The 57,671-nt window shown below is 44.5% G+C and carries 22 protein-coding genes, 1 pseudogene and 1 riboswitch (2 of these 24 cut by a window edge); of the genes and pseudogenes, 6 read left to right on the top strand and 17 right to left on the bottom strand.

Annotated features, from left to right (window positions below; translation table 11 throughout):
* From AOQ70_RS00400 to AOQ70_RS00350, 11 genes and pseudogenes are all read right to left on the bottom strand, one after another.
* Window positions 1–3,345 carry the start of a non-ribosomal peptide synthetase gene (locus tag AOQ70_RS00400; RefSeq protein WP_059374416.1) on the bottom strand. It extends 4,851 nt beyond the left edge of the window, so 3,345 of the gene's 8,196 nt are visible here — the first part of the coding sequence; the start codon lies at window positions 3,343–3,345; the stop codon falls past the left edge of the window.
* 13 nt (window positions 3,346–3,358) lie between these two features.
* A complete protein-coding gene (locus AOQ70_RS00395; RefSeq protein WP_059374414.1) occupies window positions 3,359–13,492 on the bottom strand; it encodes a non-ribosomal peptide synthetase in 10,134 nt (3,377 codons plus the stop codon).
* Between the two features lie 63 nt (window positions 13,493–13,555).
* A complete protein-coding gene (locus tag AOQ70_RS00390; RefSeq protein WP_059374412.1) occupies window positions 13,556–17,389 on the bottom strand; it encodes a non-ribosomal peptide synthetase in 3,834 nt (1,277 codons plus the stop codon).
* Between the two features lie 46 nt (window positions 17,390–17,435).
* Window positions 17,436–28,135, bottom strand: a pseudogene (locus tag AOQ70_RS00385) (amino acid adenylation domain-containing protein).
* 21 nt (window positions 28,136–28,156) lie between these two features.
* Window positions 28,157–38,869: a non-ribosomal peptide synthetase gene (locus AOQ70_RS00380; protein ID WP_059374450.1), complete on the bottom strand. Its 10,713-nt coding sequence runs from the start codon at window positions 38,867–38,869 to the stop codon at window positions 28,157–28,159.
* A gap of 145 nt (window positions 38,870–39,014) precedes the next feature.
* Window positions 39,015–39,108: riboswitch (cyclic di-GMP riboswitch) on the bottom strand.
* 363 nt (window positions 39,109–39,471) lie between these two features.
* Window positions 39,472–40,275, bottom strand: a complete 804-nt coding sequence (locus tag AOQ70_RS00375) for an ABC transporter permease (protein ID WP_024424298.1) — start codon at window positions 40,273–40,275, stop codon at window positions 39,472–39,474.
* Complete coding sequence (locus AOQ70_RS00370) at window positions 40,268–41,137, bottom strand: ABC transporter permease (RefSeq protein ID WP_039176427.1); 870 nt, start codon at window positions 41,135–41,137, stop codon at window positions 40,268–40,270. Before AOQ70_RS00370 ends, AOQ70_RS00375 begins: the two co-directional genes overlap by 8 nt.
* Complete coding sequence (locus AOQ70_RS00365; RefSeq protein ID WP_059374410.1) at window positions 41,137–42,228, bottom strand: ABC transporter ATP-binding protein; 1,092 nt, start codon at window positions 42,226–42,228, stop codon at window positions 41,137–41,139. The genes AOQ70_RS00370 and AOQ70_RS00365 overlap by 1 nt, the downstream gene beginning before the upstream one ends.
* 8 nt (window positions 42,229–42,236) lie before the next feature.
* Window positions 42,237–43,322 carry an ABC transporter substrate-binding protein gene (locus AOQ70_RS00360; RefSeq protein ID WP_058837302.1) on the bottom strand — a complete coding sequence of 362 codons (1,086 nt, stop codon included), beginning with the start codon at window positions 43,320–43,322 and terminating at the stop codon, window positions 42,237–42,239.
* Entirely contained in the window at window positions 43,319–45,307 is a 1,989-nt protein-coding gene (locus tag AOQ70_RS00355; protein WP_059374409.1) for a hydantoinase B/oxoprolinase family protein, read from the bottom strand. The genes AOQ70_RS00360 and AOQ70_RS00355 overlap by 4 nt, the downstream gene beginning before the upstream one ends.
* On the bottom strand, window positions 45,297–47,366 hold the full coding sequence (locus tag AOQ70_RS00350; protein ID WP_059374405.1) for a hydantoinase/oxoprolinase family protein: 2,070 nt from the start codon (window positions 47,364–47,366) through the stop codon (window positions 45,297–45,299). The genes AOQ70_RS00355 and AOQ70_RS00350 overlap by 11 nt, the downstream gene beginning before the upstream one ends.
* A 368-nt stretch (window positions 47,367–47,734) precedes the next feature.
* Here AOQ70_RS00350 and AOQ70_RS00345 point away from each other — a divergent pair, with 368 nt between their 5' ends.
* The 3 genes from AOQ70_RS00345 (at window position 47,735) to AOQ70_RS00335 (ending at window position 50,495) form a co-directional block, all read left to right on the top strand.
* On the top strand, window positions 47,735–48,163 hold the full coding sequence (locus AOQ70_RS00345) for a NucA/NucB deoxyribonuclease domain-containing protein (RefSeq protein ID WP_039176411.1): 429 nt from the start codon (window positions 47,735–47,737) through the stop codon (window positions 48,161–48,163).
* Window positions 48,164–48,290: 127 nt separating this feature from the next.
* Window positions 48,291–49,988, top strand: a complete 1,698-nt coding sequence (locus AOQ70_RS00340; protein WP_059374404.1) for a methyl-accepting chemotaxis protein — start codon at window positions 48,291–48,293, stop codon at window positions 49,986–49,988.
* A gap of 120 nt (window positions 49,989–50,108) precedes the next feature.
* A complete protein-coding gene (locus AOQ70_RS00335) occupies window positions 50,109–50,495 on the top strand; it encodes a competence protein ComJ (RefSeq protein WP_059374403.1) in 387 nt (128 codons plus the stop codon).
* A 1-nt stretch (window position 50,496) separates the two neighbouring features.
* Here the strand turns inward: AOQ70_RS00335 and AOQ70_RS00330 are convergent, their stop codons facing one another.
* Window positions 50,497–51,303: an aminoglycoside N(3)-acetyltransferase gene (locus AOQ70_RS00330; protein ID WP_059374401.1), complete on the bottom strand. Its 807-nt coding sequence runs from the start codon at window positions 51,301–51,303 to the stop codon at window positions 50,497–50,499.
* A gap of 28 nt (window positions 51,304–51,331) precedes the next feature.
* Entirely contained in the window at window positions 51,332–51,748 is a 417-nt protein-coding gene (locus tag AOQ70_RS00325) for an Lrp/AsnC family transcriptional regulator (RefSeq protein ID WP_039176401.1), read from the bottom strand.
* Between the two features lie 115 nt (window positions 51,749–51,863).
* Here AOQ70_RS00325 and AOQ70_RS00320 point away from each other — a divergent pair, with 115 nt between their 5' ends.
* A complete protein-coding gene (locus AOQ70_RS00320; protein WP_058837296.1) occupies window positions 51,864–52,628 on the top strand; it encodes an MBL fold metallo-hydrolase in 765 nt (254 codons plus the stop codon).
* Between the two features lie 42 nt (window positions 52,629–52,670).
* Here AOQ70_RS00320 and AOQ70_RS00315 read toward each other — a convergent pair whose 3' ends face one another.
* Window positions 52,671–53,000 (bottom strand): YckD family protein, encoded by a 330-nt coding sequence (locus AOQ70_RS00315; protein ID WP_039182972.1) that lies wholly within the window; start codon window positions 52,998–53,000, stop codon window positions 52,671–52,673.
* Window positions 53,001–53,181: 181 nt separating this feature from the next.
* Between AOQ70_RS00315 and AOQ70_RS00310 the strand changes: the two genes are divergently transcribed.
* Both AOQ70_RS00310 and AOQ70_RS00305 read left to right on the top strand, forming a co-directional pair.
* Window positions 53,182–54,054, top strand: coding sequence for a transporter substrate-binding domain-containing protein (locus AOQ70_RS00310; protein WP_039176396.1), 873 nt, complete (start codon window positions 53,182–53,184; stop codon window positions 54,052–54,054).
* Window positions 54,055–54,066: 12 nt separating this feature from the next.
* Window positions 54,067–54,744: an amino acid ABC transporter permease gene (locus AOQ70_RS00305; protein ID WP_041088991.1), complete on the top strand. Its 678-nt coding sequence runs from the start codon at window positions 54,067–54,069 to the stop codon at window positions 54,742–54,744.
* Window positions 54,745–54,862: 118 nt separating this feature from the next.
* Here the strand turns inward: AOQ70_RS00305 and AOQ70_RS00300 are convergent, their stop codons facing one another.
* The 3 genes from AOQ70_RS00300 to pruA all read right to left on the bottom strand — a co-directional run.
* Entirely contained in the window at window positions 54,863–56,161 is a 1,299-nt protein-coding gene (locus tag AOQ70_RS00300; RefSeq protein WP_059374399.1) for an arsenic transporter, read from the bottom strand.
* A gap of 132 nt (window positions 56,162–56,293) precedes the next feature.
* Window positions 56,294–57,526 (bottom strand): PucR family transcriptional regulator, encoded by a 1,233-nt coding sequence (locus AOQ70_RS00295; RefSeq protein ID WP_059374397.1) that lies wholly within the window; start codon window positions 57,524–57,526, stop codon window positions 56,294–56,296.
* 126 nt (window positions 57,527–57,652) lie between these two features.
* Window positions 57,653–57,671, bottom strand: the end of a protein-coding gene (pruA, locus tag AOQ70_RS00290; RefSeq protein WP_047202099.1) for an L-glutamate gamma-semialdehyde dehydrogenase. 1,529 nt of this gene lie beyond the right edge of the window; the window shows 19 of its 1,548 coding nt (coding positions 1,530–1,548); its start codon lies beyond the right edge, outside the window; its stop codon occupies window positions 57,653–57,655.

Raw genomic sequence — 57,671 nt, 5'->3', positions numbered from 1 at the left:
TGACGTATGAGCCAGTGTATACTTGTCCGCCTGCTGAAAATGCTCAGACACATTGCCAGCACCGGCCAAATGCAGCACACCTCGGATCGATTGTCCAAAATGCTTTTCTGCTTCATAAATCGCCTGTTCGACGTCACATAAGTTGGTCACATCCGCTTGGACATAAATGACGTCACCAAAACCTTTTAACTGTAAGAAGGCTTCTTTCTTTTCCAAGCTGCCTTCCAGAGATGTCCGTCCAATCAAGACGAGCTTTAAGCCAAATTGGAGCATCTGCTTAGACAGCTCAAACCCAATCCCGCCAAGTCCTCCAGTCAATAAATAAAGACCTTCATATTCTAAAAACCCTTCTGTTTGAGATGATTCCATCATGTTGACTTTTTCCAGCTTTGGTACGAATCTGTCCCCATTTCGGTAAGACACTTCTGCTTTTATATGAATCGCAGACAATTCATCCGCAATATGCTTGGCATCCTGTTCTACATTCTCTGCTTCAATATCAAGGTGAGACACCTCTGCTCCTTCCCATTCTTGCGGTATGGTTTTTAGCAGGCCTACAAGCGGCGTTTTCTCCACATGAAGATCGTCTTCAGGTTGCACAAATTGACCACCTTTTGTCACAACGACAAAACGGATAGGCTCTTTATTTGCTTGTCTCAATGCTTGATACAAGTACAAAATGGATTGATTGGTGCTGGCATGCAGCTCTTTGAAATGCGCAGGATCAACGATGTCTTCTTTGTCTGACACATTCCACAGATGGAGCATGCGCCGGGTCTTTAGTTCATCTGCTTCAAGTGCTGCAATGAGCCTGACGTAATCCCCCTTGATTCTCGGGTTTATCTGATACATCCCTTTAGACAGACGCAAAAATTCATGCCCTTTTCTCACAGAAATATATGGCTGATTCTTTTGCTCAAATTGGGCGTAAAGCGATTGATAAAGTCCTTTTTCATCCTCGAAAACGAGTACATGGTCAGCAAAAGGCTGAGCTGGACCGATATTCTCCTTAGCCCAAATGCGTTTAAAAAACCAATCTGGGAGTGTTTGTTCATTTTCAGAAGCAAGATCCAGTGCCTGTTCAATGTCACGGAAGGCTCCATCTTTTAGTGCTGCGCCTAACTGGGCACGCTGGATTTTCCCACTCTCCGTTTTCGGAAATTGATCTTTTTTCACCGGAATGATGTGATCAGGCTCTATGCCGATTTTTCGAATGATGGCCTCTCTAATCTGTTGAATCATCGTGATTTGTTCCTCTATTGAATCCCTTTGTGAGACAAAAAAGACAGCAAGCGTGTCGTTGCTTGATTCGGGATTATAAATGCCGTATGCAGCGGCAAAGGTGACTTCAACCCCGTCCACCTCTTCTACAACCGCTTCAATTTCGTAATTTAAATAGTTTGCGCCGTTGATAACAATGATGTCTTTTTCTCGACCTGTCAGAACGAGACGCCCTTCGTGAATAAAGCCTAAATCCCCCGTGTGAAACCAGCCGTTTTCCGCAAATACTTCTTGATTCGCTTCTTCATTTTGATAGTAGCCCATCATAATTGTTGGACTCTTCACCTGCAAGCGCCCAACCTGATCTTCTGGCAGCACCTCGTGATGCTCATCTACAATTCGAATCCATACAGACGGAATCGGTGTGCCGACTTCTGTAAACGTTATCTTGTTCGGATGATCGTGCGTCACATATACGATCTCACTTGTTAATGAATTTTGATCAATCGTCAGCTGCCCATCCTGTTCACCGTTCCGCATAAATTTCTTTGACTGAACAATGGCTGAGGATGTTTCTGACATGCCGTAAGCAGGTACCATCGCATGATTGCTTAATCCGTGCTGATCCATGATGTGCATGAAGCGCTGTGTGACTTTCGGGACAACTGCTTCGGCTGCATTCATGATATAAGTCAGAGTAGACAGGTCCCAGCTCCCTTTACGAATGTCCTCCTCATATTCATTCATCATGGCAAAAGCAAAGTTTGGCGCCCATGTTCTTGTCACACCGTAAGTTTCTACCCAATCGAGCCACACCATCGGCCGCTCGATAAATTGATCGATGGAAGGACTAATCTGCTGGCAGCCAAGGTAGACGTCATGTACATGAAACATAACAATTCCACCAACATGATCAAGCGGCATCCAGTTAAGCGACACATCCTCATGTGTAAAGCCGTTTACCTGCTCAAAAGCAATAATTCTAGATAAAATGCTTTGATGATGATGACGGATACACTTTGGCACACCCGTACTTCCTGAAGACAGCAGCTGCAGCACAGGCTCATCCGGCTCCGGCTCATAATGCTGTTCATCTGGTTCATACGCCAGCAACGTTTCAATTGTTAAGATAGGCATGGTCTTTGCTTCAAATGTCTCACGCAGCCCAGCAATGTCCTCAGCACTTGCTTCATTCGTAATAATGAAAGGTTCATTTTGCAGCTGAAACACGCCCTTCAGCTTATTCACACCTTGATTCATTTCATCATAAACAGGCGGCACAGAGACCGGGGTCGGAATGATTCCTCCGAGAATACAGCCCCAGAACACCGTGATAAAATCTTGATGCTCTTTCAATTGAAGTAACACTTGATCACCGTTTGTCAGTCCTGCTGCCCTTAAACCGGACAGAACCCGTTCAGCGCTTGTTAGTAATTCAGGATAGGTTTGGGTCAACGTATGCCCGTCTTCTTTCAAATAAGTCACCCCGCGGTCTGGTGACATAAAAGCTGATCGAATCAGCACCTCTGTCAGTGTGACAGGTGTGCCTGGCTTTTTGATCACATCTCCGCCATACACAAGTGCGGGCGGCTTCTCATGTACAGATGATTGCTTTGTCTCGCTCGCTTCCTTCTTCGAAAGCGATCCGTTCCCTTGAGTACGCTGTCGATTAGGAAACAGGTCATCTAAGTGATAGGGTGTTTGTTTTTCTGACTGACTTTCAATGAAAGCGGCCGCTTCCTCTACTCCATCTATAGCTTTGGTGCGCTCTTCTATCTTTCTTAATTCCTCTTGATCTATGATTTCAATTGAAAGCAGTGCCTCTGTGTCGACTGCTCCACTTTCTGTCTTTGGCAAAGAAGGTAATAAGATGAGAGCAGCTGGCACTTCATGAGGGTGAAGTGGACCTTTCATCAGATCCTCCCTTGTCAGCGAAGGCATCTTCGCCTGTGCAAATAGCACAAGCGATAGACTGCCTTCTTGATTTTTCTTCGGAATGATGGCACATTCCTTAAGCGGAAAATGAAGCATCATGACTTGCTCTAATGCTTTGAGATCCATCCGTTTTCCGTTGATTCTGACGATATGATTTGCTGCATGTCCTTTTCGTCTACTCACTAACATCGTTCTTCTCCTCCTACATCCAATCCAAAATCTGAATCTTATTTTTTTCAGTCCAAACGCCGACATCCCCTGTCGGATAGAGGTATTCGCCAGTTTGATGTTTGAATGGATGCGGAATTTTATGCGTCTCCATCCAATCGGCAAGCTCCCCGCAAAGTGCTTTGATATCCTTTGCGCCGATAAAAATATCTCCAGGGAATCCTATCGGCATGAGCTGATGCTCTTCGCTCAGGACATATATTTCCGTCTCACAGGAAGGATCATGCACACCTGAATAGACCTCTTCTTGATCTGGGTACAGCACACTGACTTGTGCGTTTTTCGCCCAATCGGTGATTATCCGCTCTTTTTCTTCATTCGTCACGATTGTGAAGGAAGAAAGGGGTGTCTCCATTTGTTCTGTCATCGCTTCAAGTGTGTGGATCAGCTGCTGCATCAACGATTGTATTTGCTTTTCTGTATATTGATTGAGGCGATATGTGACCCGAAGCTCCAGCGTATCTCCCGGAACTGCCACAAGGGTCAGGTCATAGTTCGTTTCTTCATGACTCGCAATGTCTACAATACGCACTCCGTATGGCTCGATAGATTCAATCGGATAGTTTTCAAACACGACAATGCTGTTAAACAATGAATCTCCATTCGGGATGTGGGTCAGCTGCTGAATATCTGGCAGTACGGTATATTCGAATTCCCGCATCTGAAAAACTGTGTCCTGCGTATGTGCCAGCAGCTTGGAAATGGTCCACTCTGGCGTGATCGGCAAACGGAGCGGCAATGTGTTAATAAAGAGCCCTGTCATGCTTTCAACCTGTGGTAAATCCGCCGGCCGTCCTGATACTGTCACTCCGAACACGACATCATCAGATCCTGAATGAAGATGCAAAAGCAGCCCCCATGCTGTCTGAATCAGGGTGCTCATTGTCACCTTCTGCTTGCCTGTCATCTTTTCGAGTTTCTCCTGCATCTCGGGCGTTAGTTTGATACTTAGCTGATCAACACCTGCATCTTCATCTGAAGCATGCCCATCGTCTCCTGGAAGTGGCGTAGTCTCCTCTACTCCTGACATATAATGTTTCCAGAACGCTAGCGCCTTCTCTTGATCCTGCTTTTGCAGCCACTCGATAAAATCTTTATATGGACGGACAGCAGGAAGATCCACCTCCCGTTCATCCACAAGAGAGCGGTACAAAGAAAAGGATTCTTCAATAAAGCTGAACAAGCTCCAGCCATCGATTAAAATATGATGAAAGCTAAAAACAAACGTGCATGTGTTTTCATCACGATGGAATAAGGCAATACGAATCAGCGGTTCATCCATATCTTCTAGTTTGAAATCCTTTAAACGATCTGTTTGCAAATATTGCTGGATGGCTTCCTTCTGATCCGTTTCACTCAGGTGGCGCACATCGTGCTGAGTGAGATGAATGCTGCCTTCTGATTGAATCAACTGAACAGGCTCCTTTAGCCCTTCCCAAGCAAATGTTGTCCGCAAAATCGAATGACGTTCCACAAGCAGATTCCAGGCTTTTTCATAGGCTGCGCCGTCCGTTAAGCCTTCGAGCGTCATATGCACTTGACCAAAGTACGCCTGTGACGCTTGATCTAATAGAGCATGAAACAGCATCCCTTGCTGCATTGGAGATAGTGGATACACATCCACTACATTGTCTGGGAGATCATCGATTTGCTTTTGCGTCAGCTGAACCATTGGAAAATCAGATGGCGTAAAACCGCCTTTTGTTTCTACACAATGCGTCAGAATATCCTCCATTTTTTCTTTGAATCGTTCAGGTAACAGGCGCACCTCTTCATACTGAAGCAGTTCACGATTGATCATAAAATTCATCTGAAGCTGACCGTTCACAACATATCCGTACACATCGATCAAATGCTGTCTTTCTGCTTTTGGATCATGTACATGTCCATTTCGTTCATCAGCTATATAAAGGTGTGTCTCACCGTCTATTTGATCTAACTGTCCAAGGTAATTAAAGCTCATCTGCGGCGCTGCCTTTTTGAGTAAACGAGATGCTGTCATGTATTGAAGTAAGCCATAGCCTATTCCCTTTTGCGGCACAGCTCTTAAGGTTTCTTTGACATCTTTGATTTGTCTCTCAACATCGGTTTGAATAAAAGGAATAAAAATAGGATAAGAGCTTGTAAACCATCCGACTGTTCGTGACAAATCCATCTGTTCAAATAAATCCTCGCGTCCGTGCCCTTCTAACGTAATAAGCAGCGGCTTTCCAACGGCTTGCGTGAGTCCTGATAAAAGTAAATCGTTTACCTCTGTTCGATACGCTTGAGATGCCTGTCTTAGTAAAATATCTGTTTGATCCTTCGTTAATTGAATAGACAGGATCTCTGCATGTTCTTCTATATTGAAAAGCGCAGGTGTTTGAAAAGGAGAACCCTCTTCCTCTTGACTGATGATATTTTGCCAAAAAGGAACCTGCTCTTGTAATTGATCGGTTTGTGCATATTCATAAAGAGCCTCAGCCCACTGCTGATAGGACGCAGTTTTCTTTGCAAGCGCGATTTCCTGCCCTGCCGCAAGCTGCTTCAGTCCATTTAATAGGTCTTCCTGTATGATGCGCCATGAGATTCCATCCATCACAAGATGATGGGCAGCGATAAAGAGTTCAGACATACCATCACTTGTGTGAAAAAGAACGGCTTTGATGACTTCCCCTCGCTCTAATGACAACGTTCCTTGACAAGCGGCGGTCTCCATGCGGATTTGTTCCAGCGCTTCCTCCTGAGAAACACCCGTCAGATCAAAGAAGGTGACACAAGGGGTGATGCCAGGCGCACGAATGGTTTGAATCCACGAGCCATCTGCTGCTTTTGTATAAATCGCTCTCAGCATATCGTGATGATCGACAATGTTTGAGAGAACCTGTGTCAGCTGCTTGAGTTGTATGGATTGCTTGAATTCCATATGCGCAGATAAATTCCAGTAATCTTGGTTTGTCAATGATTGCTCAAAGAACCATGATTGGATCGGAAGCAGACGAACAACTCCTGTGACAGGCGACTGATCATAGAACGCAGCAGCATCTGACTTTTTCATAGCCAGTGCCAGTTGTGAAATCGTCTGTTTTTCAAATACATCTCTCGGCTGAATGACGTAGCCTTCCTGTGCTAAGCGCGCCACCATTTGTATGACAATAATCGAATCTCCGCCAAGCTCAAAGTAGTTATCATGTACGCCAATCGAAGGAGCGCCGAGCAACTGAGTCCACACTTTTTCCAGTACACGTTCTTCCTCACTGAGTGCCTTGTCAGCCGGTTTGTCTACTTCTTCCTGTCTCCACTCTGGCGGCGGGAGACGTTTTTGGTCTACCTTGCCATTTGCCGTGAGCGGGAGTTCCTCCAGCTCTATTAATAGGCTTGGCACCATATAATCTGGCAGTATTTCTTTTAATTGATGGCGAATGTCTTGCGTGGTCACGCTGCCCTTTTGGACAAAATAACCGATCAACCGCTTGTGGCCACTCTCATGCTGGTGCGGAATGACTGCACATTCTATGATGTCTTCAAAGCGCAGCATAGCGGCTTCAATTTCCCCGCATTCGACGCGGTGTCCGCGAATTTTCACCTGATGATCGATTCTTCCTAGGCAGTCGATGATGCCGTTTGGCAGCCAGCGGCCCATATCGCCTGTTTTATATAAACGCGCTCCTTCTTGGAAAGGATGCGGGATAAATGATTGTGATGTTTTTTCTTCATCTCCAAGGTAACCGAGTGCAAGCCCTGTACCGCCTACATAGATCTCTCCAATGACACCTTGCGGAACCGGCTGCAGCTGGTCGTCTAGTACATAAGCTTGTGAATACGCAATTGGCTGACCGATAGGAACCGCCACCTGCCCCTCATCCACTGCCCGAATGTGATGCACACAGGAGAACGTCGTATTCTCAGTTGGTCCATAGCCGTTTAAAAGGCCTTCAGGTAAATACGGCAGCGCTTTACGGATATGAGCAGCTGACAAAGCATCACCACCGACCAATAAGGCATTGAATCCAGATAAAGCTTCTGGATGTTCCTCTGTTAATCGGTTAAACAGCGGCACTGTCAGAAATCCTGTTGTGATCTTGTAAGATGTCAGCGTGTCAGCCAGCGTATCCATTGATAAAATCGTATTTCGATCGGTCAGTATCAGCCTTCCTCCGTTGAGCAGGGCTCCCCATATTTCATACGTAAAGGCATCAAAGGAAAAGCTAGCGATTTGTAAAATACGCGTATGTTCATCAAGGGTGACATAATCTGTTTCACATACAAGCCGGATGACCGCTTGATGCGGAATCAAAACCCCTTTTGGCTGACCGGTTGATCCTGATGTGTAATTGATATAAGCGAGTCCATCAGGTTTGAGGGCAGCAGGTTGGAGTTCTCCCTCCGATAAAAACTCTTCATATCCCTGATCAAGACAAATGAGCTCGGTTTGACTGATCGAGACTTGTTTCAGCCATTCATTTTTTGTTAGTAACAGCTGAATACCTGTATCCCTCAGCATATAATCAATTCGTGCATCTGGATATTCAGAATCAATTGGGACATAGGCCCCGCCTGCTTTCACAATCGCCAGCACCCCAAAAATCATTTCAGGCGACCTGTCGATCAGCAGCCCTACTGGTTCATGCGGCTTCACTCCTCGCTGCTGCAGATAAGCGGCAAGCCGATTGACTTTCTCTTGTAACTCCTGATACGTCCACTGGTCTTCCCCTGATTCGAGGGCAATCGCATGAGGTGTCTTTTTCACCTGTGCTTCAAACCTTTCTGTGATGAGAAGCGGGCCTGCTGGTTGTTCTGTTTTGCCGCTCCATTCATAGAGCAGCTTCTGCTTCTCTTTCTCTGGCAGATAATTCATTTGTCTGATCGGCTGTGCTGGATTTTCACAAATACACGCAAGCAGCTGTTCGTAGTAACGAAGGAACCGTTCCATCGTGTCGTCAGAAAATAAGTCTGCATCATACTCTAGTTTTAATTGAAGACCTTCCGCCCCTTCAAAAACAAACAGGGATAGATCAAACTTGGCCGTATCGTTATCTTCAATGGCTAAAACGGATGTCGCCTCACCCATCGGTGATGCTTCAAGAGGCAGGTTTTGCAGAACGAACATGACCTGAAACAGCGGCTGCTTCCCAGCCTCACGTACAATATTCAGTTCATCTACGACCATCTCAAACGGCACATCTTGATGTGCATAGGCACCCATTGTTGTTTCCTTCACTCGCTCTAATAGCTCTGTGAAAGCCGGATTCCCGCTATGATCGATCCGAAGTGCCAGCGTATTCACGAAAAATCCGATGAGCTGCTCCATCTCCGTCCGATTTCTCCCGGCAATGACGGATCCAATGACAAACTCATCCTGTGAAGACAATCGATGCAGCAAGGTAGAGAAAGCCGAAAGTAATGTCATATAAAGGGTGCTATCTGTTTTCTTAGAAAGAACAGCCAGCTGTTCTGATAACGGCTTCGACAAGCGGTATTTTTTCGTTTTTCCCCTATAGGATTGAACGGCCGGACGCGTGTAGTCATACGGCAGCATCAACTCTTCCACAGGTACCGCAAATTGCTCCTTCCAATAGGAAAGCTGCTTCTGAAGTGTTTCTCCCGTCAAATACTCCTTCTGCCATAGTGCGTAATCTGCATATTGAATTGGCAGTGGTGAGAGATCAGGCTCCCTCCCCTCGATCATCGCTGTATACCATTCGGATAGCTCCCTTGCGGCAATGCCAATCGACCAGCCATCTGACACGATGTGGTGAATGGACATCAGCAGCAAATGATCTGTTTCTGACAGCCGAATTAATTTCGCGCGAAAAAGTGCATCTTGCTCTAAGCGGAAAGGTGTGCCCGCTTCTCTTTTCGCCCATTCAGCCGCTTTTTGTTCTTTTTCTTCCTGTGATGCCAGCTCTGATACATCTACCACCTCAAGCGCTGGAAGAGTCATATGCTCATGTATGATCTGTACCGGTTCATCGCCGTTCATCGCAAAGGATGTTCTGAGCGATTCATGCCTTTGCACCATTTGCTGCAGGCTGTGCTGAAGCACCTTTACATCTAAAGGTCCATTCATCCGAAAGGAAATCGTATTATTGTATAATGCTAGATCGGGCTGTAATTGATAGAGAAACCACTGTCTTTGCTGAGCATAGGACATCGGAAGCTCCTGCCCCTTTTCTATTTTCCGTATCGGAATCGCTTCATCGGCTTCGGCATTTAAATCAATCCAGTCCGCTAACTCTCCAAGTCTCGTATGCTCAAAAAGAACGGCGAGCGGCACGTCAAATCCCGTTTTCTGCCTAACAGCTGACAGCATTTGCGTTGCCTTGAGCGAATGACCTCCGAGTAGAAAGAAATGATCACCACAGCTGATGTTTGAAACATCAAGCAGTTCGGACCAAATGCGCGCCAAGAGTTTTTCCGTCTCAGTTTGAGGTGCTCTGTCCTCTGAACCCTGTCCACTTTCCTCTATTAATTCATTGAAATGCACTTCGTCCGGCATCCCATCCTCTGTTTCTTTCCAGTATTCTTCAGGATAGAGATGTACGGAACATTCCCCAGATAGACGAGACTGTATACACGTATAAATGGACTGATACAGCCTTTCTTCAATAGCCGTTGTTTGATCAGTCTTGAAAAAGACATATACGGCCTGTTCTGTTTGAATATCCCCCTGTATCATTTCTTGAATATCCTGCTTCGATCGATCCAACCCGATATAAATGAGGGGAGCATCTGTCATCAAGCATGCAAGCATTGTTTGAATGCCTTCCCGCTTTGGAATCGGGAGGTAGCCTCTTTCTTTTAGCATGCCTTTGATTATTGAGCCTTCACTCATTCCCGTCTCATCCCACATACTAAAGCTAAAGCAATACGGCTTTACTGTAGAGGTGAGCCTCTGATAATGAGCAAATTGTTCAACGAACTCATTGGCCGCGCAATAAGCGCCAACGGTCATCCCGCCCTTTAACGTTCGAGCTGACGAGCTAGAAAGGAATAAGACATTCTGCCGTTTAGAAGCTGCTTCATGTAGCGCAATCGTGCCATATACCTTCGCTTCGTACATCGCATGTAATGACACAGACGTCATGTCACGAAGCAGCTCTTCTTGAATGATGCCAGCGAAATGAATGACGCCATGCAGCCTTTTGCCTAAAGCTGCCTCCTGTTTTGAGATCAAGGCTTCTATGGCTTTTGCGTCAGTGATGTCCACCTTTTCATAAAGAACTGTGCCGCCGCGCTTTTCCGCTAATTTCTCAAGTGAAATCAATACGTCTTGCTGCTCCACAGATAAAGCCTCTCTCGCCTTTCTTCCAACCAGCACAAGATGCGCTTGATAGGATGTCAGCAGGTGCTCACTCAGCAACCGCCCAATGCCGCCAAGCCCGCCTGTTATCACGTAAAGCCCGGATGATTCAAACGGCGGCTTCTTCCTCCTTTGTTCTTTTTCCAGATGAAGCGGCGTTAAAAGAGGAGTATAACGAACACCTTCGCGATAAGCGGCGATATGATGGCTTGTGTCATGTGTAAGCTCTGTCATAATCGATGATGCATGAGAACGACCAGCAGCTGATTCTGCTAGAGAAAAATCAAGACACCGCACCTTGATAAACGGCCATTCATGCTGAACAGCTGTCATCAATCCTGCTGTCGTTGCTTTCTCCACATCATGTGTTTGATCTTCCGGCAAATTCATCGCATGAGCAGAGACAAAGGTGATCTCTACTGGCTCCTCATAGGCAGCGATCGCTTTTGTTACATATAATGCACTCATGCTGCCAGTCTTCTGTGCTTCTTTTGCCGACGCTGCATGAAGTGTGTCTTCTTGAGTTGTGTAGTTCCAAAGGTGAAAGATTTGTTTCACCGAAACGCCATACGAACGGAGCGTCTCAAAGAGTTGTTCGTAGTCAGACGGCCGATTCGGGTGGATGATGAAGTGTGTATGTGTGAGTTGTGTGAATGCTTGACCCGGTTCAACCGTAATAAAGGTTTGTTCATTGCTTGAAAGGGATCTCAATTGATCTGCCAGCCCTAAAGTATCTGCAAAGATCACCGTGTTCCCTAATGTTTGTTTTTGAGCTTCATGGAGCGGAGCAGGTATCCACTTCTTTTGTAAACTCCAATCAGGCAAGGTGTGTTCATTTTCAAGTCTGATGTCCAGCTCCTTGATGATTTCATCGAATTCGCCTTCCTGCCATCGCTTCTTGAGCTGTGCCCTCTCTATTTTTCCAGAGCTTGTTTTCGGAAAGGCATGCTTCTGGACAGGGATCACGCGCGATGCAGATAGCCCCATTTTTGTTGCAATATGGGATTTGATATTTTGACTTGCCCTCATGATATAAGAAGGTTCATACAGCTTCGGTGTAAAAAAGAGAATCAGCTCGTCGGATGCAGATGCTTCCATCCGAGCGGAACAAGCGGCGACAAAGCTCGTTTCGACGCCGGGTACTTCCTCTGCAATGACTTCAATTTCATAGTTGTGATAATTTTTCCCGTTGATGATGATCATGTCTTTTTCTCTACCGGTTAATGTCAGCCTTCCTTCGTGCAGAAAACCTAAATCCCCCGTGTGGAACCAGCCGTCTGTTTGAAAAACTTCTTGATTCGCTTCGTCATTCTTGTAATAGCCCTTCATTGTCGTCGGCCCTTTAATTTGCACACTGCCAATATGATCTTCGGGAAGAAGCTCATGCTGATGGTTAACGATACGAATCGTAATACCCGGAATTGGTCTTCCCAGCTCTGTAAAGCTGACGGTTCCTGTCTCACGTGCCTCCGCTGGTCTTAGCTGCTCTGTGAGTGATGTTTCCTCAAAGGTTAGGACCCCGCTGCTTTCATCTCCCCGCTCTATCGCAAAAGAGAAGACAACGGCAGAAGAGATTTCAGACATGCCGAATGCTGGTCTAATGACGTCTCCCTTTAAGCCATGTGGAGCCAACAAGTGTAAAAATCGTTGAATCGTCTTCGGTACGACCGCTTCTGCCCCATTGATCATACAGGTCATAGCAGAAAGATCCCAAGATCCTGACGAGATGTCTTTCTCATAATCATTGATCATCGCAAATGCGAAGTTAGGCGCCCATGTCTTCGTTGCACGGTAGCGGTCCATCCAGTCAAGCCAGCGCAGCGGCTGAGCGATAAAATCATCTGTTCTTGCCCGAACCTGCTCACAGCCCGTGTACACATTGACAAGGTGAAACATCACAATACCGCCAATATGATCTAAAGGCATCCAGTCTAACGACACATCCTCTTGTGTAAACCCATTGGCTGCCACTGTTCCTTTGACATTCGCCAGCACGCTTCGATGAGAATGTTCTACGCATTTGGGCATCCCTGTGCTTCCAGACGTTAAGATAAAAAAGACTGAATCATCCGGTGACGCTGGATAAGCTTCTCTATCTCTTTCTAAAGAAAGCATCGGCTCAACGGCTGCGACACGTAACTTGTCTGTATGCCACAATAAAGCTAAGCCTTGCACCTCATCAACCAGCGAGTCATCTGTTAAAATGAGCGGATGCTCCAGCAGGTTCCACGCATGATGAAGCTTCTTCACAGAGGCATTCATTTCACGATAGGTCGGTGCAGCGGACACTAGTGTTGGAACAAATCCGCCTAACACACACGCCCAAAAGGCTGTTACCATCGCATGATTGGATGAAAACTGAAAGAATACAGGATCACCCGGTTCAAGTCCTAACGCCCTCAAACCTGTCAGAACCCGCTCGGCGTCCTCCTTTAACTGCGCGTAGGATTGTGTGAGTTCATTTTCACTATTGACGATATAAGTCAGACCATTTTTCGTTTTTGCCGCCTCTGTTAAGGCGTCCTGCAAGGTTTGGGCTCCTGCCTTAACATCAAGATCCCCTCCATAGGAAAGGGCGGGCGGCATGTCCGCTAAAGCAGGGGAAGCCATTTGCATCTGTATCGATTCAGCTGCGGCCTCCTGCTCCATGTGATTGTCGAGAAATAAATGAGAGAGGTGATATGGCCGCGGTCGAATGGTTTTTTCATGAGAAAAAACAGCGAAGCGTTCGATTTCGTTGGTTTGTAAAATCGTTCTCTGTACATCTTGTAAAATCGTATCCATTGATTCATGTACATTTGATTTATTTATAATTGATGGTTTCATATGAGTTCCTTTCCTTTTTTGACAGGCAGGGCTGCCAACATGCACCCCTGCCTGAACTAAAGTTTACAAAACGGCTTCTCTATTTTTTTGATTCACGATCTTTTGGATCAGCTGGGCATTTTGGGCTGCACACTCTTTGTTTTTGAACATGTCAGCGTGTTGACCGTAGCCTTGATAATAGCGATAAGCACCGGTCGTCGCGTTTTCCCAATGATCCATCCAGTCTGGAATCTCAATTTGCTCTTTTGATTGGATGAAATCAATATCTGCTTGTATCTTTCCTTGATTCACCCCCTTAACAAATGTTTCATAATAGGCCCGCGTTTTTTGAGCAAGCGCTTCTTGAACGAGCTCTTCTTGGGCAAGTTCACTTTGCTTTGATTGATGAACAATCGCTGCGATATCGTCCTCGATGGATCGTCCTTCTAAATCACTTTCTCCAATTTTCTTATAGGAATCGATCATGATGACCTTTTCCACCGTCCGCCCTGCTTGTTCAAGCGTTTGAACGAGATCAAAGGCCAGATAGCACCCGCCAGAGTAACCCATCAAAGTCAGCGGCCCTTCAGGCTGAAGGTGCTGAATATGCTGAACGTATTGCGTCATGCGGTGATCAGCTTCAATAAAATCAAAGGCGATCAAACGAACGCTATCGAGCGTTTTGGCGGCTTCCTGATAGATAAAGCCATAGCCCGGTAATGGCGGAAGAGCAAAGACTGTTGGCGTTTGAGATTCATTGAATACAAGATAGCCGGCAGCTTCATGATCCTGCTGTTGAATATAACGGCTGATGGCTTCAATTGTAGGCGTCTCAAACAACAAGTGAATAGGCACCTGAACATCGAATTCCTTCGACACCTTTGATAAAAGCGACATCGCTTTTAAAGAATGTCCTCCAAGCTCAAAGAAATGGTCATCTGTACTGATATCATCTCGTTCAAGCACTTCACGCCACATGACAAGCAGCTTTTGTTCTACCTCATTTGCCGGAAGCTTCACATGGCGGTTTCCTTGAGGCGCTTCTGGCTTTGGCAGCTGACGTTTATCAACTTTTCCATTTGGTGTCAGCGGCATTTTCTCAAGTCTGATCAGCTCATGAGGCTGCATGTAAGTCGGAAGTTTCTCCTTCAGCCCTGACTTGATCACATCAACTTTGTCCTTCCACTTCTCCTCACATGTCATATAGGCGAGCAGTCTTGTATGCTGCGAGCCATGCTGATCCGTTATAAGGGCAGCTTGCTTTACGCCTGGATGCATGAGAAGGTGGGCTTCAATTTCTGTCAGCTCAATTCGGTGGCCGCGAATTTTCACCTGATCGTCCACTCTGCCTGCATACTCAATCAGACCGTCTGCTCGAAAATAAGCCAAATCTCCCGTACGATACAGCCTTTCTCCCGTAGCAAATGGATGTGTGATAAAGGCTTCTTTTGTCAGATCAGGACGATTCAAATACCCCTTCGCAAGCCCTTTGCCGCTGAGACAAAGTTCTCCGACCATTCCAATCGGCTGAAGCTGTCCTTGCTGGCTCAATATATAAGCACCCGTTTGGTTAATCGGCTTTCCGATTGGAATAGAATGCGCTTCTATCGGCGGAGCTTCATCTACAGGATAATAGGTGGCAAAAACGGTTGATTCGGTTGGGCCGTAGACATTGATTAGTCTGCCTTTTCCCATGACATCAAAGGCTTTTCTCACATGCTGTACAGATGCACGCTCCCCTCCGAATAACACCTTGCGCACACTGTGCATCCAATCGGTTTCTTCATCAACGAGAAGATTAAATAAAGCAGTTGGAACAAACATGACAGAAATGCTTTCTCTTTTAATGAGCTCCGTCAGCTCATGCATATCTAAAATGGTGTCTTTTTTCGGCAGGACAAGCTTTGCCCCATTTAAAAGCGCACCATATACATCAAAGGTAAAGCCATCAAATACGCTGTTGGATAGCGACAGCAGTGTGTCTGTTTCTGAAATGGTTAAGTAGTTCGTATTTTTGACCACCCGGGCAATATTGGAATGGGTTGTCATGATGCCTTTTGGCTGACCCGTTGTACCTGATGTATACATGATATATGCCGTATCGTGTAAACCTGCTTCTAGCGGCAGATTCTCTGAGCTCATAAGTGAAATTTCCTGATCATCTGCAAACAGATACGTACCAGTAAACCCGAGTCCCTTCGCCTGACCAATAAAGGATGAGTGAGTCAGGAGATGCGTCGCTCCGCTGTCTTTAAGCATGTATTGAATGCGGCTTTCTGGATAATCAGGATCAATTGGCACATAGGCTGCGCCTGCTTTTAAAACAGCAAGCAGACTGACAATGAGTTCAGGTGTTCGATCGGCTAAAATGGCGATGACCGTTCGATGTTCAGTCCCATTTTTTTGCAAATGCCTTGCCAATCGATTGGCCTGTTCATTCAGCTCGGCATATGTCATCGTTTGCTCTTCTGCTGATAGTGCCACTGCATTTGGCTGTTTGCCCACATTATGCTCAAACCATTTCGATAAATATAATTGGTCATGCTCAAGCTCAGGTGCATTCCATTCCTCAAGAATCTGCTGTTTTTCCTGCTTCGTGACGAGCGGGAGTGTATGAACCGATTGATCGGGATGCTTGACCGCCTCATTTATCAATAGACTGAGCTGTTCCTTTAACTTGTGAACAAATTGAGGATCAAACGCTCTTTTGTTAAAGGCCAGCTTCAATAGCAATTCTTCTCCAGGCGATGCGAGCAGATTGAGATCATAGTTTGATTTTTCATAGACATTCATGTTCTCCACCGTGAACCCTAACCGTGCCTCTTGCTCGTCCTTCTTTGCGGCTGGGACATTTTCAAACACGACAATATGATCAATGAGCTGCTGCTGACCTGTCTTTGCCTGAATATCATAAATGGGAATATATTGGTGCGGCTCGGCTGCCAGAGACTGCTGCTGTGTTTCTGACAGGAGTGCACGAAATGTCATGTAATCTGTCAGCTGAATTCTTCTTGGTATGACATTGATGAACAATCCAACCATCCTGTCAACGCCAGCCAAGTCTGCCGGGCGTCCTGACACAACTGTTCCAAACAGCACATCATTTGACCGCTGATACCTGCTCAGCAGAACCGACCAAACGGATTGAAGCGCACTGCTTAACGTCGCATTTTGCTGCAGCGCTAACTCTGACAAAGCAGCCGTTTCTTCTTTGCTCATGGACCATTCAATTTCGCCTAATTCATGTTCATTCGTTTGTTTTCGCTGTTCTTTAAAGGTTGATTGTCCATCAAACCCTGCTAATGATTGCTGCCAATATTGAAGTGATGCTTGTTTATCTTGTTTTTCCAGCCACTTTATATATTCTTTATATGGTTTGACCGGTTCTAGCTTATAAGGAACGTCATGTAAAAGTGCATGGTAAATCGCAAACAACTCCTGCACCACAAGTCCAAAGCACCAGCCATCCAGAAGGATATGATGATAGCTCCATATCCAGCGATAGCTGGCAAAACCCGTTTGGAAAACAGATGCCCGCATGAGAGAATCCTTCGAGAGGTCAAATCCTCTCAGCTGATCCTGTTGTTTGAATTTCTCGATACGTTCAAGCTGTTCGTCTTCAGAAAGATCTTGCAAGTCCACAACATCAAGTGTAAAAGGACGCTCCTTTAGCACAACTTGGACAGGGCGCTTTACTTTTTCGTGGAGAAACACGGTACGAAAAATATCGTACCGCTCCACGATGATATTCATGCTTTTCTCAAGTAAGTCATGATGCAGTGTGCCCTTAACGTTCATATCCATTTGCTCTACATAGAAGCCCTTTTCTTGATGATGGAGGGTATGAAACAGCATTCCTTCTTGCATCGGTGACAGATAATACATGTCTTGAACTTGATCCCTTTTAAATTGACTCATCTATTTCATCCTCCCTTCCTATTTTTATGACTGATCTCGTGTGTTGTTAAGTCAATTTCTCCTCAAGCATGTCAAAAATGTCGTCCATTTCATCCATTTCAAGGTCAGCCGCAGAGAAGTCACTTGGCGTAAATTCCCGTTCGTGCTGCGCTAAGCAATGGGTGATGATGGATTGGATTTTTTCCTTCAACAATGCCATGAACTGCTGTATCGTCTGTTCTTCATATTCACTTGCACAATAGGAGCAAGACAAAATGAATCGATTGTGTTGAACAAGACCACTAAGGTTCAGCTTATAAACAGCTTCCGAATCTGGGCTTGCTTGTCGTCCCATATCATGGATGGACGGCCCAAAGAGTTCTGTCGTCACTTCCTGATCAATCTGTCCAAGATAGTTCAAGCTGATTTCAGGATGTACATGGTGCCCTGACGGTTCAGTGGCTGTCATGTATTTTAAAATCCCATAGCCAATCCCTTTATTTGGCACACGGCGCAGCATTTCTTTCGTTCCTTTAATAGCATCAGCTATGGTCTGATCCGGCTTCGCTTCAAGAACAACTGGATACATACTCGTAAACCAGCCAATTGTGCGAGAGACATCCAGCCCTGATAAAATATCCTCTCTTCCATGACCTTCAAGCTGCACATGTACATGGGACTCACCTGTCCACTCTTGAACAGCAAGACCAAGAGCACATAAAAGAATATCGTTCATTTCCGTTGTGTACGGCAGATGAATATCGGTCAAAAGATGCTCAGTTTCTGTTTCTGTCAGCTGCATTTGAACCGATTTGGTTTCGGCAACTCTTCTTTTCGTCACTTCATGATCAACAGGTAATGCGGTTAATGGTTTGCTTTCAATTTCTGCCCAATACTCCCGCTGACTTTTTAATGGCTGTGACTGTGCATAACGTTCAATGGCCTCTGCCCATTCTTTAAAGGAATGAGTTTTCAGCGGCAGGACAAGGGCTTGTCCCTGAGATGCCTGCTGATATAGAGACATAAAGTCCTCTAGTAAAATTCGGCATGAGACACCATCAATAACTAAATGGTGTGTCACGATGAGTAAATGATCGCCATCTTCTGCATGGAAACAAATCACTTTCATCAATGGACCTGTTTCGAGGTTCAGCTGACGCTGATACTCATTGGCAAATGTGGAAATTGCCTTTTTCACATCGTGCTCTTTTGAGACATCATGAGAAATAATCGCTATCGGTTCCGGTAGCTCTCGCTGGTTGTATTGCAGGATGCCACCATGCTCCTGCCTGTATACCATACGCAGTGCATCATGATGTGAAAGTAGTTTTTGCATGACTTGTTCTGTAATGGAAAGGTCAAATCCATTTGGCGCATGAAGCATCATCGAGAGATTCCAATGGTGCTGATCGCTGAATGCTCGTTCAAAGAACCAGCGCTGAATCGGTGTTAAAATGACTTCTCCTTCGACAGGTGATTGGTCGGCTGTGAGAAGATCGGCTTCCTCGATATATGGGCGCAGCTCTGCAATCGTCGGGTACTGGAATAGAAGTTTCATATCGAGCTTCCAGCCTGCTTGCGTGAGTCTGCTTGCCATTTGGATACCTTTAATCGAATCTCCTCCAAGGAAGAAGAAGTGATCGTGAATACCGACTTGGCTGACGCCAAGGACATCTTCCCAAATGCCGCAAAGCAGTGTTTCAACTTCATCTCTTGGTGCTTCGTATACCGTTTGGTTCGCTTCGATATCAGGAGCTGGCAATGCTTTCAGATCAACTTTTCCATTTGCCGTCATTGGAAATTGGTCTAGCTTGATGATCCATGATGGCACCATGTATTCTGGCAACGTTCGTTTTAGGCTTTCTTTTAAGTCTTCTGCATCAGTATCGCTCTCCGTGATCACGTAAGCGGCAAGGGCGTCCTGATCACTCGCATCTTTGACTGTTGTCACGACGGCTTCTTTCACCGAATCCAGCGTCAGAAGCTGGGCTTCAATTTCTGACAGCTCAATACGGAAGCCGCGGATGTTGACCTGATGGTCTATTCTGCCGAGATAGATCAGCTCGCCACCCTCTGTCCATTTCACTAAATCGCCTGTGCGGTACATGCGCTCGCCTGGATAAAATGGATCTGGGACAAATCGTTTATCTGTTTCCTCTGGAAGATTCCAGTAGCCTCTTGCCAGTCCTTTTCCTGCAATTACGAGCTCGCCCGGTACGCCTGCCGGCGATAGGTCATATAACGAACCCATAATGTAAAAACGAGTATTGGCAATCGCTGTTCCAATCGGAAGCGTGCTTTGTTCTGGGTCGATGACTCCACTTGTCGCTACAACCGTATTTTCTGTTGGACCGTAGTTATTGACGAGTTGATATGGAACTGGCTTCACCTGTTTCAGCTTGTCTCCACCTGTTAGTAAATAACGCAGAGAATGGTTGTCCATTGACATAAACTGCTCACATAGCTGCGTTGGCAGGAAGGCAATGGTGATGTCTTCTTTATTGAAATACGCATTGAGCTTGATCATATCGAGACGAATTGCCTCATCGATAATGTGCAGCTCTGCGCCGGCGATCCACGTCGGGAACATCTCCCAAATGGAGGCATCAAAGCCAAAGCCGGCATATTTCGCAGTTCGATCCTTGTTCGTCACTTGGAACGCATCATTGTGCCAAAATGCAAGATTCACAAGAGACTGGTGTTCGACCATGACACCCTTCGGCTGTCCCGTCGTCCCAGACGTGTAAATCATGTAGGCAAGATCCGTTGGTTTGATCCGACTCTGAATCTCGTGAGCTTCTCCCTCTACCGCATCTTCTATGAACAGAACATGACCTGTGAATGAAGGTGGTGCAGTAAGTCCTTTTTGCATCAGAAGTACCTCTGCCCCGCAGTCCTCCAGCATGTACGCGATACGCTGCGCTGGATAATCTGCATCAATTGGAACGAATGCCGCACCTGACTTGAGAACGCCAAGGACAGCAGCTGTCATGTCAAGAGATGGGCGGGTGAGAATGCCGACGCGGTCTCCTGGTTTTGTGCCGCTGGCGATGAGCCTTGAAGCGACTACATTCGCCCGGCTATTCAGCTCTTTATACGTCCAGTTCGTTTCGCAGAAGGTTGCCGCTTTTTGGTGCGGTGCGTCTTGTGCCTTCGCCTCAATCAGGGCATGAACGGTTTGATTTGACGGAACAACAAGGTCTGGTCCTGACCATTCATTGATCAGCTCTCGTTTTTCCTCTTCAGTTATGAGAGATAGCGCTGAAATCGGCTGATTCAGCTTAGTCACCATATCGGCTATGATTTTTTCAATATATCTGCTCCAGCGCTGAATGGTGCTCTTTTTAAACAGAGCCGCTGCATACTCAAAGCGCAAGCCCACTTGATCATTTTCTTCAAATACACCAAGCGTTATATCAAATTTTGCATGAACGGTATCTTGCTGCTTTTGTGACAGCTTGATTCCATTCAAATCCGGTAACGTCAGGTCACGGTCATCTGTAGTCAGCATGACACTAAACAATGGATTGCGGCTCGTGTCTTTCGGAAGATCTAACTGAGCCACCAATTCCTCAAACGGGAATTCTTGATGTTCATAGGCTGATAGGCTGCGATCTTTCATTTTTTCAAGCAGCTGTGCTGTCGTTTCTTCTGGCTGCACTTCGTTTCGAAGAGCAAGCGTATTGACAAACATGCCTGGAACCCGTTCGATTGAAGCATGCGTACGTCCTGCGGTTACAGCGCCTATGACGATATCTGTCTGCCCAGTTAATTTCGAAAGGAAAATGGCAAATGCTGTTTGCATCACCATGTTCAAGCTCACACCTTTTTCCGCCATGAGCGTTTTGATAGATTGCACCTTTTCAGCAGACAACCATCTATCGACTCGCCCTCCTTCAAATGACTGAAATTGAGGACGCGGAAAATCAAGGGGCAGCGCTAAGTCTGCTGGCGGCTGTGCATATTGCTCCAGCCAATACTGCCGCTGTTTCTCAAGCATCGCCTGCTGATTTTCTTCCTGCTGCCATACCGCAAAATCCTTGTAATGCAGCTGAACTGGCGGTAACGTCTTTTTCTCATACAGCTCTGCCAGTTCTTGAATGAGCAGGCTGCGTGTGACACCATCTGCAATGATATGGTGCATATCCATCATGAATACATATTTCTCATCAGAAAGCTTCGCCACTTTTGCCCTCATTAATGGTGCTTGATGTAATGAGAATGGTGTAATGAATGACTCGATGACAGACTGCCCCTGATCGCCCTCGATTTCATCAACCTCTAATGTAAACGGCACTTGGCGATAGACTTTTTGAACGGGTACGCCGTCAATTTCTACAAAGGCGGTCCGCAATGATTCATGTCTGTCGATCAAGGCTTGAAGCGCTGCTTCTAGCTGCTTCACATCAAGTCTGCCTTCCATCATTAAAACGGCTGGCATATGATAAGTGACTGCTTCTGGATGCAGCTGCTGCAGTACATACATCCGCTTTTGAGCAGAAGAGACGGGATAGAAATCTTGCTTTTCCGCCGGCTGAATGGATGTAACCACCGAAGAATCCATTTCGTCCAAGTAGGCAGCCATCGCTCGTATGGTTGGTTTTTCAAAAAGAACTTTGAGCGGCACATGCTTGTTCAGCTTTGCTTGCACCTTCGAAATGAGCACCATCCCCTTGAGGGAATGACCTCCTAATTCAAAGAAGTGGTCAAGAACACCCATTTGTTCCACCCCAAGAACTTCTGACCAAATGTCACACAGCGTCCGCTCAAGTTCCGTTTCTGGTGCCACATGCGCCGTACGGTTCATATGCACTTCATGCGGAAGCGGCAAAGACTTCGCATCCACCTTTCCATTTTGGGTAAGTGGAATGTGATCGACTTTCACAAAGTACGTTGGAATCATATAATCCGGCAGTGTCTCCGCAAGATTTTCTCTAAACGTCAATGTTCCAATGTGTTCAGGCGCTGTGTAATAGAGTGCAAGCTCCGGCAAACCGGACAGGTGCAGAACTTTCACATAGACTTCTTGAATAGATGCCAGAGCACGTGCGGCATGCTCAATTTCCTGTTTCTCAATGCGATAGCCGCGGATTTTCACTTGATCATCGACTCTTCCAAGAAACTCAATATCTCCATTTGCATGCTGTCTGACCAAATCCCCTGTTCGATACATTCGCTCTTGAGGGTCATATGGATTTTCAAGAAAACGTTCCGCTGTTAACTCAGGCTGATTCAAATATCCTCTCGACACGCCTTCCCCAGATATATAAAGCTCTCCCGCGCGCCGTAAGGGACAAGACGCTGCTGCTGATTGCATACGAGTGCTCTAGTGTGTGCAATTGGCTGCCCGATCAAAGATCGTTCCTTCAGAGCGTCCAGCTCTTGCGGTGTGATCAGCTTGGTCACTGTACCAATGGTTGTCTCAGTCGGACCGTAATGGTTCATTACTGCCACGCATGGATGCTGCTTCATAAATGTTTCAACATCCTCAGGAATGATCGGTTCTCCTCCAAGTACCACTAGGCGTAAAGCGTTAAATGAATGTTCCTTAGAATCTGCCATCATATGAAATAAAGATGGTGTCATTTTGATATAAGTCAGCTCTTGTTCATCAATCAAACGCATCAGACGTACAGGGTCTGTATACACCTCTTCACGAGGAACATAGAGTGTCCCCCCTGCTTTTAAAACAGGGAAAATGCTTGTGTAACCAAGATCATATGCATAAGAAGAAAGCAGTGCTGTCCGATCACATTCTTGCAATGTCACCTCATTTGTCAGCCAGTTGACATAGTGTGATAGATTACGATGCGTGAGCTGTACTCCCTTCGGCTTCCCTGTTGTCCCAGATGTGTAAATCACATAAGCGAGCTGATCGACCGATACTTCTGGCAGTTCTAGTGAATAGCTTTGTTGCACTGCTTGTTCAACCTGCACCACTTGAATCGACTTGCGATTTTGATAGGAATCTGCAAGAGACCTATTTGTTACGATGACTTGTGCACCTGAATCCTCTAATGTGTAGCGGATTCGTTCAGCCGGAAAAGCTGGATCAATCGGGACAAACGCTCCTCCTGCTTTCATCACACCAAGCATGGAGACGATCACATAGACAGAGCGGTCAAGAATCAGTGCCACAGTTTTTTCTTTCTCTACGCCTCGTTTCTTAAGTTCACAGCTAAGTGCATGTGACATGTCTTCCAGCTCGCGGTAGGTGAGTTTTCTTTGATCATCCATGACGGCGATAGCATCCGGTGTTTCCTTAGCCTGACGTGAAAATTGGACATGGAATGGCTCATGACGATTCGTTGGCCCTTCGGCTTTTTTCTCCAGACGCTCTATTTGTTCGTGCTGATCCAGTATACGGAGCAAGCCGATCTGTTCCTCTGGATGGCGAACCGCCTCACGAATAATCGCTAGGAGGTGAGTTCCGAACCGGCGGACGGTCTCTTCTTTAAATAATGCCGCTGCATAGTCAAAGCTCAGTTTTAATGCTCCCTCGCGTTCAAATGCTTCTAAAGATAAATCAAATTTGACCGAGTGATGCTGAATGGCATAAGGCGAAATGTGCAGATCGCCGAGCTTTAGCGCTGGAACCTCCATGTTCTGCATGTTAAATGACACGCTAAAAAGCGGGCTGCGAGTTGTATCACGGTCTAATGGAAGATGTGCAATTAACTCTTCGAGTGGATAGCTTTGATGTGCAAAAGCGTCAACACTTGTTTCTTTTATTTCTTCAAGCAGCTGCAAAAATGTTTTGGTTTGTTCTGGTTTTCCGCGCATTGCAATGGTGTTGATAAACATCCCCGGCATGTCCTGGATATCAGGGTGTGTCCGTCCAGCAACAGGCGAACCCACAATGATATCTTCCTGACCGCTATAGGAGGCAAGCAGCACTTGAAAGGCAGATAACAAGAACATATACATGGTCGTATCGGTTTTCTGAAGCAGTTCATGAATGCGCTGAGTCGTTGCTTGATCACAGCCAAACATGAATCGTTCTCCCGAAAAATCACGTTCTGCTGGACGCGGATAATCAGTTGGTAGCTCTAAAACCGGTAAATCTCCTTCAAATTGCTTCAGCCAATATGCTTCATGCTCCTTCAGTTTCTCCGTTTCTTCTTCACTTAGCTGCCAGACAGCGTAATCTTTATAATGAATGGCTCTTTCAGCAAGAGCTTCTCCATCATAGGCCTTCGCCAAATCTTGAATGAACGTCTTCATGGAGCTGCCATCTGTAATGAGATGATGTGCTTCCAAAACGAGAAGATGACGATTCTCACTGACCTTTAGCAGCTGAGCTCGTAAAAGAGGTGCCGCTGTTAAATCAAATGGCGATTGACGTTCAGCAAGAAATGCCTCAGCCTCTTCTTCCTTGATGTCATGAACAGGAAGGTCAAATGCAGACCATTCATGCACCCTTTGGACAATGTCTTCTCCATTCATATGAAAACTCGTTCTTAAGATTTCATGCGTTTGGATTAACTGATTAAATGCTGATTTGAGCCGCTCATATTCGAGTGTTCCTTCAAGCGTTAAGACGATCGGAATATGATAATTCGTGCTGTCAGGTTCAAGTGTCTGCAAAATGTATAAACGGCGCTGAGCTGGTGATACCGGATATTCATCTGCCTGCTCTGCTGGTAAAATAGGATGTCCGGCATCTTCTTGACCATCCTGATCGATGTAAGCCGCTAATGAGCGAATCGTCGGCTTCTCAAAAATCATTTGAATCGGCACTTCCTTTTGAAGCGCTTCTTGAACCTTCGCAGACATCATCATCGCCTTGAGCGAGTGCCCGCCAGCCATGAAGAAATGCTCGTCTATCCCAATCGTTTTTCCAAGAAGCTCCTCCCAAATGTCAGCTAGTACCTTTTCTGTCTCGGTCTCAGGCGGCATGATTTTGATCTCTTCGCGATGCACTTCGTTCGGCTTTGGTAAAGCTTTTCGATCTACCTTCCCGTTCGTTGTCAGTGCAAAGGTATCCAGCTTCATCACATAGTGCGGCACCATATAAGCTGGCAGCTTTTGATTGAATACATCTCGCACCTCTTCTTCTGTGAGTCTCCCTGTGAAGTAGGCGATGATTTCCTTTTCTTCTGAAGAAAGCTGCTGAACAAGTACAACCGCATCATCGATACCCGTTTCTTGGCGAAGCACCGTTTCAATTTCACCAAGCTCAATACGGAAGCCTCGAATTTTCACCTGATCATCTGCACGGCCAAGGAATTCGATCTGACCATCCGCACCATATCTAGCCAAGTCACCTGTTCGATACATCCGTCCTGATGGCTTAAAAGGATCTGCCATGAATACTTGATCAGTCAAATCTGGACGTTTGATGTACCCTCTTGAAACACCGTCCCCGCCTACATACAGCTCTCCTGGCGCTCCAATTGGCTGAAGTCTTTGATAGTCATCTAAAATATAAGCTGACGTATGATTGATCGGCTGACCAATTGGGATCGGACCCGTTTCATCTCCTCTTACTTCGTAAATGGTCGAGATGGTTGTATTTTCTGTTGGGCCATAGACATTCAGCAAGGTAAGTGATGGATGATGCTTTTTCACAAGCTCCGCACTTTTCTCATTGATCACATCACCGCCGGTGAATAATGTTTTTAACCCTTTGAACATTTGCGGCCGCTGATGAGCGAGCTGATTAAATAAACCAGTCGTTAAAAAGAGCGCCGTGATCTGATATGTTTGGATAAATTGTTCGAATCGGTTTATATCCAATAAAGTATCACGGTCAACAGGATAAAGCGTCGCCCCATTCAGAAGTGTAGTGAAGATTTCAAGGGTAATCGCATCGAAGCTGACAGCTCCTGTATGCGCCATACGATCCGACTTGTTCAAGACTATTTTCTCCTGAGAGCATGCTAACCTCACAATATGCTGATGCTCAATTTGCACTCCTTTTGGTCGTCCAGTTGATCCCGATGTGAACATGATATATGCCAATTGAGATGGAGTCGTCTCGACTGATAACTCCGCTTGTGAGTGATGAGTCAAGCCGGTCACATGAATTGCTTTGATGCTTTCATTAAACGGCGGCTGGCTGTCAGCATAGAGCAAAATGGCTGCGCCGCTGTCTTCAAGCATCCAACGGATTCTCTCCTCAGGCTGAGCTGGATCAATCGGCACATAGGCAGCCCCTGCGTGTAAAATGGCTAAAATGGCGATCACCGCATCTGCTGATCGGTTCATATACACCGCGACAGCATCCCCCGGCTGAACGCCGTTTTCTACAAGGCTGCTGGCTAAACGACGAATTTCTTGTCCAAGCTCTTCGTATGTGAATGTTCGCTCGCCTTCGACTAATGCCAGGTGGTTTGGCTGCGCTTTGATACGTTCATTGAGCAGCTCGGGAATGGACAGGTGCTTCGGATAATCTCGCTCCGTCTGATTCCACGCTGCAATCTGCTGCTTTTCTTCTTCTGTGATACATGTCACTTCATGAAGATACATGTCAGGATTTTGAATGATTTGCTTTATGAGATTGGTCAGATGTTTCGATATATTTTCAATGACTTTTTCTTCAAACGCCACCGCATTGTATTTGATTTTCAATGTCCACGTTTCACCCGGATAGACAAGAAGATTCAGATCGAAATTCGTTTGTTCAAATCCGTCCTTTACATCAATGGCAAAACCGAGACGTGCAGACATGGTGTCACCAGACAGCTCCTGATCTAAAGGATAGTTTTCAAACCCAACCAAATGATCAAAGAGCTTTCCTCCAGCAGCTGTTTTCTGCTGAATGTCATAAAGCGGCATAAAATCATAGTTTTCCGCTTCCAGTGCATGCTGCTGAACCTTTTGAAACAGCTGTTTGAAGGTCTGTTCCTGATCCAATGTCACCCGAACAGGTATCGTATTGATAAACAGCCCTGCCATTTGCTCAATTCCAGACACACTTGGAGGTCTGCCCGATACGACTGTTCCGAATGTGACATCATCTGCTGCATGATAGGTGCTTAAAAGAACGGACCAGACAGCCTGAAAAAGGTTCGGTGCTGTCACTTGGCATTGTCTTGCCGCATCTTGAATGGCTTGTACCGTTTGTGCATCCCATGTAAACGTCCATTCCTGATGGTCATATTGTCCGTTCGCTTCTTTTTGCTGCAGCAGCCCTTGGTGCTGAACGGCACCATCCAGCCGCTCCTTCCAATAGTCTTCCGCTTCTTGTTTATTTTGCTTTCCAAGCCACTGGATATAGTCCGCATAAGGCTTACCTTGTGAGCGATCCGGGGTTCGGCCGTTCCGATAAGATTCATAGTAATGAAACAGTTTTTTCATCAAAACACCCATGGACCAACCATCCATGATGATGTGATGGTTGCTCCAAATCAAGTGCCAGTTTGTTTCATTTAATTGAAAAACAGCGACTTTCAACAACAGATCATTCGTTAAGTGAAATCCTTGCTTTCTCACTTGCTTTTTATATTGATCCAATACCTTTTTCTGCTCTTGATCATTCAGATGCGATAGATCTTCTCTATACACATCTAAATGACGTTCAGCCAGTACAACCTGACGAGGCTTTTGTAATTGCTGATAGACAAAGGCTGTACGCAGAATGTCATATGTCCGTACGAGTTCATTGAGGCTCTTTTCAAAAAGATCGAGATCAAAATCTCCGCTTATTCCAAGCTCAAGCTGTGTGAAATAAGAGGAGGAATCAGGGTCTAGCATGGCATGATACAGCATGCCCTCTTGCATTGGTGTTAAAGGATATACCTTTTGAATTTTCTGCTTGCTCATAAGTCCACCTCTTCTTTTTGCTTAAAATAGATCCATTAGCTTTTCAAGTTCATCCATGGTAAGATCCTCATCCCCCACATCACTAGGTGTGATCTGACTCTCATCCTGTGATAGACAATGTGAGATCAATGTCTTCACATTCTTTTCTAGGAGTTCCTTGAACTGTTCCATCGTCCGCTCTTCGAATTCAAGGTGATGATAGGAAATCGTCACATGGAGCATTGCTTGTTCTACGAAACCAACAATATCTAGCGCATGAGGTTTCTCGGATTCAGGGCTCAGCGATTGTCCTGCATGCCATGCAGAGCGTCTCATTTCACCGCCACCGATCTGTTCATCAAACTGGCCAAGATAGTTAAAGCTGATATCTGGTGTGACTTGAAAATCAATATCGTCCTTCATCTTGTCAGGCGTTAAGTATTTTAAAACGCCATAGCCGATCCCCTTGTTCGGAATGTGTCTGAGTTCCTCTTTTAAATGCTTGATTTGATAAGAAAGATCGTCTGCATGCGATATATCCAGTAACACAGGATACATGCTAGTAAACCAGCCGATGGTCCGTGACACGTTAACCGCAGGGAGGATGTCCTCTCTCCCGTGCCCTTCAAGATGAATAAAGTGCCTGTCTTCACCTGTCCACTCTTTCATGGACAATCCTAATGCCGTCAGCAAAATATCATTGATTTCTGTTTGGTAGGCTTCATGTACATCCGTCAGCAGCCTGTGCGTTTCCTCTTCAGACAATGTAAAACGAATGGTCTCTGTATGAAGCATTCGTTGATCCTCCGTGACATGATCCTTTTGAAGCGGAGGAACGGAATGCGCAAGTACCTTTTTCCAATACGCTCTTTCCGATAGCAGCTCATCTGACACAGCGTATTCAGTCAGCTTCTGGGCATATTCTTGGAAGGAGTGTGTTTTTTCAGGGAGGGTAAGAGTTTCCCCGCGCTTCGACTGTTCATAAAGAGCCATGAAATCTTCAAGGAAAATGCGCCATGATACCCCATCAATGACAAGATGGTGTATAGCAAGCAATAAATGATCCCCTTGATCCGTTCGGAAAATAGCAGATCTCACTAAAGGCCCGTCTGCTAGCGATATACTCGCCTGCACTTCATTTGCCAGCTTTTCTACCTGCCTGATTTGCTGCGACAGCTCTCCTTTTACTTCCACCACGTCAATTGCCACATTGTTTTCCTCGATTCCTCGATGACGCTGGATGACGCGCCCTTCTTCGAGCGGATACACCAGTCGCAAGGCATCATGATGAATCATGAGCTGTTCCAGTACTTGCTGAACGACTTCCTCATCCAAACCATTTGGTGCTTGGAGCATAACCGATTGGTTCCAATGATGCTGATTCGTAAAGTTTCGTTCAAAGAACCAGCGTTGAATCGGTGTTAAAATGACTTCTCCTTCGACAGGTGATTGGTCGGCTGTGAGAAGATCGGCTTCCTCGATATATGGGCGCAGCTCTGCAATCGTTGGGTACTGGAATAGAAGTTTCATATCGAGCTTCCAGCCTGCTTGCGTGAGTCGGCTTGCCATTTGGATACCTTTAATCGAATCTCCGCCAAGGAAAAAGAAGTGATCGTGAATACCGACTTGGCTGACGCCAAGGACATCTTCCCAAATGCCGCAAAGCAGTGTTTCAACTTCATCTCTTGGTGCTTCGTATATCGTTTGGTTCGCTTCGATATCAGGAGCTGGCAATGCTTTCAGATCAACTTTTCCATTTGCCGTCATTGGAAATTGGTCTAGCTTGATGATCCATGATGGCACCATGTATTCTGGCAACGTTCGTTTTAGGCTTTCTTTTAAGTCTTCTGCATCAGTATCGTTCTCCGTGATCACGTAAGCGGCAAGGGCGTCCTGATCACTCGCATCTTTGACCGTTGTCACGACGGCTTCTTTCACCGAATCCAGCGTCAGAAGCTGGGCTTCAATTTCTGACAGCTCAATACGGAAGCCGCGGATGTTGACCTGATGGTCTATTCTGCCGAGATAGATCAGCTCTCCATCCTCTGTCCATTTCACTAAATCGCCTGTGCGGTACATGCGCTCGCCTGGATAAAATGGATCTGGGACAAATCGTTTATCTGTTTCCTCTGGAAGATTCCAGTAGCCTCTTGCCAGTCCTTTTCCTGCAATTACGAGCTCGCCCAGTACGCCTGCCGGCGATAGGTCATATAACGAACCCATGATGTAAAAACGAGTATTGGCAATCGCTGTTCCAATCGGAAGCGTGCCTTGTTCTGGGTCGATGACTGCACTTGTCGCTACGACTGTATTTTCTGTTGGACCGTAGTTATTGACGAGTTCATATGGTACTGGCTTCACCTGTTTCAGCTTGTCTCCACCTGTTAGTAAATAGCGTAGAGAATGGTTGTCCATTGACATAAACTGCTCGCATAACTGCGTTGGCAGGAAGGCAATGGTGATCCCTTCTTCATTGAAATACGCATTAAGCTTGATCATATCGAGGCGAATTGCTTCGTCAATAATGTGCAGCACTGCGCCGGCGATCCACGTCGGGAACATCTCCCAAATGGAGGCGTCAAAGCCAAAGCCGGCATATTTCGCAGTTCGATCCTTGTTCGTCACTTGGAATGCATCATTGTGCCAGAATGCAAGATTCACAAGAGACTGGTGCTCGACCATGACACCCTTCGGCTGTCCCGTCGTCCCAGACGTGTAAATCATGTAGGCAAGGTCTGTTGTCTTCACATGAATCTGAATCTCGTGAGCTTCTCCCTCTACCGCATCTTCTATGAACAGGACATGACCTGTGAATGAAGATGGTGCAGTGAGTCCTTTCTGCATCAGAAGTACCTCTGCCCCGCAGTCTTCCAGCATGTACGCAATACGCTGCGCTGGATAATCCGCATCAATTGGAACGAATGCCGCACCAGCCTTGAGAACGCCGAGGACAGCAGCTGTCATATCAAGAGATGGACGGGTGAGAATGCCGACGCGGTCTCCTGGTTTTGTGCCGTTTGCGATGAGCCTTGAAGCGACTACATTCGCCCGGCTATTCAGCTCTTTATACGTCCAGCTCGTTCCGCAGAAGGTCGCTGCTTTTTGATGCGGTGCTTCTTGTGCCTTCGCCTCAATCAGGGCATGAACGGTTTGATCTGACGGGACGTCTAGGACAGGTCCTGACCATTCGTTCAGCAGTTTTTGCTGCTGCTGCGGTGACAATAATTTCATTTGATCTAAAGATTGATCTGGCGCTGACACCATTTGTTCCAGCAAATGAAGGAAATATTCTTTCCACTTTTCAATTGACGTCTTTTGAAAGATAGAACAATTAAAATCAAACACGAGCTCAATTTGATCTGCGGATTCGTTTCCAGTTAAGGTCAAATCAAATTTGGCGATATTCTCCTCGAATGGCTGTGGAACAACGTGAAGCCCATCCATCGATAAATCACGAATATCCGCATTTTCCATTGAGAAGACCACATCAAAAATTGGATGACGGCTTGTGTCTCGAACCGTTTGCACCTGATCTACCAATTCTTCAAATGGGTACAGCTGATGCTCGTTTGCCTCTAACACAAGCTGATGGACATTTGACGCAAATTCAGCAGCAGTCTGATGTCCTGCTGGTCTTGTTCTAAGTGCCAGCGTGTTCACAAACATGCCGATCACAGATTGAATATCAGGATGGGTTCTGCCCACAACCGGAGAACCAATGATGATATCCTCTTGTCTTGAAAGCTTGCTTAAAAGAATACTGTAGCCAGCAAGCAGGACTGTATAGGTCGTACTGTTGAGCGTTCTAACGAGTTCGTCCAATTTTGATTTAAGCGAACCTTTTATTGTAAATGAGACACGATCTCCAACGAATGTTTGCACTTTTGGCCTTGGCAGGTCTTCCGGCAGTGCCAGTACAGGCAGCTCTCCTTGCAATTGATCCAGCCAGAATGCCTCTTCATCTGCTTTTTGCGCAGCAGATGCCTCACTTTTTGACCAAACTGCATAATCCTTGTATTGAACAGGCAATTCCTCTAGTTTGTCTCCTCGATACAGGGCTGAAAGCTCCTCAATTAAAATGCCAACAGACGCCCCATCTGAAATGATATGATGCATATCAATCAGTAAATAATGGACATTTACGGAGACGGAAACTAGACCTATTCTGAGTAAAGGCGCTTTTTCTACATCAAATGGCCTGATAAAGTCATTCATCAATTGCTGTATGTCTCGGCCGTTCTGTTCAATTTTTTCAATGTTTATTGAGACATTTGTTTCAATCCGTTGAACAGGTTCATTCTGAACAAAATCAAAGCTCGTTCGGAAAGCTTCATGACGTTGGACTAGCTGATCAATTGCCTTTTCAAATCGTTTTTCATCAAAGACGCCTTCTAGCTTTAAGGCAGCCGGCATATGGTAGCTTTGCTCCGCATCAGTCATTTTCTCCAAAACAAACAGTCTTTTCTGAGCAGATGTCACTGGATAATACGCCGCCTCTTTGGCAACTTCCACTCGCTTGATCTCCGTTTGGTCCGCTTGATCTACCGCAAGCGCGAACGCTTCTAATGTTGGGGATTCAAATAAAGATTTCAAAGTGAGCTCCACCTGCATCTCTTCATACAACCTGTTCAGCATTTTCATGCCGCGCAGCGAATGGCCCCCGCATTCAAAGAAATGATCGTGTTTGCCGATTCGCGGTACTTCAAGAACTTCCTCCCAAATGTTCGCCAGCAGACGCTCTGTTTCTGATTGAGGAGAGGTGTATTCATTTGCCCCCTGCTCACTAAGATCAGGTGCCGGCAGCGCCCGCCTATCGACCTTACCGTTATTCGTTAAAGGAAGCTCCTCTAATTGCATGAAAAATGCCGGCATCATATACACGGGCAGTTCACGTCCTGCTTGCTCGCGCAAATCAGTTAATGAGACAGATCCTTCTGCTGTGAAATACGCACATAACGTGTCATTCGGGGCAGCAATCACGACAGCTTCCTTCACCTGAGGATGCCGCAGCAGCTGATGTTCAATTTCCCCAAGCTCGATACGCTGTCCGCGAATCTTCACTTGATGATCGATCCGTCCAATGAATTCGATATCTCCATTTGACAGCCAGCGTGCAAGATCGCCCGTTTTATACATGGTCTCTCCAGGGCGGAAAGGATTTTTGACAAACTTTTCGCTCGTTAGTTCTGGCTGCTTATAATATCCTTTCACCAGTCCATCACCAGCGACACAAAGCTCTCCTGCAACGCCCGGCGGCTGTACATGTCCAAATTCATCTACAATATAAACAGCCGTTTGACTCACTGGCTTTCCGATTGGGATGGATAACGCGTGCTTCTCAATGTGGTTCACAGGATAATATGTGGTGAAAATTGTGCTCTCAGAAGGGCCGTACATATGAACAAGCTTGTCTTTCCCCACTGTCTCAAGTGCAGTCACCACATGAGGCACGGAAGCACGTTCCCCGCCAAACAGCACTTTTCTTACGTTCTTCAGGCTGTCTTTTTTCATATCGATGAGTAAGTGAAAAAGAGCTGTCGTGATCATTAAAATACTGACTTTTTCCTTCTCAATCGCTCCAGAAAGCTCATTCATGTTTAAAATATGGTCCTTTGGCAGAACAATGAGTTTTGCTCCGTTCAATAAAGCACCAAACACATCAAACATAAAAGCATCAAATACATAGTTTGAGATGCTCATCACCGTATCTTCATGGTGAATGGTGAGATAATTCGATTGCTTCACCGTTCTCAAAATGTTCCGGTGTGTCACCATATTTCCTTTAGGTTTACCGGTTGTACCAGATGTATAGGTCAAATTCGCCAAGTCCTCAGGTAAAATATGAGCATCTATTGGGCTGTCTGACTGCTGAACAATCGCTTGATTTTCTGTTTCTATGATGATTCCCTCAAATGCAGTGAGCACCGAGCGATGGCGCAGCACTTGATGTGTCAGTAAGAATTGTGCACCGCTGTCTGTTAAAAAGTGCTTCACGCGCTCATCAGGGAAATCGGGATCAATTGGTACATAGACTCCGCCCGCCTTAAGCACAGCCAGAACAGAGAGCACCATTTCATTGGATCGTTCAAAGAATAAGGCTGCTTTCATTCCTTTTTCAAAACCATTTTCACGCAAATAATGAGCCAGCTGATTCACTCGGTCATTCAGCTCTTGATAAGAAAGAACCACATCTTCACATTGCAATGCAGGCTGATGACCATGCTGCTGCACCTGTTCTTCAAACTGCGTCACAATGGTTTCTTCTGCTGGATAAGGCGCAGGTAACGGATTCCACCTATTTAGCTGAGCTTCTGCTTCTTGTTCAGACAATAATCGATAGGATTGAATAGCTTCCTTCGGCGATTGAACCATCTGTTCCAGCAGATAAACATAATGTTTGAGCATCTGCTCTGCTGTACTTCGTTTAAATAGTGCCGTACTGTAATCGAGTACAAAGGATAAACCTTGACCTGACTCCATCGCTTGCAGTGTTAAATCAAATTTCGCAATATGGAAATTGGTTTCTTCAACCTCGACCTGCATATCCCCAATACGCTGGGCTGTTGAATGACCTGGCGCAAGTGTAAAGACGGTATCAAATAATGGATGACGGCTAAAATCTCTTGGCACATTCAGTTTTTCAAGCAGCCGCTCAAACGGATATTGCTGATGCTCAAATGCCTGCATCGTCTTTTCCTTTACTTGCTCAATCAACTGAGACATGGTTCCATTCGGATCTACCTCTGACCGCAAAGCAAGTGTCTGGACAAACATACCGATCATGTCATTCAAATCTGTATGCACACGCCCTGCTGCCGGTGTTCCGACCACAAATTCCTTTTGACCCGTATATTTCGCAATCAATGTATAGTAAGCAGAAAGCAGCACCGTATACAGTGTCGTGTGATGGTTTGCTGCAATCTCCTGTAATTGATTCTTTAACGCCTCATCGATTTCTTTGATGACACGATCACCTGCGAAAGACTGGACAGCTGGACGCTGATAATCGGTCAGCAGCTGTAAAGCAGGGATATCCCCCGAAAATTCTTGCAGCCAGAATGCCTCTTCTTTTTGAAAGTCTTGGTGCTGTTGCCAAACAGCATAATCTTGATATTGAAGCTTCAATGGTTCTTTCACCGATCCCTCGTAAGCATCTGACAGCTCACGCAGTATTAAATCGATCGAAAGACCATCTGAAATCAGATGATGCATATCGAAAAAGAGCAAATGCTCCTGATCATGCAATGACTGCAATCCTATTCGAAGAAGTGGCGCACACTCAAGATCAAAAGGTCTGACAAAGTGCTGCATGTTTTCTTCCATCGTACCGCCTGTCAGCTGTTCTATTTCAAAGAAAACGGATGAAGCGATCCGCTGACGAGGGACACCTTTTATCGTATGAAAAGAAGTACGCAGCATATCATGACGTGAGATCAGTCTGTCAAAGGCTTCAGTCAGCTTCTCAAGCTGCAGAGCTCCTTTTAACCTCACAACAGCAGGCATATGATAGGCAGTGCTTTGCTCCAATTGACTCACCATATAGACGCGCTGCTGTGGAGGCGATAATGGATAATGATCTACAGCCGGCGCTTTTGGTATCTCCGTTGCTGTAGACTTTTCTGCTTGCTCAATATAAGTAGCAAGAGCAGCAATCGTCTGCTGTTCAAATAAAACAGAGAGCGGCACATCCACTTGAAAATCTCGCTGAACCTTTGTAAGTACAGTCATCGCTTTGAGCGAATGCCCGCCTCGATCGAAGAAAGAATCATATACACCGATTTGCTCTTGATCAAGAATGTCTTCCCACAAATGAACAAGCTTCGTTTCTATATCGTTTCTAGGTGCCGTATAAACAGCATGAACCGCTCTATCACCTTTTAAGGCAGCAAGTGCACGACGGTCGACTTTGCCGCTGACTGTGAGTGGAAAAGCATCGAGTTCTTTGAAATAAAGCGGCATCATGTAAGCTGGGAGCTGATGTTTGATAGCCGCTTGCAGCATGTCAACAGACACACCATCATGACGAGCTTGATAGTAAGCACTTAACGCCTTTTCCCCATCCGCTTCATCAACTACTAGCACGACAGCCTTATCAATTCCATCTACCTGCTCCATCACCGCTTCAATCTCACCTGTTTCTATGCGGTAACCCCTTATTTTCACTTGATCGTCCATTCTGCCAAGATAATCAATCGTGCCATCTGGAAGCCATCTGACTAGATCCCCTGTTCGATACATCCGCTCATTCGGAGAAAACGGATCTGCCGTGAATACCTTCTTCGTCAATTCAGGCTGATTCACATAGCCTCGCCCAACACCTATACCGGCAATGCAAAGTTCTCCTGCAGCCCCTGGCACCTGTAATTGATCATGTTCATTTAAAATATAAATACGATGATGACCAAGCGGTTTTCCAATCGACACATAGCGCTGTTCAGTTGATTCGCTCAGCTCACTGAGATTCAGGCGATGAACTGCCGCATCCACACACGTCTCAGTTGGACCATACACATTCCATAGAGTAAAATCAGGCTGACTCATACGAACCGCTTCGATAAGTGAACGTGCTGCTTTCGCAGGCAGCGCTTCTCCCCCAATCAACATGTGCGTCAATGACAGACCGTCCAAATCCGCTGCAAGTAAAAGCTGCACATGCGCCGGAGTTCCATCTGCCGCTTCAATTTGATGTTTTCTGTAATAAGCCGCTAGCTGCATGCCATTTCTCGTCGTTTCTCGCGGGATGATATGAAGCGTATGTCCAAATAAAAGGGCAGCAAATATTTGTTTCACCGATGCATCGAAATGGAATGGGGCTAGAAGCGCCATTTGAAGCTCATTCGCCCCTTGATACATCTCATGATGCAAAGCATGGACCAAATGATGAAGCTGAAGATGCTCAATCATGACGCCCTTCGGCTTTCCAGTCGTACCCGATGTATAAATCATGTAGGCTAAATCTTCGGGCGCCGTCTGATCGAGAAGCTCAGGCAGCCGTCCATCATCTAATAATAGTTGCTGCTGCACGATCAATTTTTCCGAGAGGGCTGGGTACTCTTGAATGAACGATTCCTCTGTTAACACGATAGAAGCACCTGAATCCTCCACAATAAATTGAATGCGCTCCTCAGGTAATGCTGGATCTATTGGTACATATGCCCCGCCAGCCTTTAGTATGCCGAAGACTGCTACCATGGCATCTACCTTCCGCTCCATCAAAACAGCAACAGGCACATCACGTGAGATACCTTTCATTTGTAGAAAACGTGCAAGCTTTTCTGCCTGTTGTTGCAGCTCTCCATAAGTAATTGTTCCATTTTCTGCTACAACGGCTGTTCGATCTGCATATTTGTTGGCTGTCTCATCAAACATGTGATGAACCGGTTTTGCTGCTGGTCTTTCAAACGGTTCTCCCTCAGATAATTGCAGCAGTTCCTCTTGTTCACCTGCTGAAAGTAAAGGCAGTGTCCCGATCAGCTGATCAGGCTGAGTGACCGCCGCTTCTAGTAAAATCAAGAATCGATCAAACATCTTACTCATTTCTTCTTCTGTGAATACATCTGTACGGTAATCCAAATCAATGGTCAATGTATCAGTATCCCAGCGGTCTTTCACATGTATTGAAATATCATTCATTCCGCTCCCGCTAAAAATCGGTTCAGTAATGAACGACAGGTTCTCTTTTTTCTGCCACTGCATGACCTGATATTCTAAAGAAATATCAAAAAGGCGTCCTGTAAACCCTTCTCTTTCCCGCAAATCATTCATGAGCAGATTGTAAGGGTATTTTTGGTGTCGCAAGATCTTCATTTGATCCGCCATGACCTGCTTTACGAAATCAACAAACGATTGCGACCCTTGAACAGATGCACGCATTGGAATCGTCGATACAAACATCCCAATCATCTTTTTCTCTTTGGCATTCGTCCGGTTACCCATAAAGGTTCCAAGAACGACATCCTCCATACCGCTAAAACGATGTAAGTAAATATAGACAGTGGACATAAACATCGAAAGCATACTGACTTTCTGTTCTTCACAAAAGACACGAAGCTTCTCCTTTAAAGAATCTGGAACATCCCCTGAAAATCGCTCCGCATGTAAACTCATCTCATATCCCTTATGCGGTTTTAAAGATGCGAAGTCTGGAATATGAGCAAATTGCTCATTCCAAAAAGCTTGATCTTTTTGAAAACGTTTAGAAGATTCATAGGTCTGCTCACTCATAATGTGATCAACGAAGGAAATCTCCTCAACTGGCGAGATGTCTACTCCTTGCAGCATGTCATGATATAAATCAATAATGCGATTTCCCATTAAAATGATAGAAATCCCATCCGCGACAATATGATGTGCTTTACAGAACAGCCAGCACTCTTGATCACTGATTTGAAATACCGTAAATTCAATCAAGGGGCTGTCAATCAATGGCATCGGCTCACGAATTTGCTCGTTCGCCCAAGCCCTTACTTCCTCTTCACTCCAGCCCTTTTCCATTCGAATCGGCTGTTTTTCATAAGGTTTGATATATTGAACAGGCTCCTCCTCTTCATCTCGATACACGAGTCTCAGCCGAAGAGAGTCAGTTTGTCGAATGTACGCTTGAAGCACATCGACGACCAAAGAAGGATTGAGACCAGATGCTGATCTCAACCTGGCGAATCCACCCAAATTAGAAATACTTGTACCTGGATAAAATCTTTCCGTGTAGAATACTCGCTTTTGCGCATGTGTTAAGGGGTAATAAACTGTATTCATTTTCATCCTCCGCCTCTTCTATGTTTTCTCCACCAATTTCACCCTGCACCCTCTATATCAAAAGAACCAAGTCTATTTCATTAAAATAGACGCTTTAACAGAAAAGGAGCCCACCCCGAATAAAACGGAGGGACTCCCATTTTGATTCGGTAGCCTGCCGACCTTAGCAAAAAAAGAATCATTTACCTTAGGACATGGCTTTGCGTCTCTATGTTTCCATAGATTTGCCTTTTTCTTCTTTTAGATATTTTCTATTTACGTCCACTTTATATGAAAATATTGTTTTTTTCACCGAAAAATGGGTGTAAAGATTCATGCGTTATACCGAAGGGTTTACATGATAATTGACGATATTTACCGAAAATAACTAATAATAGTTGCGTTCAACCGAAAATAATCGACTAAATACCGCAAAAATTTCATATTTTCCCTTAAATATTGAAAATATGGCCGAAAATCTAGGATAGAGGTCTCCTTTCGTTTCCCGCAAATTCTTAAATCTTAAGAACTACATTCCCTAAAAAAATGAATTTTTTTACTGTAAAAACAACAAAAAAAAGAGCTGCCATTTCAAATGACAACTCCTTGTTTCTTCATTATATTTACATCACCTTAGACAGACCAATCGTTTTCTCAATAATGAGCAGCGCAATGATAGAAATGATAATAAATATGACAGATATCGCATTGACACTTGGATCAAAGGTCTGCTCAATGTAATTAAAGGTCCTGACCGGAATTGTGATGGTTTGAGGTGAGGAAACGAACAAACTGATCGATATTTCTCCAAATGACGTCACAGCTGAAAACACCCCGCCTGCAATGATTCCCGGCTTAATCAAAGGCAATGTGACTCGAAAAAACGTGCGAATGGGTCCTGCGCCTAGATTCATTGAAGCCAGCTCAAGACGCGGATCTAAATTCGAAACACTCACACCTACCGTTCGAACCACATAGGGAAAACCAATGATGACGTGACCAATGACGAGCGCCCACAAAGACCCTGTAAAGCCCATAGCCGTAAACAAGTAAAGCATAGCAATCCCTAACACCACTTGAGGAATCATGAGAGGTGACAGAATGAAAGCTTGGACAGCCTCCTTTCCCTTAAAGGAAAGCCTTGCTAAAGCATACGAAGCCATTGTCCCTAAAAGAACCGTGAGAGGCGTCACAATGAAAAGCAGAATCACACTGATCCGAAGCGATTCCATCCATTCTGGATTTGACACGACCTCATGAAACCAGCGAACAGAGAACGAAGTCGGTGGAAATTCAGGAAAGGCATTTGGACTAAAAGCAGATAGGACGATCACAAGAACAGGAATGGTTAAAAAAAGATAAACCAATGACCCAGCAGTCCAAATCAGGATAGAAAGCAAGCGGTCACCTATTGACTTTTTACGCATGCATCCTCGCCTCCCAACGCTTCAATAAATAGCTTAGTAGACTGACCACCACAAGCACACAAACCAATAATGTAAAGGACATAGCTGCAGCAAGAGGCAGGTTATACACCTGCATCACCTGCTGATAAATTGACAGCGGCAGCAGCGGCTGCATCCGTCCGCCGACTAACAGCGGGGTGATATAGCTTCCTGCTGCCAGTGAGAAGACGATGATCGCGCCTGTCACCATGCCTGGAATGGTCAGTGGTAAGGTGACATGAAAAAAGGTTCGAATCCGGCCAGCCCCAAGACTCATAGAAGCCGGTTTTAAATGACGATCCATATCGGTTAAACTTGTTGCGATCGGCAGTACTGCAAATGGCAGCATGACCTGGACATATGCAATAATGACCGCATTCATATTCCACAGCATCGAGAGCGGCTTCTCAATCACATGTAAATCTAGTAACATGCCATTGATCAGACCATTTTGCGAAAGAAGAACAATCCATGCAAACGTCCGAATCACAACACTTGTCAAAAGCGGCGACACAAGTAAGATATAGAAAAATGCGCGCAGACGCGGATTAGGTGCCTTGACAAGCACGTATGCTGCTGGGTATGCCATCAATAAACAAATCACCGTTGTCTGTAAAGCCACCCACACAGTACTTCCAATCGCCTTTACATATGCATCTGTCGTGAACACATGAATATATTGAGAAAAGCTATACGTTTGTAATGTATTCATCATCGAATCGACATCGCGAAAACTGAGAACGAGCATCATCACAAGCGGAGCTAGTAAAAATACAACAAGAAACAAACAGGCTGGCAGCAGCATAAACCAATGAAATCGTTGATTCTTTTTCTTGATTCGCATCACGTATGCACCTTCGAATCTAAGAAAACGATATCTTCAGGCTGCCAATGGATATGGACGGTTTCTCCAACTCCAGGCAGCTCGGGAAATGCAGCATCAGAAGCATGGACAATGATTTCACCATTATCAAGCCCCACAACCAAACGTAATGAATGCCCAATATAACTCACATCTGACAGCACGCCAGATACATGGTTTGGCTGAACTTCCTTCTGCTCAGAAGAGATGCTGATTCTTTCAGGACGCAGCATAAGCAGTTGCTTTTCCCTTTTCTCTTGATGTGCCGCAGCCTGCAACTGAAGATGCTGACCGTTTGAATGGGTTACATGCGGAACCGTAAATGCAGCATCAGCTTCATTGTACACAGCCTCAAAGATATTCACCTGTCCGATGAATTCAGCTACAAATCGATTGTTTGGCTGGCGGTACACCTCTAAAGGCGTCCCAATCTGCTGAATTCTACCCTCTCCTAAAATTCCAACTCGATCAGAAAGGCTTAAGGCCTCCTCTTGATCATGTGTCACAAGAATGGTTGTAATCCCAACATTTCTTTGAATATTTCGCAGCTCTGTCTGCATGTTTTTTCTTAGTTTGGCATCTAGGTTGCTGAGCGGTTCATCAAGAAGGAGAACAGACGGCTGAATCGCCAGTGCTCTTGCTATCGCTACCCGCTGCTGCTGACCACCGCTTAATTGGTGGGGCATCCGTTTCGCAAATGCTTCTAATTGAACAAGAGACAAGCTTTCCATCACTTTCTCTTTGATTTCCGCCTTCTTTTTCTTTTGAACCTTAAGCCCGTACGCCACATTATCAAATACAGTCAGATGCGGAAAGAGTGCATAGCTTTGAAAGACCATACCTGTTTTTCTTTGGTAAGGCGGCAAAGCTGTCACATCCTGATCACCAATATAGACGACGCCTTTTGTTGGTTCTAAAAAACCGCCAATGATGTTTAATAACGTTGATTTCCCGCAGCCGCTAGGACCGAGAAGGGAGAAAAACTCTCCCTCATTCACAGTAAGACTGACATCGTTGAGAGCAATCTGCTCACCGAAGTGCTGACTGATGTGTTCTAAATGAATTCCACTCATGCGATCACCTATTTTCCTCCGCCTAATACTTCGTTCCATCGATTTGTCCAATTGCCCAGCTCAGAGGTTGCTGTTTCATAATCTACCCAAGTCAGCTTGCTGTAATAATTTTCTCCAACTTTCACTTTCCCCTTAATCTTGTCATTGTACTTCACATCAGAATTCGACATGCCATAATAAGATTTTTCCGAGAAAGCCTCCTGAGCTTCTTTTCCACTCAAGTAGTTTAATAGTTTGTATGCCGCTTCTTCGTGCTGACTTCCTTTCGTTAAAGCCCAGCTCGCTACAGCTGCAACAGCGCCTTCTTTCGGATATGAGAAACCAATATCCATTCCTTCTTCTTCAAGTGCAAATACTCGCCCGTCCCAATAGGGAACAGCTGCGACATCCCCACGTTCTAACAAGGTTTGAATCGATCCTGGGTTATCCGGAAAAGCAGCGACATGACCTTTTAATTGCGCGAGACTTTTAAATGCTTTATCAATATCCTTAGGATTTGATTCTGTCCCCCCTTGTGCATGAACAAGTGCAGAGAAAAATTGCAAACCAGCTGAATAAGTCGGAGATGAAATGGCTACCTTCCCTTTCAACTGACTGCTCCATAGGTCTGTCCAGCTGTTTGGTTCCTGCTTGACGAGATCTTTTCTATAAGCAATTCCAAGCTGCCCCATACTAAAGCCTGCTGCATATTGTTTTCCATTCACAGTAAGCTTCTTTTGGACAGAACGGTAAAGCTTTTTGACGTTCGGCGCTTGATCTTCATCGATAGGCGCAAGAACGTTTGCTGCAATACCTCTTTGAATCGTGTCAGGCTGTAAGATTAGTAAGTCATATGGTGGATTTTTCCCATTTGACGCTTTTAATTTTGTAAACCATTCAGAATCCGCTCCAGAGACGGTCTGCACTTTAATTCCCGTATCTTTTTCAAACTTTTCAAGGATTGGTTTGATATTCTTTTCCCAATCGCCTCCATATACGCCAACAATCACAGTCTGCTGCTGTTTGCCTTGATCCTTTCCATTTCCACCACAAGCGGTCAGCAGTACAACGATGGATAGGATGCCTGCAACAATAGCGATTAATCTTCTTTTCATGATTCATTTCCCCCTTTTTGTCCATTCATTTGACGAAGTGCTTGAGTAATATCTTCCTTTGTTAACGGCTCATTTCTATGACTGAAATATTGATGAACTGCATGTTTATAGTGCGTACGTTCATTAGCCGGATAGGAACGCAGCTGAACGGCTAGCTCACTGCTGGCTTCGTCCGTCCATACTTTCTCATAAGCTGCTCTTTGTTCTCCGAAATCCCACACGTCATTAGCTGCAGGATCACCAGCCTTTTCACGCACCTTGCTCGTCTGCTCCTCATCAATCTTCCATTCATTTTGCTCTAAATACACTTGAACACCATATTGCTGCAGCGCTCTTTCTTCACTTAATAGACCAGCTTCCACTTCCTGAAGGACTTTTTCTTTCTTTCTGGCAAATGGATTCCCCCAGCCGCCTCCACTTGGTGAAATCAATTGAACGATATCGCCTTTTTCAAGTCGCAGAACATCTATTTTGGGCTGGTCTTGTTTCTCACCATTAGCTGTGATCAGCTTGACCTCACCAACCGCTCCTGCTCGGCCGCCCATTAAACCCCAAGGCTGAAACTTCATCCGTTCCATTCCTCGTGCTGTCACCATCGATTCAGGCTTCATCATTTCAAATTCCAAACCAATCGCATGTCCGCCTCGATTTTCACCAGCTCCACCTGTATTCGGCAGAAGCTCATATCGGTGAACATGAATATCAATATGCTGTTCCAAACTCTCAATTGGGGTATTCTTCAAAAAGCCTGACGAATGATCAATACCGTCAACTCCATCAGTACCATTTTGAGCACCGCCGCCTCCGCCTAATGGTTCGACAACGGACATTTTCCTGCCACCCGTTTGATCATCAGGTACAGAGAGAACCACAATGGCAGATTGACCTGCACCTGCTGCCGGTACTGCTTCAGGCAGCAGCTTACCAATCGCACCTAGCACGACATTGTACAGCCTCATCGTAATCGAATGACGAATCCCGACAGAGGCTGGATATTCTGGATGCACCAGCGTTCCTTTAGGAGAGATCACATCGATTGGATACGTTATTCCACCATTAATCGGTATAAAAGGATCCTTACTAATGATGTAATTAATCAACCCTTGATAAAGAAAGGAATGCTTCTGACCATTGGTAACAAGGTTAAAGGCTGTTTTTACTTGCGGGTCACACTCAGAAAAATCGAGCGTCAGCCGTTTGCCTTTGATCGTTAGCTTGATTTTCAACCGAATAGGGACGTCTGAAATCATATCATCATCTAAATAATCAGCAAATTCACTCGTTCCATCCGGTATAGCTTCAATGACCTTTCCAGCACGATCCTCGGCTTGCTTCAGCAAGTCTATCATTCCTTGTTTCACTTCGTTTTTTCCAAATTTCTCAATCATTTCTTTTAACCGAATATCTGCTGTATTCACTGCAGCAATCATCGCATTGATATCACCATCGTTTAGATGACTAGCGCGGCTGTTAGCTCTTAAAAAGGTACGTACGACCTGATTCTCTTTCCCACCTTCATAAATTTTTACGGGCGGAATTCTTAATCCTTCTTGATGAACATCCGTTGCTGTCGGTGAAATACTCGAAGGCACAAGGCCACCCACATCACTGACATGAACAAAAGACCAAGCATAGCTTACGATTTCACCATCTACAAAAATCGGCTTAATGATATGGACATCTGGCAGGTGAGTCGCCAAACCATCTGTCGTATAAGGATCATTAGTGATGATAATGTCTCCTGGCTGCATCTGTCCGCTTTCTTCAATTGCTTTTTTTAGACTCAGCCCTAAAAAGATCGTCACACCCACTGTCTTCGGATAAACAAAGAAATCTCCAGAAGGTGTGGCTAGTGCTGTCGCAAAGTCAGCAGATTCTTTGACGAAGGTCGTAAACGACGTCCGTTCAATGACATGCCCCATACCTGATGCAATCGCATTAAAATAACTGCGCATCATCTCAAGCTTTGCTGGGTCAGTTCTCATGTAAAGCCGCCTCCTTTGAAATCACTAAGTTACCTGATGGATCAATACTGCCTGTCCAGTTTGGCAAAATTAATGTTGTCGTATCATCCTGCTCAATCACGGCAGGCCCATTTACAATAGAACCTACTGACAGCGTATCCCGATTATAAACCGATGCTTCGTATTCTTTTTCTTCTATAAAAATTCGTCTATATTCATTTGGTTTCAAAGACTGTCCCATGCTTTCTTGAACAGGTGAAAAAGGCAGCGGAGGCGTCTCACCTATGACTCGAACGCGTAAATGAGTAAACTCGATTTTTGCCTGATCATCCCTATGACCATATTGACGCTGATGCAATTTGTGAAAGGCTTCAATAAGTTGGTGGATGTCTTGTTCTTGCTTTAACCAATCAATCGATAATGGCAATTCAATCTCAAATGCCTGCCCTTGATATCGTGCGTCTGCTAATAAGAGAATGGATGTCTGATTGATATGCGGAATGTTCTGCTGGCTGACCCAATCAGTCGCTTTTCGTGACAGCTTCTCATAATCTTGTTTTAGTTGGTTGATCGAATAGTCTTGTAAACATATTTTCTTCGACAGCACCGCATCATGGATAAAATCAGCTGTTAAAGCACCTAACGCACATAATGTACCAGGACTTGGAGGAACAACTACATTTTTCGCATGAATTTCTCTTGCAAGGAAATTCGCCACAACCGGTCCTGCTCCGCCAAACGCCAGCAAACTAAAATCTCTAGGGTCAAATCCTTGCTGCTCCATCACATTGCTTAATTCTGTGTACATATTGGCTACGGCTACTTGAATGAGCTGGTCAGCCGCCTCTTCAAGCGTTTTGTTGAGCTGATCAGCAATTGGCTGAAAGGCCTTTTTCGCCGCAGACAGTTGTAAATGTAAATGTCCTCCGGCAAAACGTTCTTGATTGAGATAACCGCATATGAGAAACGCATCAGTTAAAGCTGCTTTTTCTCCCTTTCCATACGAAGCTGGTCCCGGGTTTGAGCCAACTGATTCCGGCCCCGCTTTGAGAAGTCCGCCCTGATCAATCCATGCTACCGAACCTCCTCCTGCTCCTATTGAATACATCGCAACAGATGGAAGAATGATTGGGAAGCCTGAAAGCTGATTGGATTGAGCCATTGTAGGCTGTCCATTTTGAATGATTGAGATATCTGCACTCGTCCCCCCAACATCAAAAGTGATCAGATTGGGTTCACTCGCTGATGCTGCAATTCTCGCCGCACCGATGACACCAGCTGCCGGACCAGAAAAGAGAGTCTTAACAGGCGAGGTTGCCGCACTTTCTGCATCCATTAAACCACCATTTGATTGTGTAATGTATGGAGAAATTGGTACACCTTCTTCCTTCAAACGGCTTTTCAATGTTTGCAAATACTGTTTCACCTTTGGCTGAATGTACAAATTAACAACAGACATCACTGTACGCTCGTATTCCCTCATTTGAGGCCATAATTCAGATGAGGTAAGGACTTCTAACTGTGGATAATGATGATTGATATAGGCTTTTGCCTGTAATTCATGAACTGGGTTTTGATAACTATGTAAAAATGAAATGACGATACCTGCTAGCTTTTTAGATATAACATGCTGGACCGCATCATCTAATTGCTGCAGATGGAGAGGTTTTTTGATCGTACCATCGTGTATCAACCTTTCAGAGATTGGATATACATGCTTCCGTGGTATCAATGGTTCTGGCAAACGAGAATTGAAGTCATAAGGAACGGGTAGTCGTAAACGTTGAAGTGACAATATATCTTGAAATCCTTCTGTCACAAAAAGGGCTAAATCTGCTCCTTTTCGCTGTAATAATGTATTCAGACCGATTGTCATTCCGTGAACGAGGTATTGGATGTTGGATAAATCAACACCTCTTTTTTTGAGAAGATTTAACCCATTGATAATTCCTTGGGCTGGGTCATCAGTCACTGTAGGCGTTTTGAGTTCAGTCAGCTCCCCTGTTGCTTCATTTATCAGCGATAAATCAGTAAATGTTCCGCCTATGTCTATTCCGAGCCGGTATGAGACATCCGCCATTTGTACTTCCCTCCTACAATGTAATTAGAATCATATTTTGATAAATTACGACATTTTTTGATATTTGACTCCATATTATTAAAGCAGATCGGTCTAGTCAATTTTATTTTTTTGAAATTTCTGTGTGTTAAATTCTTGAAATTAGCCAAAAAAGCAGTGATAAAGCCATTTTCGATGAGCATATTCGTTTTCTGACCCACAAAATTAAAATTTTTATGAATTTCTACAAAAATGAAAAGCAAGAAATCAGGTAAAAACTGTTTTTTGAATTTTAAAAGACGTTTTTTCAAAACCAGGAGAAATTGGTAAGTAATTCTGCTATACTTCTGTTTACAAAATACGCAAACAAGAAAGAGAGCCAGACATCTATGAAACTTCTTAAAATGATTCTCTTGCTTTTATTGATTGTCATTGGTGTAGCAACAGGCTATATCCAGCTAGAGCAAGGGAAACAAGAGACAGCGAATTCATCTTATGACAAAACCATTCATTTTCCATCAGACCGCTATCCAGAAACAGCCAAGCACATAGAAGAAGCCATTGATGAAGGTCATTCGTCCATTTGTACAATTGACCGTAAACATAGTGATGAGCAGAGAGATCGATCACTACATGGCATTCCAACAAAGCGCGGGTATGATCGGGACGAATGGCCAATGGCGATGTGCAAAGAAGGAGGCAGTGGAGCTTCTGTCAAATATGTACGCCCTTCTGATAATAGAGGCGCAGGCTCGTGGGTAAGTCATCAATTATCGGATGATCCTGACGGCACAAGAATTCAATTTATCATCGATTAGCCGCCTTTCCCTTTTCTATATTAAAAAAATTTTCACATGACTGCTTGCAGGTATTTTAAACACTTTTTTCATGCCGATAATCCTTAAGGAGGGATATCCTACCTTATACCTAAAGGAGTCAAAAAGCATGAAGAAAAAGGGAAAACTGAGGCTAGGCGCCAAAATTTTGCTGATCTTTTTAAGTGTCCTCATCATCTTTTCTGCGGTTGTTGGTTATGTGGTAAATCGCGAAATGACAGAAAACATCAAGCAAATGGCAACTGAAAAAGCAAAAGGTGATTTAAAGCTAGGCTACGCCTACCTAAATGAAAAAGTGGCAGGCTCGTGGCAGATTAAAGAGGATAAGCTATTCAAAGGAAATACGCAAATCAATGATCATGATGCATTGGTTGACCAATTAGCCGAATATACCGGTGATACCATCACGATTTTTCAAGGAAATACCCGTGTTGCTACGAATGTCATGTTAAACGGGAAACGAGCTGTAGGTACTGAAGTCTCTCCTGAAGTGAAGACCACTGTTTTAGATAAAGGAGAAAATTATTACGGGACAGCAAATGTTGCTGGGAAAGACTATCAAACGGCTTATATGCCAATCAAAAATGAAGCAGGCGAAACAATTGGTATTTTTTATACTGGCGCTAATCAAAGCATGATTTCACAAATGCTTCAGTCATTCTATATACAATTTGTCATCGTCCTTTTGTTAAGTCTGATCGTTTCAGTCATCATTATTTCTATTTTCACTAAGCGGATTCAGGTACGTCTCAAGCATTTGGCTTCTGCCATTAAGAGTGCAGGCGAAGGTCATTTAACCATCAATGTGACGGATACTGCCGGTGATGAATTGTCTGATCTGGCTGGACATTTCAATAAGATGCGTGAAAAACTAAATCAAACGATTCTAAATGTCATGAACACGTCTGAATTAGTGGCCACATCCTCTGAACAGCTGTCAGCTAGCGCAGAAGAAACGAGTGCAGCATCAGAAAAAATCACCCACACGATCCAAGAAGTGGCACAATCTTCAGAAGAACAGTCCGCTCAAATGACAGCTAGTGAGCACATGATGATTCAAGTATCAAACGAGCTGGCAAACATCACTGAAAATGCCGGACAAATGGCTTCAAGAAGTCACTTCGCACAAGAAATTGCCCAAAAAGGTGTACACAATATCGGTGAAGTTCATTCACAAATGACATCTATTGCAAAATCAATTGAAGAAAACGGTACAGCAATTCAAGCATTGGAAACACGTTCAACTGAAATTGATCATATTTCCAAAGTCATTACAGATATCGCCAGCCAGACAAACCTGCTAGCTCTTAATGCAGCAATTGAAGCAGCACGGGCAGGTGAGCATGGAAAAGGGTTTGCTGTTGTCGCAGACGAAGTGAGAAAGCTCGCTGAAGAATCTCAAGCATCATCAAACATGATTTCCCATCTCATTTCTGAAATACAAAAAGAGATGACTCATTCGACGAATGCCATCAAACAAGTAAGAGAAGAAGCAGCTCAAGGGGCTGTCCTTATCTCTCATACAGAAGAATCTTTTCATGATATCCAGCAGTCCATGAGAGAAATGGCAGATGGCATTAAGCATTTATCGAGTGCATCACAAAAAATCGCAGCTTATACTAACGATGCGAAACAGTCTTTTGCGTCTATTACAGAAGGCGTTAAACGAACGAGTGAACATTCACAGCAAGTAGCAGGTTTAACAGAAGAACAATTTGCTGCAATGGAAGAAGTAACAGCTTCATCAGAAGCACTTGCCCATTTAGCAGGAGATTTAAAAGCAATGGTCTCGCAATTTCACATCTAGATCCCACAACAAATAGCGCAAGACGGCTGCAATCGTCTTGCTGCCTAACTTTCTCCTCAAGAATGACTCTTTCAACCATTTACGTTTCAACGAAAACCCATAAATAAAGGAGTTTTTTATATGAACCACTTAAATCAAACCTATTCTCTATCTATCTCCTACCACCAAATCACGGTATACACCGGAAGCGAAACACCACCTATCATTGATTGGACAGATGAGGACATTCTCCAAGGATTCGCAACTGGAGATCAGGGAGTTTCCTTTGAAGGAATCAATAATGGAAAGGCGTCTATTATTGTGACATTAAATAGCGATGAGCCCCAAGTATCAGTTGATAGAGCTATAACAGTGCCCTTTACGCATACAAGGGATCAAGTTTATATCACAAGCGTCATGGCTCATGTACTGTCTTTCTCCATTCCAAAAGGAGACTATCAGCTTACCTGCTATACCTCACAGCAGCCTGATCAAGACGTTTATTATGTAAATTTCCAAACAGTGTAGATTACGACTGATCGTATAAATCAAGCCACTTTTCCGCATAGTCTACCGATTCTCTCACTGGCAATAAATATGAACTGGCAAGTCCGATCTGATTGTGCTGATGGATGCCTCCAGATTGCAGAAAATCACGGCCAATCTGTTCAAATAGTTCTTCTCTTGTGATGATATCTTGGTACTCTTTCCATACCCTCCACCCATTTTCTAAAATAGGGGCTCCTCTTGTCATGAGGTCCTGCTGGGGGATTCGATATTCAGCTAGATGAAAAGCTGTCATGCTTTCAAATGTTGTACCAAGCAGCAGCACTTGAGCATGAAGATCATACATGCGACCAAGAGGCGAATGCTCTCCTAATCCAAAGGAAAGTGCATGGTGTTTCAGAATTTCATGTTTTCTTTTTCCCCAGGCTGTGAATGAAAAATGGGGATGATTGCTTCTCGCCACGCCTGGGTATTTCCAAAATGTTTCCGCTACCTTTCCCATTGCTGTTGGCGTCGTGTAAGCTGGATCAAATGCAGGCATAGTTTCTTTGATCGATTTCCACCATGAATAAGGAACAGGCGGATCAATCCAATCGGCAGGATCAGAAAGCTCTAACGTTTGTGCCGGCATAATGAGTGTCCCCTCTTCTGTTAAGGTTTCCATCAATGCTTGTATGACGGCTACAGCGCCTCCGTTTACCCAGCCGATGGATGATAAAGATGAGTGAACACATAAAATCATGCCCTTTTTCACACCAAGTTGTTCCAAGTCTGCTTTGATTGTTTCCTTTGTCATCGGTTCAGCTTGATTTTCGATTAATTTTTGCATCGTTCCTTTTCCTCCTGCGTCTCTTCGATTATTGATGAATGAGACGTTTAACCGCAATAGACAGTTTGTAATTTGCGTAATTTGTCAGCTCCGTTAAAAACTGATCAAGCTCATCATGACTCGAGAAATGTCCTTCAGCCATATAACAGCCCTCACCACTTATTTTGAACAAATTCTTGATTTCTTCCTTTTCATAAAGAAACGACAGAAGTGGTTCATGATGATGACTCCGGGTATAGAGCTGCAAAAATGTTTGAATCGTCTTTTGCGTCTGCCAATCAATTGAAATGGTATATGCTTCGATCACGCCTTCTTCTTCTAGCTTTAACACCCGATTTGCAACAGCTTGGCCGGTTAAATGAACTTTTTCACCTAGAGCTTTCATCGTTAATCGGCTGTTCTTTGATAGTTCTTTTAAAATATTCATATCTGTTTGGTCTAGCATTGGCTCACCTCTTTCAAAAATCAAGCCCTTCCGATAAAAGACTTTCATGATCCTCTGTCACATAGAACTCTTTTAATATACTGTAAACTTAATCAGAAAAAAAGGAGGCCTTTTTATGAAAATTACACTCATTCGCAATGCTACTTTATACCTTCACTATGGTCATTCAACTTTTTTAATCGATCCCTTTTTGGCAGCAAAAGGAACATATCCACCGTTCCCTCATACAGCCAATCAACATTTGAACAACCCTATTGTGGAGCTTCCCGTAAACATAGATTTAGACAGTCTGTTACACCCAGATGCTGTCTTACTCTCTCATTTACATGTGGACCACTTTGACGACGAGGCCAAAAGGAAATTAGCTCAAGATGGGCCAATTTATACTCAATCGGAGAAGGATCGAAAAGAAGTTGAAGAAGCTGGATTTCAGCATGTCACATGCATTGAAGATGAAATGGACATTTGCGGCGTTCATATTAAACGTACAGGTGGACAGCATGGGACGGGAGAAACGGCGAAGCGAATGGGGCAGGTGAGCGGTTTTGTTTTCTCTCACCCTGATGAACCTACCCTTTATATTGCAGGTGATACCATTTGGTGTGATGAACCGAAAGAGGTTGTGAATACATGCAAGCCAGACGTCATTGTGGTCAATAGCGGAGCTGCTCAATTTTTAGAAGGCGATCCGATTACCATGACTAAGGAAGAAATTTTAGACATTCACCGTTCTCAGCCAAAAGCTCAAATTGTCGCCTGTCATCTTGAAGCTGTGAATCATTGCTTGTTAACAAGAGCTGCTTTGGAAGCTTACATTCAAGAGCATCATGCAGATCAAGCCATTTTTGTCCCTCAAGATGGGGAAAGTCTCACCTTCTGATCACAATAAAAAACCGGCACCTCGCTGCCGGTTTTATCATTATTATGGGCGATGGTGCTGTGGTTTTTTCAGCAATGGAACAAATCCGTTCTTTTTCAAATGATTGTAATGCTCATCCATTCGTTTCGTGATGTGTGTGCCTTGTTCCTTTGTTAACACGCCATACTGTACATATTTCTCAATGACTGCTTTTCGTTTAGAAAGAATTTGCTGCTCAAGGATTTCAATTTGTTTTTGTTGTTCTGCTGTTAATTTCACTTGATGTGTCACCGGGCGCTTTTCCATTTGAGGTGTTTCTCCATGAGCCGTTTCTATCTGAAAACCAAATAACAGCATCATCGACAAGATGATCAAACCGCTTATTTTTTTCATCATTGTTGTTCCCTCCTTTATTCGCCTTTATTTTGCGCTTACTTTCCTTTTTTATACATTATTTCAACACGCAAATTGCTTATAATATTCTTACTTTTTCACTTTTCTTCTGAAAACGTTGTCCTATCAGAAAAAGCGTGCTATGTTTTGTTTTGTATAAAAAATAGAGGAGGATTCTTAAATGAGTCGTTTTTATCATAAAAAATCTATATGGATCATGCTTGTTGTATCTGCTTGCATCCTTATCATGTCTGCTTGCAGTCAATCAGGCTCATCTCAATCTGGAGACACAAAGTGGGATGAGATTAAAAAGAAAGGAAAAATCGTGGTTGCAACTTCAGGCACCCTTTATCCAACTTCTTATCATGATACTTCTAATGGCAAGGATCGATTAACTGGCTATGAAGTAGAAGTTGTCAAAGAAGCGTTTAAACGTCTTGATGTGAAAGTAGAATTTAAAGAAATGGGTTATGACGGGATGCTGAGCGCCATTAATTCTGGTCAAGTGGATGCCGCTGCAAATGATATCGACATCACAGATGATAGAAAAGACAAGTTTGCCTTTTCAACCCCTTATAAATATTCCTACGGAACGGCTATCGTACGGAAAGATGATTTATCCGGCATTAAAACTTTAAAAGATTTAAAAGGAAAGAAAGCAGCAGGTGCTGCCACGACGATTTACATGGATGTCGCTCGTAAGTACGGTGCAAAGGAAGTCATTTATGATAATGCGACAAACGAGCAATACTTAAAGGATGTTGCAAACGGCCGAACAGATGTCATTTTAAATGATTATTACTTGCAGACACTGGCTCTTGCTGCATTTCCTAAATTAAATATTACGATTCACCCTGACTTGAAATACATGCCGAATGAACAAGGATTTGTCATGAAGAAGGACAACAAAGAGCTTCAAAAAGAATTGAATCGTGTATTAAGCGACATGAAAAAAGACGGGACAATGAAAAAGATTTCTGAGAAATTCTTTAATCATGCAGACGTCTCAAAGAAAATTGATGCTGATGTCGAAGATGTCGACATTTCCAAATAAGGAGCCGCAATCGTGGGAGATATTCATTTAGAATATATATTTAATCCTGCACTGGCAAAGGCGTCATTTCCGTTTGTCATGAAAGGCATCTGGCTGACGCTGCTCATTTCCTTTGTGAGCATGTTTTTTGGTACCATTCTTGGTTTTTTTATCGCTCTTGCCAGGATGGCGAATTCATGGATTCTTAAGCTGCCTGCACGGCTGTATATCTCATTCATGCGAGGCGTGCCCATTCTGGTGATTTTGTTTATTCTTTATTTTGGGTTCCCTTATATCGGCATTGAGTTTACAGCAGTCACTGCCGCTATTATTGGGTTCAGCTTCAATAGTGCTGCCTATATTGCAGAAATTAATCGGGCGGCCCTCTCCTCTGTTCCAAATGGACAAGTGGAAGCCGCTAAATCATTAGGTCTCAGCTATTGGCAAACGATGCGCGGTGTCATTTTGCCTCAATCCGTCCGCATCGCCTTGCCGCCATTAACCAATGTCATGCTTGATTTAATCAAAGCTTCCTCACTGGCAGCGATGATTACTGTACCAGAGCTCTTCCAGCAAGCAAAAATTGTAGGCGGACGAGAATTTGATTATATGACCATGTATATTTTGGTCGCACTCATTTACTGGGGCATTTGCAGTGTTGTCTCATTGCTTCAGGACTTTTTAGAAAAACGCTATGCGAAATATCTGTAGCAAAAAAAGAGCAGATCTCATGGATCTGCTCTTTTTCAGCATGATAGAAAACCTTTGCAGCCCTAAGCACCGGAGCGCAGACCTGCGGGCGAATGCGAGGGTTTGTTCTACACGATAATTAATGAATAAGCCATAACCACACATATAATCCGAGTAAAGTGAGGATCAACGTTGGGATGGTCAGGATGATTCCGGCTTTCATGTAAGCCCTCCAAGAGATATGAACGCCTTTTTTCTTTAAGACATGAAGCCACAGCAATGTCGCCAATGAGCCGATTGGGGTCATTTTCGGTCCAAGGTTGGAGCCGATAACATTGGCATAAATCAGTCCGTCTCTCATGACACCTGCTGTATCTGTATGTCCAATGGCAATCGCATCAATTAAAACGGTCGGCAGATTGTTCATCACAGAGGACAGCACTGCGGCAAGTACACCCATAAACATCGTTCCTGCAAGCAAGCCATGTGATGCCCCTTGCTCGATCCATGCCGCCAATATTTCAGTAAGGCCAACATTTTTCAGTCCATATACGACGACATACATACCGATCGAGAAAAATACAATGGACCACGGCGCTTCTTTGATCACTCGCTTTGTCGCCACTTGCGGACTTCTTCTCGCCAGCCACAAGAAAGCAAGAGCAATCCCGCCTACAATAATGGACACTGGAACACCGATCAGCTCGCCCGCAAAATAACCAACAAGCAGACAGCCGAGCACATACCAAGACAAACGGAACATACGGATATCTCGAATAGCTGATGCCGGCTCTTTCGCCTGTGACAGATCATAGGTTTTTGGGATAAGCTTTCGGTAAAACACATACAGAACCAGCATGCTCGCCCCAAGCGACACAAGGTTTGGCACGAACATATTTGCTGTATATTCTAGAAAACCAATATGAAAATAGTCGGCTGATACGATATTGACCAGGTTACTAATGACAAATGGCAAGGAGGTTGTATCTGCAATAAAGCCGCTTGCCATCACAAAAGGTAGCACCATGCGCTCATCCAGCTTCAACGCTCTCACGACAGATAAGACGATTGGGGTCAAAATCAGTGCCGCTCCATCGTTGGCAAAAAAAGCAGCCACAACAGCGCCGAGCAATGTTAAATAAATAAACATGCGGACACCGTTGCCTCTTGCAGCTTTTGCCATATGCAGTGCAGCCCACTCAAAAAAACCGATCTCATCTAAAATTAACGAAATGATAATAATACCAATAAAAGCAAAGGTGGCGTTCCATACAATTTGCGTAACTTCCCATACATCGCCTAGATGAACGACGCCAAAGGCAAGCGCAAGAATGGCACCCCCACATGCTGACCATCCTATGGTGACACGTCCTGGCTGCCAAATGACAAGGACGAGGGTCATGATGAAAATCAAAATGGCTAAGGTGACTGAACCCAAAGGTGGCCCCCCTTTCATTTTTCTCATAAAATCTTTATCTATCATACAACGAAATACATCAGTTGTATGCCATTTTCGCATGTCACATGAAAATCCGCAGGTGATCCGTGCACCTGCGGATTCCATCATATATTATTGATCTTTTTTCATCAGCATCAATTCAATAAATAACTCACATCGCTGGCTAAAATGACTTAAGTCGATCGAAGTCATGTCAAAAATTTGTTTCATTCGATAGTTTAATGTATTTTGATGAATAAACAACTGCTCCGCTGCTGGCTTTAACTTGCAGTTATTCAATAAGTAGACTTCAAGCGTTTTAAAATACGAAGTTTGACTTTCGCGGTCTTTTTCCTTCAAACGTAACAAATCTGGATTGAAGTCGTTTTTCTTTTTTTGATGGCTGTAAATGGAGTCTAAAAACCGGAAGACCCCTAAATTCTCATAATCATATGGAATCAGGTCTTGTCCTCCAACAATTTTCACTGCCTTGACGACCTCTATCGCTTCAAATCGACTTGTACTCATTTTCATGACATCACGATACTCTCTTCCCATTCCGATATACAAAGGGGAGGGATGTGCATGTGTTTTCGATTGCAGATGTGCGATGACATCAGCGGCAGTCGCTTTCGGTGAGTGCCGATCTGACAGGCTGCCTAATATAACCACGATATCTGCTTGAACCGAATAGACGTGATTCACTTTATCCTCTAGCTGCAAATACGTTCGAATGACATCCTTCACATCTTCTGCCGTCTCACTTTTGTTATCGGCAGCGTGCACGACCATAACGGTAAATACGGCTGGCAGTGGAATGCTTAAGTTCTCAGCCTCCCATTTCAGCTCTTCTTCTGTATAAAAATGATCATCCATGACCTTTTTGAAAAACTCTTCAATCTTGCCTTCCTTTTTCTCAAGCTGTTTCTTATTCTTATATATCACTTTTCCAACCTGAAAGGAAGCTTCGTGTAAAAATTGCAGCTCTTCCTGAGTGAGGGAATCCTCAATGTCCTGCACCCAAATAAAGCCTACTACCTCTTGTTTATGCTTGGCGCTCACAGCCACCCGCCGATTAAATCCGAGCTCGTCATGACCGCTCACATAAAAAGGCTTTGATTCCGCGAAAAGCCGCTCGATTACCCCTGTTTTCTTTAACCAATCGACCACAGACCCCGGACATTCCTTGGAGAAAATCGTTTGCTGATTGACTGGGTCAAACTGCTGAATGCTGTAAGAATTATAAGCAAGGAGCTGACACTCTGTGCTTTCTAAAATGACTGGCTTCTTTAAATATCCGCTAATAAATGCAATTAATTTATCGACATCAAAAAATGTATGAAGCTTTTCTAATATCTCTTCCATCCCGATTGCTCCCTGATTAAGTGATACATTTATCATACTTCTTTCCAGTCAGATTTGTATAGAAACAAGTCGCAGACAGGCAAAAAAAGCATGAACCCATCAGTTCAGGTTCATGCTTTTTCCATATTAAAACATTTCACTAATC

Origin of the sequence: Bacillus sp. AM 13(2015) (assembly GCF_001518755.1) — a bacterium.
GTDB classification, from domain to species: Bacteria; Bacillota; Bacilli; order Bacillales; family Bacillaceae; genus Bacillus; species Bacillus safensis.
This window is presented reverse-complemented; position numbering and strand designations above follow the sequence as displayed.

What these genes read in the sequence shown, in the direction of transcription:
- AOQ70_RS00395 (WP_059374414.1), bottom strand. Translation starts at nt 13,492, where the DNA reads ATGAAACCATCAATTATAAATAAATCAAATGTACATGAATCAATGGAT.
- AOQ70_RS00390 (WP_059374412.1), bottom strand. Translation starts at nt 17,389, where the DNA reads ATGAGTCAATTTAAAAGGGATCAAGTTCAAGACATGTATTATCTGTCA.
- AOQ70_RS00380 (WP_059374450.1), bottom strand. Translation starts at nt 38,869, where the DNA reads ATGAATACAGTTTATTACCCCTTAACACATGCGCAAAAGCGAGTATTC.
- AOQ70_RS00375 (WP_024424298.1), bottom strand. Translation starts at nt 40,275, where the DNA reads ATGCGTAAAAAGTCAATAGGTGACCGCTTGCTTTCTATCCTGATTTGG.
- AOQ70_RS00370 (WP_039176427.1), bottom strand. Translation starts at nt 41,137, where the DNA reads ATGCGAATCAAGAAAAAGAATCAACGATTTCATTGGTTTATGCTGCTG.
- AOQ70_RS00365 (WP_059374410.1), bottom strand. Translation starts at nt 42,228, where the DNA reads ATGAGTGGAATTCATTTAGAACACATCAGTCAGCACTTCGGTGAGCAG.
- AOQ70_RS00360 (WP_058837302.1), bottom strand. Translation starts at nt 43,322, where the DNA reads ATGAAAAGAAGATTAATCGCTATTGTTGCAGGCATCCTATCCATCGTT.
- AOQ70_RS00355 (WP_059374409.1), bottom strand. Translation starts at nt 45,307, where the DNA reads ATGAGAACTGACCCAGCAAAGCTTGAGATGATGCGCAGTTATTTTAAT.
- AOQ70_RS00350 (WP_059374405.1), bottom strand. Translation starts at nt 47,366, where the DNA reads ATGGCGGATGTCTCATACCGGCTCGGAATAGACATAGGCGGAACATTT.
- AOQ70_RS00345 (WP_039176411.1), top strand. Translation starts at nt 47,735, where the DNA reads ATGAAACTTCTTAAAATGATTCTCTTGCTTTTATTGATTGTCATTGGT.
- AOQ70_RS00340 (WP_059374404.1), top strand. Translation starts at nt 48,291, where the DNA reads ATGAAGAAAAAGGGAAAACTGAGGCTAGGCGCCAAAATTTTGCTGATC.
- AOQ70_RS00335 (WP_059374403.1), top strand. Translation starts at nt 50,109, where the DNA reads ATGAACCACTTAAATCAAACCTATTCTCTATCTATCTCCTACCACCAA.
- AOQ70_RS00330 (WP_059374401.1), bottom strand. Translation starts at nt 51,303, where the DNA reads ATGCAAAAATTAATCGAAAATCAAGCTGAACCGATGACAAAGGAAACA.
- AOQ70_RS00325 (WP_039176401.1), bottom strand. Translation starts at nt 51,748, where the DNA reads ATGCTAGACCAAACAGATATGAATATTTTAAAAGAACTATCAAAGAAC.
- AOQ70_RS00320 (WP_058837296.1), top strand. Translation starts at nt 51,864, where the DNA reads ATGAAAATTACACTCATTCGCAATGCTACTTTATACCTTCACTATGGT.
- AOQ70_RS00315 (WP_039182972.1), bottom strand. Translation starts at nt 53,000, where the DNA reads ATGAAAAAAATAAGCGGTTTGATCATCTTGTCGATGATGCTGTTATTT.
- AOQ70_RS00310 (WP_039176396.1), top strand. Translation starts at nt 53,182, where the DNA reads ATGAGTCGTTTTTATCATAAAAAATCTATATGGATCATGCTTGTTGTA.
- AOQ70_RS00295 (WP_059374397.1), bottom strand. Translation starts at nt 57,526, where the DNA reads ATGGAAGAGATATTAGAAAAGCTTCATACATTTTTTGATGTCGATAAA.